The sequence below is a fragment of the Niabella agricola genome (genome assembly GCF_021538615.1).
GTDB lineage: Bacteria > Bacteroidota > Bacteroidia > Chitinophagales > Chitinophagaceae > Niabella > Niabella agricola.
Window position 1 is genome coordinate 1,035,374 of record NZ_JAJHIZ010000002.1, and the last position, 57,671, is coordinate 1,093,044.

The window sequence follows — 57,671 nt, forward strand, 5'->3', positions numbered from 1 at the left end:
CCCATTCGGGGTGGCCGTCCTTTCTGCCAGGTTGCATCCTGGCCGGCAGCGGCCTGGGAATAGTTAATACACCTGTAACGAATACCGCCACGGCCGCCATTCCGGTCAACCGCGCGGGCATGGCCTCGGGAATCGATGTGAGCAGCCGGCTCATCACACTGGCCATCAATATTGCCTTAATGGGCTTTCTGTTGCTGCAGGGTACGTTTTCCCATCTGAAAGAAACCTTCCCTGTTGCCCGTACCACCGAATTGTTTGAATTGTCGAAACAGCTGGTGGCTGCAAGCCTGACGGCAGAGCAAATCGCGCACCGGGAAACGGCCATGGGCCTGTTGCAACCCGGTGCATTCGGAAAGGCGCTGGAACAGGGTTTCAGCCGGATCTTTTTATATGGAGGAGTCGGTGTTTTGGTACTGGCGCTGATCAGTTTATTGATCTTTAAAAAAGCACGTGGCAAGTTGACCCATAGTGATCAGCTGCAGGAAGGCGTTCTATAAAAAACGCCTGCGAAAGGTTTGGCATAAGTTCCGGCTCCAGCAAGAGAATAAGACACTTCCGCCGTATGCCGCCGAAAATTAAGAAAGAAAAAACATGCCCCTAATTTTTTTGTATCGGAATTAACTTATATTCGTTTGTAATTAAATTTCTTCACTAAAACCCGAATCAAATGAAAAAAGTTCTGGCCATGATTGCCATTGCTGCGTTTGCTTTTGCGCTGCCATCCTGCAAGGGGAAAAGCGATGCAGACATCAAAACGGAAGTAGATGCGAAATTAGCAACCAACCCTGATTTTGCACAGCTCAGTTCCGATGTAAAAGATGGTGCTGTTACCATTTCCGGTACTGTAAAAGACGATGCCACCAAAACCGCTGTAGACCCAGCTGTTAAGGAAGTAAAAGGCGTAAAATCTGTTGTAAACAATGCCACCGTACCACCACCTCCTCCTCCGCCCACCATCAATCCGGATGACATGCTGAACACTGCCGTTGCGGATGCGATCAAAGATCACCCGGGTGTGAAAGCCGAAGTAAAAGACGGCGTGGTAACATTAACCGGTGAGATTAAAAAAGCGGATCTTGCTACTTTAATGCAGAAAGTAAACTCTATTCATCCTAGGAAAGTGGAGCAAAAATTAACCGTAAAATAAAAGGAGGACCCAACTATGGCACTGGAAGAAAAATACAAAGCGCTTATTGACGCCGCCAACACTGCGGGCGTAGCCAACCTTGCAGTAAGAGAACAGGACGGTGTTTTATATATTGATGGTGATGCACCCAGCGGAGCGGTTAAAGACCAGCTCTGGAGCATTTACGACCAGATCGACCCCAACTATACCAGCGGCGATCTGATCCTGAATGTGAACGCCAAGGCGGAAGCCGGTTCAAAAGTGCGCGTAGCCACACAGGAAACGGCACTTAATATCCGCAAAGGCCCAGGCACGGATCAGCCAATCGTTGGCAAGGCACAAAAAGATGAGATCATTACCCTGATCAGCCAGGCAAACGACCAGTGGTCATCCGTACGTACGGATGATGGTACCGAGGGTTATGCCTATTCCCAATACCTGGAGCCTGTAGCATAAGCAGGGCTTCCTGAATCTTTTTTAAACCGTTCCCTAACCGGAACGGTTTTTTATTTGAAAAAATATCTCCTGCAGATTTCACTGATACAAAATAGAAAAACCGGTGAAGACCCGCGGGAAAAATCTGCGTCAATCAGCGGGAAATACCCCCGCAGATCCACGCAGATGTAATACAAAAATCCAGGAAAGAAATCTCTGCCATCTGTGAGCAAAAAGAAAGCAGGTATTGAACACGACATAATTACATCCAACAACACATCGGCGAAGATCAGCGCAACCAATCCGCGTCAATCAGCGGGAGATATTCCTGCAGATCCACGCAGATATAATACAAAAATCCACGGAAAAACAAGCCCATAGATTATGAAAAATGTCCCCTGACCTCTCCCACCAAAAAAATACTACCACAAACAAGGACCAGATCGTCTGCATGCGCCTGTGCCTTAGCAGCATCCAGCGCTACATTCACATCGGGCCAAACGGCCCCCTTCAATTGGAATATGGCTGCTTTTTCCGCCAGTTCACCTGCCGGCAACGCCCTTGGCAGATGGGCCTGCGTAAAATAATACAGCGCAGTAGCCGGCAACAGCGACAATACCTTGTCTACATCTTTATCCTTTACAATGCCCAGCACCAGGTGCAGTTTACGATAGGGAGTAAGTTCCAGCTGGTTCAGTACCTGCCGCATGCCATCCTCGTTATGCGCCACATCCAAAATGATCCTCGGATGCTTCTGAATCGTTTCCCAACGACCGTGCAAACCACTTAATCTCTTCGTGTGTGCGATGCCTTTTACAATGGCCGCTTCATCCAGCGCAATATCCAGTTGCCGCAACTGCCGGCACGCCTCCAAAACCGTCAGCAGGTTCTTTACCTGGTAAGCGCCCGAAAGTTCCATCGAATACCGGAGATGATCCACCGTGTCCTGCTTTGAAACCTCCGCAACCAGTCTTTCCTCCTGGTAATACCAGTTTTCCGCATGATATACCTGGTCGGCAAAATGAATGGGCGCCTTTAGCTGCTTCGCTTTTTCGATGAATACCGGCGCTGTTTCCGGCTGTGTTTCCCCGATCACCACGGGTACGGCCTCCTTAATAATGCCCGCTTTTTCACCGGCAATCTTCGGCAATGTATCCCCCAGCAACTGTACATGATCCAGCCCGATATTGGTGATCACGGAAAGCAGGGGCCGGATGATATTGGTACTGTCCAGCCGCCCGCCCAGCCCGGTTTCGATCACCGCAAAATCCACCGCCTCCCTTGCAAAATGATCAAAGGCCATCGCTACAGTGATCTCAAAAAAACTGGGATTCAGCCGTTCAATTTCCGGTTGTATCCGTTCTATAAAATCTACCACCTCCTGTTCACGGATCATTTTCCCGTCGATTTTAACCCGCTCGCGGAAATCGGTCAGATGGGGGGATGTATACAACCCGGTTTTATAGCCCTGACTTTGTAAGATGGAAGCCAGCATATGGCTTACGGACCCCTTGCCGTTGGTACCGGCAACATGAATGCACCGTATTTTGGTTTGCGGCGCTCCTAAAAATGAACAGAGCGCGTTTATATTATCAAACCCGTTTTTAATCGCGGCAGCGCCCACGCGGCTGAACATGGGCAACTGGGCGTAAATATAGTCCAGCGTTTGCTGATATGTCATAATTAAAAACACAAAGATAAGCAGCACAATTACTTAAACCCTGCCGTTTACATTTTTAGATGCTTTAAAAAATACCCGTGGATATTTATCCAATAAATGAAGTCTTTTACCTATTTTCGCAATCCTTAAACGGCTAAGGCCAGTCATAAGAGAAGTTCTTTACGATAAAACAGGAATGCATTTTATATGTTTTCTTGCATTTTGCCCGGGTGGCGAAATTGGTAGACGCACCACCTTGAGGTGGTGGCGCTGGTAACTCGGCGTGCTGGTTCGAATCCAGTCTCGGGCACTATTAAGCTTTACAGTCAAAGACTTGTAAAGCTTTTTTCATTTTAGGCCGGTCAAGTTTTCTCATTCTTTACGCTTTCTACCGCATTTTCTAACAGAAAAATAACAGGACAGACTTTTTTCCCCTTACCAATGCATTGTCTTCATCACAGGTTTATTTACTGTTGCCTTCCATATAGTTTTGTAAAGAAACAGACAAATACACCCCGCAGTAGTACGGATTTATACCTTCGTAGTAACTATCAATTTTTTACAATCAAAGGCCTCCCCTTGCGCAGATGAGTCCGCCATATCTATGTCGACAACCGACTCTTAACGCATCAATGAGAATCGCGGTTAATTTTACTGCCCGACATCCCTCTTAAAAAGTCAAAATCAGCTCCTAAATGTGCCTGCTCCACGTGCTTCTGATACAAATGAACATATCCCCGTTCCTCAACCCGATTGGTCTGCTGTTTCGCCGCCAAACGCAATTCTATTTCCTGGCCAGGTATCTCTACATTTAGCGACCTGTTGGCTACATCAAGCGATATAATATCGCCGTCTTCTATGATACTAAGCACGCCGCCAACTGCTGCCTCCGGAGACACATGTAACACGACTGTTCCAAAACTGGTGCCGCTCATTCTTCCGTCAGAAATTCTTACCAAATCTGTCACGCCCTTTTCTAACAATTTTTTAGGTATAGCCATATTACCTACTTCAGGCATCCCAGGATACCCCTTGGGGCCAACATTTTTTAATACAAGTACACTTGTTTCATCCACATCAAGATCGGGATCGTCGATCCGGGCCTTATAATCCTCTATGTTTTCAAAAACAACCGCTTTACCGGTATGCTTCAGAAGCGCATTAGTAGCTGCCGAGGGCTTGATAACAGCCCCATCCTTACAGATATTGCCCTTTAATACAATAATCCCCGACACCGGATTAAACGGCCTTTCGACGCAAGTAATTACATCTCTATTATAACATTCTGCCTGTTTAATATTCTCCCCAACCGATTTTCCGCTAACCGTCATACAATCACGATGCAGCATGGACTTCAATTCTTTCATAACTGCAGGGATACCACCCGCATAATATAAATCCTCCATAAAATACCTTCCTGAGGGCTGAAGATTTGCGATCAACGGGATTTTTGAGCTAACGACTTCGAAGTCTTCCAAAGAAATCCCCACCTCTACTCTTCCTGCAATTGCCAGTAGATGAATAACAAAATTTGTAGACCCCCCAATAGCAGCATTCGTGATCATTGAATTCTCAAACGCTTCCCGCGTCAGGATATCAGAAAGTTTCAGATTTTCTCTAACCATTTCCACAATACGCATACCTGACAAATGAGCAAGCACTTTTCTTCTGGAATCTGCGGCCGGAATTGCCGCGTTGTCAGGCAAGGAAAGGCCTAAGGACTCAACCATGCTGGCCATTGTGGAAGCCGTTCCCATAACAGCACAATGCCCCCTGCTTCTACACATACAGGCTTCCGCTACTGAAAGTTCCTCCTGTGTCATTTTCCCGGCCCTGTGGGCTTCGCTGAATCTCCAAACATCAGAAGTGCCAATATCCGTTCCCTTATACTTCCCGGTTAACATAGCCCCCCCGGAAACAACGATAGTGGGTAAGTTTACACTGCAAGCCCCCATCACCAATGCCGGAGTGGTCTTATCACAGCCACATAACAACACCACACCATCAACCGGGTTAGCCCGTATCGATTCCTCTACGTCCATACTTACCAGATTACGATATAGCATGGCTGTAGGCTTCATCAACGTTTCCCCCAACGACATAACCGGAAACTCCACCGGAAAACCACCGGCCTCATATATACCGTGTTTCACTGATTCTGCCAATTCCCTGAAATGTGCGTTACAGGGAGTAAGCTCCGACCATGTATTACAAATACCAATTACCGGCTTCGCCTCAAATTCATGCGCGGGGATTCCTTGATTTTTCATCCACGCTCGGTAAATAAAGCCATCCTTACCTTTTCTTCCAAACCAATCTTCGCTTCTTAGTTTTAAATTTTTCATATTTATTTTTTTATTACCAGAATAAAACAAACAGCGCAGCTAGAAGACCGATCACCAATATAGAACCAATAGCAAACCCCTGGGTAACTCTAAACATTCCGATATTGAAACGCCATTCCCTCTCAACGTCCTCCTCTTCCCGGCCTCCCAGGCTTATAATAACCATACTAATAAGACAAATGACAAAAACAATAAACATACGATCCAAAAAAGGAATTTCGTAAATACCTTCAGTATTAGCTACTGACCATCCCCATTTGTGGAGAAAAAACAAATCCATCACCAATGGCAAAGCCTTTAGCAATATAGCAAGCATAAAACCACCTACGATGGCAAACATGGCAGCACCAGCTGTCGCGCGTTTCCAGAAAAAGCCCAAAACAAACGTGGCCAATATTCCGGGCGAGACAAAGCCTGTGTATTCCTGGATATATTGAAACCCTCCCTTTTTGTCGATGCCAAGATGAGGCGCTATAAATACAGCAATCAGCATTGCTGCCACCAGCGTTATTTTTCCGGTTAATACCAGCGTTTTATCATCGGCCTGCCTGTTAAAAACTTTATGATAGACATCCAGGGTGAAAATGGTAGCTATACTATTGACTTTACCGGCAAGAGAAGCCACGACCGCCGCTGTGAGCGCTGCAAATGAAAGCCCCTTAAGCCCTTGGGGCAATAGATTTAACAAAACGGGATATGCCTGATCAGGGTTCGCATCTCCCCCATTTATCATAGAGCTATGTAACAGGTTTTGTTTAAACAAAACAAAAGCCGCGATCCCGGGCAACACCACAATTAAAGGCATTAACAATTTTAAAAAAGAAGCAAATAAAATGCCATTACGGGCGGTTTTTAAATCGGCGCCAAGCGCCCGTTGGGTAATATACTGATTACATCCCCAATAATTCATATTTGCGATCCATAATCCCCCAATAAGCACCGAGAGTCCCGGCAAGTCCATGTAATTTGGATTTGTCTGGTCAAAAATCATATGAAAATGATCAGGGGCTTGCTGTTTGAGAATAGATAACCCATTCCATATTCCGGAGCTTCCGTTATGAGAAGCAACAAGATTCAGGGCGATACCTGTAGTTACGAGCCCTCCGAAAATCAGGAAAAATACCTGTATTACATCCGTATAGCCGATAACCTGCATGCCGCCGAGCGCAATACCAATGGCAAATATGGCCAGGCCCACCATGCATATATTTATGTTAATCCCTGAGATGCTGTTTATAGCCAGCGCTCCCAAATAAAGGATTGACGTTAGATTAACCACTACATACAACAATAACCAAAACACAGCCATAACCATTGCAACAGTATTATTATAGCGCCTGCTTAAAAACTGTGGCATTGTATAGATCTTATTTTTTAAATATACTGGTATAAAAAAAATAGCCACTACGATAAGTGTCAAAGCGGACATCCACTCGTAAGAAGCGATCGCAAGGCCCATCTTAAAACCTGCCCCGCTCATACCTATAAATTGCTCGGCTGAAATATTGGAAGCTATTAATGAGGCGCCGATGGCCCACCAGGTAAGAGACCCTTCCGCGAGAAAATAGTCCCGGACGCCATACCTTGTCATTTGTTTCTTACGGTAAACTCCAATACCATAAAGCGCTACAAGTAAAAAATATACTAAAAAAATAATATAATCTACAACAGATAGTACGCCCATAACCTATTAATTAATTAATTAAATCCATTGCCTTTTTATGTGTCTTCATAAACCTGTATCATCATTTTTTTTATACCATCCTTCCTTGATGGTCCAAACCCAGGAGCGCACCGCGTCAAATATTTGTTTCTCTCCATGCGGTGCATTTCATTTTTTACTATTTTAGTTCAATCGAAAACATTCACCATCAAGCCATGCTTTTTTTTTAATCATACAACCAACAGCTTTCAATTAATGAGACCGCAACTTCATAAATTACCCACAGACCCTGATTCCAGCTTTATCTTCAGAGAATTGAAGCTAAATCACTTCCCGCATCCATGGCATTTTCATAAGGAGTTTGAACTCGTACTAATCGATAAAAGCTCCGGTACCCGCTTTATTGGTGATAATGTTGGTCGTTTCAACGATGGAGACTTATGCCTGATCGGCCCTTACATACCCCATTTATACCGGAACGATGAAATTTTTTATCATTCCAAAAAGAAGTTAACAGCTCAATCCATTTTTATTCATTTTACGGAAGATTCCTTAAGCAAGGACTTCTTTGAATTGCCGGAAATGAAAGTGGTGCAAACACTGCTGGCCAAATCATCACAAGTTGTTGAAATTCATGGACAAACAAAAATCAAGGCAACCAAGCTCCTCTACGAAATGCGAAATGATCCTCCGGTTAAACGCCTGCTAAAATTTATCGAATTACTGATCACACTAGGTGAAAGCAATGAATCCACAACTTTGCTGACGTTTAATTTTTCAACTCTTCCCAAAAGCGGCAGCGAAAGGATCAACACCGCGCTTCAGTTTATTTTAAAGAATTTCAGGAGTGAAGTATCCATTGCCGGTATTGCAGGGCAGCTCAACATGAGCGTACCCGCCTTCTCCCGGTATTTCAAAAATCACACACGTAAAACCTTTACCGATTACGTTACAGAAGTACGAATCGGCTACGCTTGTAAACTGCTAATCGAAAACAGTCTAAGCATATCGGAAATTGGTTACAAAAGCGGCTTCGAAAATCTTTCAAATTTCTACCGGCACTTCAAAAAGGTGAAAAATATGGTCCCGAAAGACTATCGCAAACAGTTTTTGTCCAACTAGAAATCACTCCGTTCAAAATGTTATGGTCAACCCTCCGTCCACAGTAATGACTGATCCGGTTATATAAGTCGCATCAGGACCTGCTAAAAACCAGGCAACTCCCGATATTTCCTCGGGCTTACCCGCCCTCTAGAGAGGCAGATGACTATGTTTTATATAATTATCATAAAACCATTCTGAGTGCAATTCGTTTTTTCCATCCTCCTTAATAGACATAGCCGTATCGACAAAGCCCGGGGCAATCGCATTTACAAGAATGTTCCGATGCGCCAGCTCAACTGCAAGCGATCTCGTAAACTGGGTCAACGCCGCTTTAGCCATACCATATGCGGAACTACCTGCCGCAACCCTTTGCCAGTGAATGGAGGTAATATTGATAATTCTCCCACCGTTTTTAATAAGCGGAACCAACTTTCTAGTTGCCTTAACAACACCATACATCATCACTTGTAATGACCTGTCCCAGTCATCGAATACTTCATTGATTGCATCCACTTTTTTTGAAATGCCAACGGAATTAATAAATACATCTATTTCCCTAAATGCGCTCTTCGCTATATTTTCCAGATTAGTCAGGTCCTCATCACAAGTCACATCGACCTTCAAAGCAATATGCCCCTGCCCATGCAACTCCTGTGTAACTGTTTCTATTTTTTCCAAATCTGGAGAAGCAACCAACACACACCATCCTTCTTTTGAAAAACGGTCCGCAATAGCTCTTCCGATTCCGCTTGTTCCCCCAAGTATTACCGCTTTTTTCTTCATTTTGTTTCAATTATTAAAAAGTAGCCCTCCCGCCCGAAATATCAAAAATAAACCCTGTATTAAAACTCGACTCTTTTGATACAATCCAAGCGGAAATGGCGGCAACCTCTTCTACCGTTCCCAACCTTTTCATGGGAATTTTACTTGTCATATAGGACAATTGCTCTGGTGAAGTATGCTCATTCATCCCCGTTTTAATTACTGCAGGAGCCAGTCCATTCACAGTAATTCCTGTTGTAGCAAACTCTTTACCAACCCCTTTAACCAAGCCCATCACTGCCGATTTGGAAGAGGCATAACCGCACATTCCCGGATTACCTTCCTTACCGCCAATAGAGGAAAGCAATAGAATTCTACCATAATTATTTCGCTCCATCAACTTAATGGCATACTTCGTCAGTAAAAATGCCCCCCTCAAATTCACCCGACACACCTTATCAAAATCTTCTGTGCAATAGTCTGTCACGCTTGTGCTTGTTGGGCCTACAATTCCTGCGCAATTTATCATAATATCCAATTTTCCAAACTCTTTCCAAACTCCTTCCATTGCTTTCGCCACCGGCTCCTCCTCACCAACATCCACCACATAGCCTCTCACACAGACTCCCTGCCTTTGGAGTTCTTCAACGGTCCTGCACAATAATTGTTCATTAAGATCAAAGAGTATAACACGGCAACCTTCTTTTCCTAGTCTTAAGCCTATCGCTTTTCCGATACCCTCAGCACCGCCAGTTACTACAGCAACCTGGCTATCAAATCTGTTTTTCATTTCTTTAAATTTACGCTTTCTGACATACTTGTTTTTGCATACCCAAACCATCAATGGATAATTCCACAACATCGCCTGGTATTAAATATCGGGCAGGAGTCATTCCTAATCCAACACCGGGAGGCGTTCCGGTCAAAATGAGATCGCCCGCTTCCAGCGTCATAAACTGAGTAAGATAATGAATAATAAAGTTTACATTAAATATCATTTTACCAGTATTGCCCTTTTGTAATTCCTTTCCGTTTACCCGCAGGGACATTGATAAATCATCAAGATCACTGATTGCATCCCTGGTAAGTAAAAATGGCCCGGTCGGGCTGAAATTGTCACAGGATTTCCCTTTAGTCCATTGTCCGCCCCTTTCAAGCTGAAAAGCTCTTTCTGAAACATCATTTACGATACAGTAACCGGCAATGTGCGCCTCAACACTGCATATGTCATCCAAATACCGGGCATTTTTTCCGATTACAACACCGAGTTCAATTTCCCAATCGGTTTTCTCGCTATTTCTGGGAATAAGAATCGGATCATACGGCCCCACCACTGTATTAGCGGCCTTTTGAAACACTATAGGTTCCTGCGGAATTGACATGCCCGATTCCTCAGCATGATCAGAATAATTAAGACCAATACACAAAACCTTTCCCGGTCTTGCAATACAGGAAGCCCATCTCGCATTTTGGGGCACGACCGGAAATCGGGAATAATCCGCGACACCCAGAAGCGTTTCAAAACCTCCGTCTTGAAAAAATGAATAATTCCAATCTTTGTAAACAGAAGAGAGATCTCTTCTTACATTTTCTCCATCAAGTATTCCAGGCATCTCGCTGCCCGGTTCGCCAAATCTGATCAGCTTCATATTATAAATTTTATCTTTTAAACCGGTATCCATTTAGGCCCTTAGCTCCGCAATCCTGCACAACAAATAACGATCCTGCAAGAGGCTGCTTCTTTAGTTCTTCTTCGGTCAACCCCGCTTTGGCAGTTGTAATATATAAATCCGTAAGCGCAGCTCCTCCAAATGTGCAGGAGGTTACCCTGGCAACCGGAAGTGAGATAGAACAGACCATCTTGCCCGTACCAGGATCGTATCTTGCAACCTTCCACCCATCCCATAAGGCGATCCACAACATTCCCTCCGTATCAATGGCCATACCATCCGGGTAACCATCTGTTGGACAAATGCTAAATGCGATTCTTGGATCCGTTATTTGTCCGGAAACAATATCATAGTAATAGGACATGATATTTAATGTAGGCGTGTCAATAAAATAGAATCTATGTAACCTGATATCCCATGCCATTCCATTGGGGATCGTAAGTCCATGCATTATTTCCTTGAACACAAACCGATCGTTCATTGTATATAAACAACCCACACCAGGCTGTTCATCATCACTCATGCCACCTATCCAAAAATGTCCCAAAGGATCACATTTGCCGTCATTAAACCGAAACTTCAAAATCTCGTGTTCCGGCAGTTGTCCTTTTTGCGGTTTACCGGTAATTTCATTCAGCAAAACCACTCCGTCATCTTTTGCAACAAGTAACTGATCGTCTTCACACAGCGCAACGGCTCCCACCCGACCACCAAAATTAGTTGACTTAAACTGCGACATCCGGGCATTCCACTGATGAACCGCCCCATTCCTGATATCTACCCAATATAATATCTGTCGGCGCTCGTCCCATAGTGGCCCCTCCCCTAATACAGATTGATGTTTACAGACAACTTTGACCATCGATAAAAGCCTTTACGTTCCTGAATATATTATTAAAACCATTAGCCTGCTACGCCGACATTGCACGGGATCTGCATACTCTTTACATATCGGCGAAATAAATCCCCTTGCGGGCCCACCTTGTTTTGGCAATTTGTAATCTTTGCCGAAACCCCTCGTAGTTTTTTTGAGCAATCCTCGTCCAACCGACTTCCGCATAAGCTGCAATTCTGGGAAAAATCATATACTGCATTTGTCCAACAGCAGGAATCCATTCACCCCACATCTGGCATCCCAACCCCAATATTTTTTTTTCCAGCCGCTCATCAAAACCCTTTGGAACGGGATCAAATGCATATGCCCTTGACAAGGGAATTTGCTCATAGTCGTAATCCAGATAGGTATCATTGCTGTACGCATTCACAATATCATACCCTTTAGCAGCAGCATCTCTTAGCAAAGCTGTATCTCCTGTCCAAAAATGCACAATCGGATTACCGGAAAGCGACAATGTGGATTTCGCGTCTGAGGCCGCGACATAATCATGTACTCTATGCCCCAATAACTCATTCCAACCCATCGCCCGAACGCCTCTTTGCTTCAAATACACAATAATACGGTTCATAAAAAACATTTGCAGCTCGCCTGTTGTGTTTAGCTGGTTTTCCTGCATATAGGCACGCACAGCAGCAGATTCCTTCCAGAAATTTTGCAATGCCTCGTCTCCTCCGATATGAATAATTTTTGAAGGGAACAAGTTCGTCACTTCATCCAAAACATCCGTTAAGAATTCAAAAACGCGCGGATCGCTCACGTCATAAATGTCCATTTTTTGAAAAAAGGTTGTGGGCATTTCAAATTTCTTTTTTGTAGTGCCCAAAAAAGGATAAGAAACAATGGCTGCCGAGCCATGTCCAGGCATCTCGATTTCCGGAATAACGGTAATATGCCGCTCCTGGGCATATCGTATAATTTCGCGGATATCGTCCTGCGTATAAAACCCCTGATGGACTTCACCGGATTGAATCGGGCTTTTCCACTTTAACGGCCCGATCTGAGAGGATCTTCTTACGGCCCCCACCTGCGTCAACCGGGGGTACTTCTTAATTTCAATTCTCCACCCTTCGTCATTAACCAGATGCCAATGAAAGACGTTCATTTTCAGCAATGCCATTTCATCCAGCAGCACTTTCACCCGCTCCTTGCCTTTAAAATACCGGGCTTCATCCAGCATAAAGGCCCTCCAGCCAAACCGGGGTTTATCATTTATTTCAATACCCTGGACCCATACAGCAGCCCCTTGCCCGCCTATTGGTAACTGTTCAGGAAGTATTTGATATAAACTTTGCAGGCCGTAAAACCATCCGGCATCGCCAGACGCGACGATCCGAATGCCACTGGCATCGATTTTGAGCCGATACTGTTCCTTCAAAAAGTCCGGGTCCTGTTCAAACCAAATTGCTTTTCTTATACCTTTACTTCCAACAACCTTTTTAAGATCAATGCCGTATCGCTTCTTTATAAACGTTTTTAATCGCTCCACGGATGTATCGGACCGGCCACCGGCGCCCGCGATGACCGGCACATTTTTATCAATTAAAAAGCCCTCCGGGCTGCTGATACATTCATTGGGTAACGGAATAATGGTAATATCCCGGGCGCCGGTATTAAAAACAATAAAAAGTAAACTACATAAAATCACAATACCTTTTCTTATCAACATGGTTTCTTATTTTATACTTTCATTTTTCTCATAGGCCCCTAAAGCGATAGGTTTAAATGGAGCCTGCCCACACTGTTACCTGAAGCCGAGCCTATAACGTAAAAGTCATCCAGGTCAATGTTTTCATTATCATCTCCGGTCTTATTCATAAAAATAGGATACCGCAATTGCAGTGCGTCCCAACCACCGGCAACATCCTGGATCAACATTTTCTGGGTGCTCCAGTTTACCAGGTCTGTCGAAAGATACAATCCTACCCTGGCTGATGGACTTGTCGGATTTACACTATAATCCATGTATAATTTAGCACCTAAAAAATAGTTTGTGCCATTTATCTTAGCCACAGAAAAGCGAATAGGGTCCATCTGCCATTCATAGATCAGTGATTTTGATTCCGGCCCTTTGGTTTTTAAGTAGCTCAACATAGTTTCTTTCGTAAAACCAGCAGGAAGGGAGGGCACCCATCCGGAAACCGTATAAACGTACCATTTCGAAGGATCAATCGCATCGTTCAAATGAGCTTTAGCAACCTTAATGCCTCCGCCCGGAATACCTGCGGCAATCGTATCTATAGAGCTGTCAACGAAATAAACATAAATTGAATCTCCGGACACTACAGAGGACGGGTGCCTTAATCCATAGGAAGACTTTGTTCCGTCTGAACGATAATACCCGCCATAGGGCCAGACAAATGGTCCCTGATCATAGTAATAGTTATTGCCCCAGTTTGTGGCCGAGGTATTGGGCAACCATGCCAAATTCACGGTGGCGTGATAGGCCTGCCAACACTCAGCATATACACTACTTCCCGGCGCATATCCCGAATACGATGCCGGATTGGATAAAACTGGTGGATAAGTTGCATCAAAGGTATTGGCATACAATTGACCGGCACCATATTGATCTATCTGCCTTTCGTTTTTATTCTCACCATGGTTAAATGTTATATTAATGCTTCCTTGTGTCGGGTGTGTGTAATGATGTGCCGAGAAAATCCCGTTATACTGTCTGCGCCAGTCATAGCCGGATGGGACCGACGAAACAGGTATAAAATCATTCCACCAATCAAGTGCACATAACAAATTAAATGGCCCGTCTGCGTTTACGCCAAAATCGATATTTGAGGTTGGTTCAGCAAGAGAAACAGGCGAAGCCCACCCTTTCGTCCAGGCGGTAGTAAAAAAATACTGCTTCCAGCCTCCGCTAATTATCCATGGCGGGGTTTCGCAGTATGCTCCCTGAGTATTGCTGAAGGTGACGATGGCGAAAGTCGAGCTATTTAAAGAAAGACCTGGAAATCCATCTGAACTAATCGTCCTTTTCTGAGAAGAAAAAACCGGTACTGGAGCGTCGTCTTTAATATGCTTTTTACAGCTAATGCTGAACGTCGCCTCAAAAAGTATACACAATAGAAATATTTTTTTCATTGCTTATTGCTTTTAAATATTACTTTCGTTAAATCGCTGGCTGGATGCCTTATATCTATTCCAAAAGCTTTAAAATCACGCCGATTAAACGGCTATTTTACTACTACATCAGAAACAACTGTCCAATTATCAATTTTGCGTTCTTTATCAATTGCAAGCCGGATTCCCGGCTGATCGCCCGCTGAGACATCCACAACAGCCAGGGCCAGTCGATAGTTTCCGGCAGGGGCCGATATTTTGGCCTCCAGTATATATTTTCCGTCAGTGCCTCTAATCCAGGCGGATGGATCTGATTTCTGATCTTTTACAATTGCAACGACTTTATTGCTTTTATCAATCAGAGCGAACGCCACTTTATATTTATAATTCCACCGGCGGTTATTGTTAGGGCAAACACCTACTCCTGTGTTAACCCAATTATGTCCGATCTGAAAGGTCTCGCCGGAATGAATAACAGAAGGTATTGATAGTTGGGTCGGTGTAAACCGGTAACCTCCGAAACGCACAAAATTGCGCACCAGTTCCGGTGCAATCTTGGTCCAACCTTGAGTCTCCACCTCTTCTCTCAGGTCCAGCGTATTGGCATGAGATGAAATCGCATCGGTATAGACCTGAGTATACACATCTTTCCATCCCGTCCATTTCTTTCCATACACGGCATCTGCGGCCCAGGGACGGCAATCTTCTGCATGACAGCCCCAGTAACAGGATTCCGCGAAAAAGGGAATTTTCGGAAATTTGCTTTTTACATAGTCCCTTTCGGTTTGTGAGAACCAACTGCTGGCCAATCCATCCCTGCGGATAGCATACCCATTTGCATTAAGCGCCACTTTTTCTTCCAGTGGAATCCCAATCTCACTCCCAAATGTAATACTCAGTAAAACCCTTTTAAAGCTGCTGGCATATAGATTAATAATCCAGTCGAATACAGCTTCCTTATTTGCAGTATCCTTAAATACCAGGTGATGGCCTTCGCCCCACCATCCCAGATTATAGCCGTCTACGTAATCCACAACGGCAGGATCGTCAAATGCCTCCGAAAAGGCGCGCACAAAATTTCCAAACTTTTGCTGAAAAACAGGGTCATCCAGATAAGGGGTCCAGTTTTTTCCACCGCCCAGCTTGTCCACCAGGTATCCCTGCGCCCCCGCTTTCTTTACATAATCCGGTGTGCCAGGTTGAATATTGTCCTGGCCATCAATATAGATACTAAAGGCCAGCTTTAACCCCCGATCCCGCGCTCCCTTCACCAGGGCTTTGAAATTATCATCATACAACCACGCATATTTGCCTTCCTCCGGTTCCATGTTGCTCCATCTCCAACGTATATAAAAGATAGAGGCATATTTATTTGCAGCGTCATCTTGAGCGGCCCAATAAGTGGCCGCCTTTGCCACTGAATCATTGGCGTCATCATACAATGTCCAACCCATTGCCGGATTCCTAATTAGTGAAGTAGTGTCTACAGCAAAACGGATGGTTTGATTACCTTCAATGCTAAATACGTCGGCGGTGCTGTCACCGGGTGCATTCTGCTTGGTATTTTGAGCATTTCTGTTGCAACCGGCGGCGGCCAGAAAGCCTGTCGCCAGCATTAAAAAATACATCAGTCTTTTCATTTTCTAAGTGCATTTAATCGTTATTCAATTCTGTTTTGTAACCACTGCAATACCGCCCTCTGGCCCTATTTATTTCGTCATCCACGCAACCGAGTACTATTGGCGTTAAAACCTGTTTAACGGCGTCTATTCACGCTAATTTTGAACGCCGTAATTCTGTGTGTAGAAAGCGGCTTCAGGGCGCATAGCCTGAACTATGACGAGCAATAACCAGAAACGATAGACTCGCCGTGTTAGAGCAATTGCCCTTTCTATTTTAATAGCCGGCATTCTGTTTAAGGTTTGGATTCTCATTAATCGCCGATTGAGGAATCGGGTAGAGCGTATCCTTGTCTGTAGCAAAACGTTTGCCCCTGGCCAGTGCATCGCTGATTAATTTTCCATGTCTTATCAGATCCTGACGGCGCGAGCCCTCGGTACACAATTCCCATTGCCGTTCCTGCAAAATCCTGTCACGGAAGGAGCTTTGATTAAAATCTGATAAACGGATCGGATTTACTCCTGCACGACTTCGTAACAGGTTAACTAGATCAATTGCTTCCTGTGTGGGACCGCCACTGATTTCATTTAATGCTTCTGCTCTACATAGCAGCACGTCGGCATACCGGTAAATCACATATTCACTGGCGTCCCAGGTGCCATCCGTATTGGGGTTTTCCTGATACTTCATCGGCAATGCCCCCAATTTAAGGTGTGTATTTGCCGCTCTCCCGTCAATCATCTGCGCGCCATTCCAATACCAGCGCACCAGTCGCTCCCTTCTTTTATCATTTTGTTCAAACCGGTCCCAAACAGCCCATGGAACACGATATCCACTCCATCGGGTAAGAGGAACATTTGTATGAGATACATAATCCGGCGGCAGCGTTTCGGCCAGAAAATTATTTCCGTACCCACCCGTGGCCATACTCGGGATTGTAAAAATCAGTTCATTGTTATGCTGATTACTGTAACTCCAGATAGATGCATAATCGGCTTGCAACGCATAAAATTTCAGATCCATGATCTGCTGAGCAGTATGCGCAGCTTTGTCCCATTGCCGTTCGCGCATATACAGTTTAAGCAGTACCATCATGGCAGTACCCTTTGTCATTCGCCCATAATCCGCGCTGTTTTCATACGAAACCGGTAATACCCGCTGAACTTCGGAGAGCTCGGTTTCCAAAAAACCAACATACCACCCCTTTTCCGGTCGGCTGGGCTTATAGGACTGTGCCCGGGCCGGATTAAGGGCATACTCGGGATCCACAATAATAGGGAGCGGGCCGTATTGATCGTACAGGTCAAAAGCAATCAGGGCCCTGATCGTTCTCAATTCCGCTGTATATCTTTCCCTAAGCACCGGATCCACGGGAGCCGACTCCAGTTGTTTGATTAATCCGGTGGCCTTGGTTATAGCAGGCAACATCGCTGTATAAAATAGACTCAGAAAATTTGATTCAGGTCTCCAAAGGAATTCTGTCTGTTCATCTGTAGCCCAATTTGTAGTCCACTCATCGGTACACCCGATCCCCTGGGTAAGCCAGCCGCCCCAACTTGCGGTATACCGTTCCCAGCCTCCGCCTCTCAATTCGTAATAGATACCGGTAACAGCCGTTTTAACATCGCCCTCTGTTTTTAAAAAGTTTTCTGGGGAAATCGAGTTAAAAACCTCTGGTTCGAGGCCCTTCTCACACGCGCTAATCGTCAAAAATAGGATAAGCAAAAGGTATATATTGATCCGTTTCATATTGATTCCATTTTATGTTAAGTTTTTATTTGACCGAAAATCTGATACAGTTTCGGAATTAAAAGCTCAGGTCCAGGCCAAAAGAATAAGTACGTTGATTGGGGTAGCCTGCTTTCGAATCTGTTTCGGGATCCAAGCCTTTATAACGTGTAAAGACAAAAGGATTCCCAAGCTCTGCATAAATCCTGATCTTACTGAATACTTGTTTTGCAACGTTGCCCGGAAGCGTATAACCAAGCGTAATATTCTTACAGCGCAGAAAACCTCCATTCTGCCATAACCAAAACGCCGAAGTTGGATAAGCAGAAGGCATACCAGATGGCAAAACCGCATTCACATTATCATGAGCCCATCTGTCTTTTACAGATGTAAGTAGATTATATCCTGTAGGCAGGCGCATTGCATTAAACACCCCCCAACTATCTGCGTTCATATCATAACGCATATAGTTGAACATGCCATATAAAAAAACATTCAGGTCAATATTTTTGTAAACAAACGTATTACCAAATCCAATGGTAAACCCAGGATCAGAGGTTCCTTGCAACTGCATATCTTTCTGATCCAGTTTGCCATCATCATTCAAATCTTTGATTTTTTCCTGTCCAGGCAGGAGCGCTGGCATATAGGCAGGAGCCCGTTCTCCGGGCTGCAACAGCCCATCAGACACGTAGCGATAGATCGGGCGCAGGGGAGCATCCGTTTTTTCGTATACAGACAGTATTACATCCGGGTTTCTTTCTTTCCACCGATCAACATAACGGGCAAAAGTCAAATCTGTATTCCATGTGAACGAACCGTCCAAATTGAGGCTATGCAGCCCAATTTCCAGTCCCCGGCTCTGGGTTTTACCAATATTATCAGCAATTGCAGAAACCTGCATAAAAGAAGGTAATTTTCTAAAAGCAAGCAGGTCTTTAACAATCTTATGATAATAATCAATGCTTCCTGTAATCCGGTTGTTCAACAATCCAAAATCAAGCCCGATATTGGTACTGGTGGTGGTTTCCCATTTCAGATCTGGGTTGGCAATCTGTGATAAATAAGCACCCGTGCTCACCTGGTTATTTCCGAATACATACCCGTGCCAATCGGCCTGATAAAACGATAACGCATTTTGCCCGATATTCTGATTGCCGGTGCTTCCGTAACTCAACCGAAGCTTCATATCAGAAACGAACGTCAAAGATTTCATGAATGACTCGTCTACAATCCTCCATGAAAAAGCCGCAGAAGGGAAAAAAGCATATTTATTATTGACGCCAAACTTTGTTGATCCATCTACCCTACCTGTCAGGGTCAGGTAATATTTGCCTGCAAAATTGTAGTTCACCCTGCCGAAATAAGAAGCCAGCTTATTTTTATTCTTGTACGACCCAATTGTGCTGGGACCGGCCACTTCCCCGGCACCCAGAGAATTATACAAAAATGCATCGGTAAAAAAGCCGGAGCTACCCGCAGAAAATCCATCCTGCAAAAACTCCTGGTATTCATAACCCAGCAAGGCATCCAGGTTATGGTTATTCGCTATTGATTTTTTATAATTTAGGGTGGCATTGAATAACTTATCAAATTCATTATTTTCACTAATATTTGCCTGCCCGTTTACCTGTTGACCATATAAGGTGGTTTTAGGCAAATAAGTATTACGTTTGCCAGTCTGGTTATCAACGCCCACATTAATCCGCGCCTGCAGACCCTGTATAATATCAGCCGTGAGAAAAACGTTTCCCAGCACCCGTTTAGTAATCGTTTCATCATTGATGGTTAAAAGAGAAACAGGATTGGGCATACTTGCCAGGCCAGGGTTAATCGTGTAATTTCCATTACTATCCGTAACCGGTATCGCTGGATTATAGGAAATCGCAGTAGTCAGAATCCCGGCATTTTCCCAATCCTGGGTACCTAGAGGAACATTTTTATTATTGACCTGGTTCAACATTAAATTCAAGCCCATTGTAAATCGCTTGCTTAATTTTTGCTCCAGGTTGGTGCGTACAGCGTACCTTGCAAAATCCGAGTTTTTTACGACTCCGTCCTGACCGAAATAGTTCCCTGAAACCATGTATTTGGTTCCCTGCGTACCGCCGGAGACACTTAGATTATGCTGCCTGATATTTCCCTGACGGGTAACAAGTCCATACCAATCGGTGCCCGAACCCGCCGACGCAATTTGCGCATCGGTATACCATGGAGTATACGGAGGTGCAAGGGCCGCATCGCCTGTGCCATACGGAGCGATTTTATTATCGATCATCCATTTTTCATACACATAACGGTTGGTCTCGGTCATAAAATCACTTGCATTCAGCATGCTTAACCGTTTTGAAATCTGTTGAACCGCATAATTTCCGTTATAACTTACTACCGGACGCCCCGCTTTTCCCTTTTTAGTCGTAATAAGGATTACACCATTAGCTGCACGGGCTCCATAAATCGCCGTTGCAGACGCATCTTTAAGAATGTCGATAGAAGCAATGTCGTTGGGGTTAATAGAACTAAGCACATCACGACTACCATATTGATAGCGATTACCGCTGCCCGGCTCTACACCATCATTACTTAGCGGAAACCCGTCAAGTACCACCAATGGTTGATTACCGGCACCAGTAGAGGAGGCCCCTCTAATCAATAAAGTCACGCTACCGCCGGGTTGGGTACTGGTTTGAACGGCGGTAAGCCCGGCTGCGCGTCCAGCTAACATCTGGGAAATAGACGAGTTAGATGCTTTTGGCAGATTGTCTGTTTTAATCGTTGTTACCGAACCGGTAACATCTTTCCTTTTTTGAGTGCCATATCCAATAACAACTATTTCATCCTCGGTCGCCACCTGCTTCTCTAAAACGATCTCTAAATACCGTTTATTTGATATGTATTCTTCCCTAGTAGCGAACCCAACAGCTGAAAAAACGAGTATCGAACCTTTTCCTGCTACATTAATTTCAAATTCCCCATTCTGATTCGTCTGAGCTCCATTGTTTGTGCCCTTTTCAACGATACTTACGCCTCTAACAGCATTCCCTTCCGGATCAACCACTTTTCCGGATATGGACATAGTGGCTTTGGAAAAGGCCGCATCCAAAAGCTCATATTTTTTGTTAAATGAGGCAGCATCTGAATCATGGTAGAGGATCATCAACAGTATCCACCAAAACAAATAAATGCGCCGAACACCATGGTTGCAATCGTTTTTTTTCATGCGACGTGTTTAGTTATAGTAAAAAAAACTTTGGCGTTTTAAGCGCCAGCCATAAATCCCTTTAGCAATTTTAGGTAATGTAGCCTTTACGAAAACAGTGAATTATGACACTTCAAATATAGAAAGGACCAGAAGAGCTAAAGTATACTGGTTGATTAATTTTGTGTACTCTATTAACAAAATTTGACTAAAAAGCGCGTATACCATGTATATTGGTCCAAAAAATCAATACATAATATCTCCGACAGATAGCCCACTTTGGTAAATCCTCATTGAATGAGGACAGGAGTATGGAGAAAGTCCTCCCAGAGGATCGAAAAATTCTGTATATGACAGGTTTAAAAGACGACACTTTTTACTTATAGCGGTCTCGACACAAAAAGAGGCTGTCTTCTATGTTGAAAACCAAGTCTCGAGTGTTAAAATTTCAATACTGCATCAGCTTTTAGCTGGTGCAGTTCTTTTTCAGGCCCTATAAAAACAATCTTCTCTTAGCAGACATTAGGTAACCAGGCTCTGTCAAGTCACCCAAGAAGTCTATATTTTGAAATTTTTGTCACAAATCGATAGACAAGGATACGCAAATTTAGTCATCTCACTTTCCGGTAACACGTTAAAAAACTTGTGAACAAATTTGATAGAAATATCAAAGTTGTTGCACAAAAAACTTACATTTGTATTGACAGGAAACAACTGTAAAAAGTGATAAAAATCGGCTAAAATGCAGTCCTGACACATATTTGACACATCGCACTTATAACAAATTTATAGCCATGGGATTGAGAATCCAGTCTCGGGCACATTTGAAGGTTGCAAGTATATACTTGCAGCCTTTTTTATTATTACATATGCCCCGAAAAGTGCCGCTTGCTGCCCCCATTTACGACACATGAATGATACACAGAATTTTCTGGATTCTAACCAGCACAAAGGGCACAAATACAGCCTCTATTACCGCTTTTTTAATGTTCTTTTTGATCAGTTGACACATGGTTTGACACACGCTCCTGACAAACCGGCAAGTTGTTGCACGCAAAAAAAAGGAATTTGTCGCTTCGATTAAAACTACAGAGAACCTCGCCAAACGGTTTAGAAGATTTTTATTAAATCATTTCACCGGCGATACGCCAATGAATTATTTTGCCCGTTTTAAATGTGGGTAGTTAATGCAGCTACCAAAGACGGCTATTTCCGAGAAGCGCCTACCGAAAAAATAGCAGCACGTGCTAACCCAAGCAAACATCTAAAAGAGCTATAAGAAATAGAGGAATACTTCGCTTTACTGAAGATCCCATGTTTTAACCAACAGGTACAATTTGGCTTCCTGGTCACCTGCTATACCGGTCTTAGACGGTGCAATGTTGAAGATCTGCGCTGGCGTCAATTAATTGGAAAAAAGCGTATAGCACGCATCATACAACACAAAACAGGATTGCCGGTAGTATTATATCTACATCCGGTAGTAATAGCAATATTAAATATACTAAGGCCAACAGGTTACGCACTGGTCTACTTAACTGTTTTAGATTACCTAAAAAAGAAAAAAATCAACGAATTTGTACTCCTTACAAGGGATAGCGACTATTTGGATCCATTGAATAAACAGAAATTCAATGTGCTTGAAGATTTGAGTTATGAGGTCAAAGAACTTCCATTACAAATGAACACGGTCAGTATGGCGTTCCCCCTCGCTTTGAAAGCTTCCTGAATCATTTACTTTTCATGCAATTTTATCGATGAAAAATTTTGTTGTCCTTTTATTTGGATAAACAAACTCATTTATGCAACTTTGTTGCGATTTTGAAAAATGCAGATTTATATCCCATAGCGCTCTACAGAAAGTTATCGGCACTACTTTTTGTACTGATAATGCTTTGCTCATTGTCTGTACAGGCTGTGCACCATCACCACGCTGACATTAAAGATAATACCGCTGCCATTCAAAAAGGTTCACTCGTAAAAGTGGTTGCAGAACATTGCAAGGTCTGCGACCAGATCCGGCACAGTTCCTCTCCTGATCTATCCACTCCTGATACCGAACTAGCTTCCCCCATGCCGGTTACTCCCGTTCACGGAGGACGTTATTATATTGGCTTCTTTAAATTCACCCTGCAGGGCTTTACCAATAAAGGCCCGCCCACCGCTACTGTAACCGTTTAACACCTGTTGCTTGACAGGAAGTTGACTTTTTTCCGGTTTTTAATAATATATAAATACAGGTACCTGTTTCGCTGATGGCATCCGTGCCAATAAAGCTTGTATACTATTCCGAAGTGGTACGCTGTTGTACGATCCTATCCCTGTGTCATAAACGGGCTATACTCAACCTGGTTCGGGTTATAATCGCTTCCCGAAAGCCATTTTATGTTGATGACAAAGATTCCTTTCCATCTCTCAAACAATATAAAAATCCATGAAAAAATTATTCATATTCATTATTTCCGCAGCCATCATTGCCATCAGCGGCTGCAAAAAAAATGATATAACTCCGCAACCGGATAAACCATTTGTAATCACCGATCACTTTGTAGCGGGAACAAACACACAGAAAACCGGAAGCAGATACACCAGCGTGTATTTTATCCAGTTCTTAGAAAATAACAAGGCATTGTTTATTGCATCTTCGGCAAGCAACCTGGAAGGTACTTATACGCTAACAGACTCCACCCTTCTTTTTGAAGTTACCGGCGGCAATGCCCGTACTGCAAAATTCACGCTTGATAAACATAAGAAAATCACTTCCGCTTATTACACCGGCAACGGGCCTGTGGAATATGAAGCAACAGCCGAGTTACTCCCCATCACCGCAACCAATGAACTGGCAGGCAAAACCTTTAAGGGAGAAGAATTTAAAATGGGAGAAGTGAGCAACCGGCAAGGGTTGATCTATAATTTTAACAGGGCCGGAACCACCACCTATGGATCCGGAACCGATGCGGCAGCGATGGATAACACTGCTACCAATTATACGCTTATTGGAGGAAGTGGTTTTAAATCTGTAAACGGCAGTACAACCGAGTTAGGCTTTATCTCCAATAAAAAACTTACCGTTTTCCGGCTCAGCGGACTGTACTACTATGGGAAATATGATCAGCAATAATAAAAAGCGTTACTTTTTTTTACAACATGAGCATGATTATAGTGAATAAAAAGCAACTCGTTCTCCTGCTGTTCCTTTTTACCGGCACAAGCTGCATTGCCCAGCACCTTATTACCGGGAAAGTATTTACAGACAAAGGCCAACAGCTTCCCTTGCCTGGGGTACAGATTATTGCCGGGCACCTAGGTACTGTTACTGATAGTACAGGTATGTTTTCCATTTCTGTACAGCAGTTACCGGCTACGCTCCGGGTTTCACATCCCGGGTGCCTTCAAAAAAGTGTGGTTATACAAAACGAACAGGATTGGTCTGCCCTCACCATCGTGTTGGAGGAAAACTATACGTTGCTCAACCAGGTAGTAGTTACAGCTAACCGCTTCGGACAGCGCCTGCGGGATGTAGCGCAAAAAATGGAGCTCATTTCTGAAAAAGACATTGCAGCAACAGCTTCGACAGATATGACAGACCTGATAAAACGGAACACAACCGTTAATGTAATCCAATACCCCGGCCTCTTATCCGGCATTGGCATCCGGGGTTTCCGGCCACAGTTTTCCGGTTTAAACCAGCGGACATTATTATTAGTCAATGGCCGGCCCGCGGGCGTTACCAATATGGGTTTCCTGGACCTGAACAATGTAGCACGTATTGAAATACTCAAAGGGCCGGCGTCTGCACTCTATGGATCACAGGCCATGGGAGGTGTGGTCAACATTATCACTCCGCAGTCATCGGGGCCAGTACACGGTATTGTTAATGCATCTTATGGCAGTTTTAACACCTATATATTTAATGGACGTGCAGGAGGCGGTCTCAGTAAAAAACTGGACTTTGATGCCGCTGCTGGTTTTTTTAAACGGGCATCCGATATCCGCCTGGGCAATGGCAACCTGTTTCGTAACCTGCTGCAATCCGATACTGCCCGACAGATTTACAGCGTTCGCAGGAATGGCTCCCTGGCTGATTCTGCCGGTTATGCGCGGGACACTACAGGCGATGGTAGAAAGCGGGCTTATACCCGTTATGGGTATTACACCGGGTCGTTCCGTTTAGGTTACCGTATTAGTGGTCATTGGCGTGCAGACCTTAGTGGCAGCACGTTCATTGCAAAGAATGTAGAATCGCCGGGAGAGATCTTTAAGGAAGACCGAGATGCCGGATTAAAGGATGTGTATCGCTACAGCGGTGATCTGGCTGTTTCGGGCTCCGTCAAAAAACATTCCTTGTTATTCAGGGGCTACTGGTCGTCTGAACGCTCAGATGCCTTTGCTGTGCGCACTTCCAAAGGCGCCGTTATTGACACGCCCTATATTGCCCGCCGGTCCGGATATAAATGGTATGGCTTCCAGGCCAGGGACGCTTTACAACTGAAGCGGCAACAAATTATTTTCGGTTACGATTATAATTATGCTTACGGCAAACTGATCATTTTTCCCGCCCCGGCGGATAAGCAGCGGAATGAATATACCACAGCTCCTAATTCATCACTGGTTACGCATGCCTTATATGCCCAGGGACAATTGGTATTTTTTGACGATAAACTGCACGTCAATCCCGGTCTCCGCCTGGATCATACCACCTTTAACATCCTGGAAACACCCGGCTTTACCAATACCCTGCAAACCGGCAGTCAGCGCAATAATTTCCTGAGTCCAAGCCTCAGTGCTCAATACAATATCAGCAATGCCGTATCTGTGCATGGTAGTACCGGCAAGGCTTTTGTAACACCGGATGCCAGCAATATTGCCGGTACCACCATCCTGGGCAAAGGCACCGGTAAGATCACCATGACCCAGGGCAATCCTGGTTTGAAGAATGAGAGCAGCTGGTCGCAGGATATGGGTATGCGTTACGCCCGCAATGGCTGGTTTGCAGATCTGTCTTATTTTACAACCCGTGTACAGGATCGCATTACTTCCAAAGCTGCGCCACCGGCAACGCCCACGATCATTGAGGGGGATACTGTTACCGCCATTACTAATTATTACAATTCAGATAAAAGCTATATCAAAGGGCTTGAGCTGCTGCTCGCCTACGACTTTGGTGCGCCTGCCGGTTACCACTACAGCCTGCGCCCCTTCCTGAACAGCACGCACTATTTTCAATATGAAGACACAAAAAAAAATGACAAAGGCAATGTACAAATAACGCGTATGAACAGTATTGCCAAAAATAACCATGTATTCGGGATCGATTTCAGTTATAATAAATTCAACACGCGCCTCAGCGGGCGCTATACGGGTCCAAGGTGGGATGTGAATTATAATGATGCGCTGCGGCCTTTAATTGAATTTCCTCCTTTTCTAACTATGGACTTTTATACGGCTTACCGGATCACTCCTATGCACCAGGTGGCTTTCAATATAGAAAATATTACGGATGAAAATTATTATGAAAAAAGAGGCTACAACATGCCCGGCAGAAATTTCCGTTTAAAATATACACTGAATCTATAAAATAATCCTCATGCAGACCATCGACCGTTTCCTGTATTTACTGTCTACTTTTTTTTACATACCAGTAGTGGTGGGGCTGATATTCTTGCTGCTGTTCATCCTGTTCCAGTTTGGTCAATTCCTGGCCGTTGCTTATAAAAGGCTGCGGGATAAACATAGTACAACCACCGCCTACATTGCACGCATGCAGCAGGGTTCCGCTCCTGATCCTGCGAAAACAGAGATCGCATTAAGGGTCCTGATACATCAGCAACAGCACCGCAACGCTCGTAAAATACAGGCCGCCCGTTACTGTGTAAAGATCGGCCCAACGGCCGGGCTCATTGGCACCCTAACCCCCATGGCAAAAGCATTGGCCGGCCTCTCCCAGGGAGACCTGACCAGTCTGGCCGGGCAAATGATCACCGCTTTTTCCACCACGGTGTTGGGACTTATTATTGGCGGCATCGGCTATTCTATTGCTCATGTACGCATTAAATGGCAACAGGCAGACCGCTACAGGCTGGAACTGGAAGCCGAACATATTTATCAAAATCATTCTTTAAAACAAAATGAAGTTTCTTAATTCCCGCTCCCCCGCTGAAGATGATCTTCACGAAGAAGATCCTATGAATGGCGTAGCACAGTTGTTTGATGTGAGCATCGCGTTTATTGTAGCCGTGATCGCTGCACTGTTTACGCTTTTATCTTCAAAGGATCTTTTAAAGGCCGACAGCAGTTGGGAACTTGTGCAAAAATCCGCAGCCGGCGAAGCGCAAATTCATAATAAAGACAAGGCCGCTAACCCAGTCAGCCGTAAGGCCACTAATAAGCAACAAACCGGTAATGGCAAACGCCTGGGCACCGCGTATGAGCTGGACAATGGCGAAGTAATTTATGTGCCGGATAAATAAAAAAACAAATGAAGTATTTGAAAGTACTGCTACCGGTTCTTATCCTGTTAGGCTTTGGATGCCGGCAACACATGCACCAGCCAACGCTGGTATTGATCTCCACACACGCTCTCCTCGCCGGTTCCGGTATGGATGCGGCTATTGAAAAATACCGGGAGTGGTTCATTGTTAAAATTTACGACCCCGCCGGTTTCAATGCTGCGGAGGTTTCCGGGGCAGACCTGGTGCTTTGCGAAAGCCTGGGGGCACGTATCAGCCTGCTGCAGCCGCAACTGGACAGCATCAGGGCACGCACAAAGATCCTGTATATTGATACCCCCGGCGCACAGGGCAACGTGGATACCGTCCACAGCAAAGCACTGAAAAAATACTGGGATAATGCCAACACAGAAAACTTTGAAGGCCTGTTCAGTTATATCGGCAGCCGCATCTTTGGTCTTCCTGTTCCGTTAAAACAATGTATCGAATACCCCCCCTATGGTTTTTACCATACCGGCCAGGATAGCTTATTCAGGGATCTTTCTGCTTACCTGGACTGGTACGCCCACAATGCGGGGCACCGCTATAACCCTGATTCCATCACCATTGGGCTCGTATATTATCAAAGCGCTTTTGTAAAGAAAGACCTGAAAGTAATCGATGCACTGATCCGCAATATTGAAAGCAAGGGGCATAATGTGCTGCCACTCCTGGCCAAAGGTCAATTTAAGATCGATAGCTTTTTCATGCAGCACAATCATCCGGTAGCAGATGCATTGATCTATGGCGGAATGTTTCTTGATTTTGCCCATCCGGAACAGGGACGGCTCAGTGCGCAACAACTGGATCTGCCGTTGCTGGTAGGCGCGGTAAGCAGCACTGAAACAATACAGGACTGGGAGCATGGCCAGGGTGGGTTTTTGCCCCGCATGACCGACCGGCTTTTCTTTACAGAACGCGATGGCGCCTTTGAGCCCCTGCTGATTGGCGCACAGGCAAAAGATCCGAAAGGCAATACCTGGACCGCGCCCATCCCTTACCAGGTAGACTGGCGGGTAGATCGTGCGCTGAGCTGGGCACGGCTGCGCCGTAAAGCAAATCATGATAAAAAAATTGTTATCACGTATTACAGCGAAGGCGGCGGCAAGGCCAATGTAGGCGGTGATATTGATGCCTACCTTAACGTGCCTGCCAGCATTGTGAACCTGCTGAAAGCGCTCCGGGCAAAAGGCTACAGCACAGGAACAGCGCCCGTTCCATCAACTGCTGAACTATCAAAGCAAATGGCCTTGCATGCCTCCAATGTGGGCAGCTGGGCCGGAGAAGAGCTAATTCAGCGAAGCAGTAACGTACATCAAACCACGATCCGGATACCGGTAAGCCGCTACCTGCAATGGTTCCGCCAGTATCCTAAAAAGTTGCAGGACGCCGTAACGGATACCTGGGGACCGCCACCCGGTAATATAATGACCATAACAGCCGCCGGCGGTGAAAAGGAGTTTGTTATACCCGTGCTTCAATATGGTAACATCCTCCTGGCGCCGCATCCCAACTGGGGCCTGCAGGAAAATCAAAAAGTGATCTATGGCAGTTCAGCCATTCCGCCGCATCATTCCTATATTGCTTTTTATGAATGGATGAAACAGCAATACCGTGCAGATGCCCTGTTGACCCTGTTTACCCAGCTTTCGCTGATGCCCGGTAAGCAGGAAGGGCCGGCAGCAGATGATTTTACAGGACGTCTTATTGGTAACCTGCCGCATATTACTACAGTGCCACTGATGGCCGGCAGCGGTGTAAAAAACAAACGCCGGGCCAGCGCTTTAACCATCGGGTATTTTAATGAGCTGACCGATGCGGTGCTAAGCGATAGCCTGCAACAGCTAAAAAGAATGATTGATGATCGTAAAACGGCTACAAACCCGGTGATCAGGGAGCGGCAGACGCAAAAGATCATTGCCATGGCCCGGCAACAGCTGCCGGGTAAAAAAAGGGAGGCTAACGATCCGGAAGCCTACGTCAGCGCTATTGAGCATTATATACGGGGTATAATTGCCACAAAGATCCCCGATGGCAGTCATACTTTAGGTGAAGTGCCCCGTGGGGCAAAGTTACAGCGGCTGCTTAATGCGTTAACGGGCGCCGCTCCCCGCAATCAAAAGGATTCCGCCTACCGGAAATTCCTTCAAACAAAAAACGAATACCTCCGTCAGCTGGGCCGCGCCGGCGACGAGGTTAGCAATATCTTACATGCACTAAACGGTGGCTATGTGCCGCCCGGTCCTTCTGACGATATTTTACGCAACCCGGAATCGTTGCCTTCCGGCAGAAATCCTTACGGTGTTAATGATAAAGCGATCCCTTCCAAAGAAGCATGGGAAACCGGCAAACGCATGGCAGATCAGCTGCTGATCGATTTTGAGCAAAAACACGGCAAAGGACAATACCCCAAAAAAGTCGCGTTTGTATTATGGTCTACAGAAATTACCAACTCTCAGGGCGTGCAGGAAGCAGAGCTGTTGTACCTGATGGGAGTACAGCCGGTGTGGAACAGCAAAGGCCAGGTAATGGGTGCTGCGTTGATCCCCGCTGCGGATCTGCGGCGTCCCCGTATTGATGTACTTATTACCACTTCCGGTACTTACCGGGATCATTTTGCTGATAAGATCGCATTGCTTGACACCGCCGTTCGTATAGCCGCTGCTGCTCCGGATAGTAACAATTGGATTCGCATTCATTCGCAAACTTATCAACACACGTTGAAGCTTAAAACGCCCGGAACCGCGCGCATTTTTTCTACGGCACTGGGCGCTTACTCCACCAACCTGGAGTTTGCCGTGGAGAAGGCGGATAGCTGGAATAACGACACGACACTTTCTGATCTGTACTTAAAGCGGATGGGCAACAGCTATGGGAACAGCGATACGGCACAACAGTCAGCCTTATTTACGCTCAATATAAAAGATGTGGATGCCGCAGCTTTCAGCCGCAGCTCCCATGTACTGGGGATCATGGACCACCCGATGGTAGCGGCGTACTATGGGGCCATCAGCTTGGCCGTGCAAAATACCACCGGGCGGATTCCCGATCTGTACATCAACGATCTTGCTAACAAAAACGAAGCACAGCTACAATCCTTGCAGGATGCCTATCATAAGGAAATGGACACCCGCTACCTAAACCCGGCCTGGATCAAAAGTATGCAGGCACAGGGATATGATGGCGCGCGGTACATGGAGGCTTTTACAGAGAACCTGGAACTATGGAATATCACCAAAAAAGACATGGTTACCGATGCAGACTGGAACCAGGTATATGCCACCTACGTGGATGACCGCCTGCATCTTCAGTTGGATGTTTTTTTTGAGCAACATAATCCCTATGCAAAACAGGGGTTGCTCTCCCACTTGCTGGAAGCGGCAGAAAAAGGCTACTGGCATGCATCCGAACAACAGTTACAAATACTGGCCACCCGCCTTGCCACAACAGTAGCCCGGCATGGGGCGGCTTGTAACACCACGGTTTGCAATACCACGCAAACCCAAAACCAGGTGAAACGGGTACTCGAGAAAGTGCCCGGCGGTATGGTACTGGCAAAAAAATATACAACCGCTATTAACCGGTTAAACCTGGGTGCAACAAATGGCAAAGACATTTCAACCCCGGTAACGGGCTACCAGATCATGCAATCTAATAAAAAACAGCAGGCTGCAAAAGATTCCATAATCTATTGGCTAATTGCAGGACTACTGATGTTAATAATAGTGGGGTTTATGGCTGAAATCAAAAAACAGAACGGTTGATCTGGCAAACTGTATTGCTTAATAAGAGCAGTAACAGAAGATCAGGAGCGATTATAAAATAAATTAAACGACAATGACCAGGAAGCTAATTAAGATCATTCTTATTGCTTATTGCAGCACTATAAGCAGCTGCGGTTGTCATCATAAAGGCAATGGCACCTGTACCGCGCATCAAAGCATTGCACAAAAATCAAAAACAGTAATTAAACGGATCATACAAAATGATAAACAATATGGAAAGTAAAAACCACCGACTCCCCGTAACAGTATTGAGCGGTTTCCTGGGCGCAGGCAAAACTACCCTCCTCAATCATGTCCTGCACAATAAACAGGGTTTAAAAGTGGCCGTCATTGTCAACGACATGAGCGAAGTGAGTATTGATGCCCGGCTGGTAGAAGATACCGGCGCCCTGTCCCGGACCGAAGAAAAGTTAGTGGAAATGAGCAATGGCTGTATTTGTTGCTCGCTGCGGGAAGATTTAATGAAGGAGGTGGAAAAACTGGCTAAGGAAAAACGTTTTGATTACCTGCTTATCGAAAGCACCGGCATCAGCGAGCCCATACCCGTGGCGCAAACCTTTTCATACACCGACGAAGAAAATGGTGTGGACCTCTCCCGGTTCAGCTATATCGATACAATGGTTACGGTAGTGGATTGCTTTAATTTTTTTAAAGATTTCGGCACCGATGAGTTACTGAAAGACCGGGAGCTGACCGATATGGAAGGCGATCAGCGTACCATTGTAAACCTGCTGACCGACCAGATCGAATTTGCCAATGTGATCATCCTGAACAAAACCGACCTGGTAGAAGAGCACACGGCTGGCCTGCTGCAGGCGGCTATTCACAAGCTAAACCCGGGTGCAAAGATCCTGCGCTCCAGTTTCGGCAAAGTGCCCCCCGCGGAAATACTGAATACGGGTTTGTTTGATTTTGACGAGGCACAAACCTCTGCCGGCTGGCAAAAAGAGCTGGAGGCCGGAAATCATACACCCGAAACGGAAGAATTCGGGATCAGTTCTTTCGTGTTCCGGAACCCGCTCCCCTTTCATCCGGAGCGGCTCTGGAACTATTTAAACACACAATACCCCCAGGGCGTTATCCGCGCCAAGGGGCTGTTCTGGCTGGCCTCCCGCCCCAATGATGCCTTAAATTTTTCACAGGCCGGTGGCTCCTCCCGTATAGAAAAAGCCGGTAAATGGTGGTGCAGTATGCCCTATAATGAGCGCATGCGCTATCCTTCTTATGCATATAACAGGGACGCCATAGAAGGCCGTTGGAGCAAAAAATGGGGTGACCGTCTGAACGAGCTCGTGTTCATTGGCCAGGACATGGATCGGGCACTGCTGGTAAAAGAGCTGGAACAATGTTTATTGCAGGAGGCAGAACAGTATTTGTTTGACACAAAATCGGGATTTAAGGATCCGTTCCCAAAAGAAATTTGACGGCGGCTTGTTGAATAGATTGTGAATAAAGATCAGTTGCACTCCAACTCGAAAGGCTTTACCACTCTGCCATCCACAATGATCAAGAAATGTTTTTGACTCATCCTCCGGTACCGTAAAATCGGCAATGAGCAAGGGAAAATCTGCCAGGTTAGCCGGCTCGATTTCCTTTTTTTTGGTACTCAAACCAGGCAGCGTTTAGTGTTTATAATTTAAGCACTTTCCCCCCGGCTCAGGCGATTATGGCATAAGCTTTTGATGCTGTATAGGCCTTCATCTTATTCGTCCAGTCTGTTTTTATTTCCGCTTGCATGTTATTCCAGTTCGTTACATCATACATAATATAGAACTTTACACTATGTTTTTCTGCCGCCACTCTTACCTTTCCGGCCATTGCATCCCGCACCGGCCCCTCACCTCCTACCGGGTTAAACCGTTGCAGTGCTGCCATGTCAATCCCCTACTGCTGCATCCACGGTTTGATCGTCATACGACGAGAATAAGGTTGCCGGTTGCCCATTGCCCAGGTTCGCATAACTGGTAGCATACTTCTTTGTGTAGTCCTTCATATCCGGCCAGGAAACAATAGCGGTATTATCTTTGAAAGGTGCCCGGGACCAGTCATCTGCCCAGTGCCACCAACCGTTGATGGGAGCTCCATCACCGATACAGGCAAACCATCCCTGATAACCCACGGTCACTTTGCCCACTACATCACCCGGCGGAGAGGGCCAGTTTCTGCAATCTGACCGGTACTATCAGCGAAGCTGCCGTAAATCCCATTAACTACAGGGCCTTGATCCTGCAAAAAAATACCGGGTCAAAAAACTCAATCTCTATGACAATCAAAAAGCCCGCATCGACGAAAGCAACTGACCATAAACGCATTAAAAACCAACCTGCAATCCAACATTGATTACCCGCTGATTCATATAGGCATCTCCTGCAGTATTACTGGTTACCTCCGGGTCCTGCTGGTACAAACTGTAGTTGGTAAAGGTAAGCAGGTTATAAGCACTCAGGTAAACCCTGGCATTATTGATCTTAAAGGGCAGCCATCTGGAAGGAAGCTGATATCCCAGGTCTACGGTCTTTAACCGGATATAATTTGCATCGATCAGCCAAAAGCTGGACGGATATGCAGCCGGACTGTTTACAGACCCTGAGTTGGTGGTCAGCCTCGGGAACTTTGCCGCATCTGGATTATCTGGCGTCCATCTTAACTCGTGTATGGGCTGGAACTGGCTCTGGAAGGGCTCTATACCGGTGCCGGTAACATAAAAGCTATAGTTAAACGAGCCCTGGAATAAGATATTCAGGCTAAAACCCTTGTAGCTGCCGCCCAATGTTAACCCCGCCGTTGTATTGGGTAAATTGGGCTTTCCAATGGGGCCCATATCGTTTTCATCGATTACGTTATCACCATTAAGATCCTTATACTTCAGATCACCCGGCTGAACCGGGATAAGCGGCCTGGCGCTGTTATCAATATCTGCCTGATCCTTATAAAATCCCAGGAAACTGTACCCGAAAGTTTGCCCAATCGGGTGACCGGTTTTCAGCAGCCAGGGAAACGCGGGTGAGGCTTCGTCCTGAAAGCGGATCGTATTTTTTGCGTATGAGAACACGCCCGTTACATTGTATTGAAAATCCCCGATGTGGTTACGATAGGTCAGTTGTCCGTCGAAGCCCGTATTCTTCACTTTACCCATATTGAACCGCGCGGTTCCCACACCCAGTATCTGGGATATAGACCCGCGTGAGATTAGCTGATCATACCGGATATCGCGGAACCAATCGACCGTCAGTGAAATCCTGTCATCAAACATATTCAGATCTACCCCAAAATCCAGTTTCCGGGCTTTTTCCCAGGTAACGTTGTTATTACCCAGGTCGCCTTCAAAAACAGAAGGATATCCCACAGCGCTGCTTTCTCCAAAAGGATAACCACCTCCTTTCTCGTACTTCTGCACATACAGGTACCGGTTCCCGAAAACAAAGTCGGAGCCTACCACCCCGTAAGAACCCCGGATCTTTAACAAGTTGATCTGATCAATATTAAAGAAGCGCTCCTTATTAATGTTCCAGCCTAAACCGATCGCGGGAAAAAATCCATATCTTTTATCCGATTTGAACCGGTCTGAGCCATTGTATCCCAAATTGAAATCCATCAGGTACTTTTGTTTGTAATCATAGCCGATCTTAAAGCTATAACCCTGGAATTTATTGGGAACAGCTGCACTTTTCTGATCGGTGGCACTTTGCCGGTTAAAAAGCAGCAGGGATGTGAAGTGATGGTCATTGATAATACGATCATAGTTTAAGAAGGCCTGCAGATTGAGGTTCTTGTTATAGTCGTTGGTTGTTCCCAAAAGGGTATAACCAGATAGCTGGTATTGCCCCCTGGGATCGAGGGTATAGCTGCCATCTTCCGGATTATAATAGTACGATGGCGGAGAGTACCCTTCTGAAAGCCCTCCCCTGAACAGATGCCGGGAAGCCGATTCCGTACTGGCGTATGCTACCCGACCCGTAAAAGATAATCCCCTGGTTATCATATCCAGTTTTTCGACCAGGCCGAAAAGGATGTTGAGATCTGTTCTTTTATCTCTTGTATAACCGCTGTTGGCCAGACGTGCATTGAGCGTGGAAAGATTGCCCGGATTATACCGGTCGTAGGAATAACTGCCATTCGGATTCAGGAACGGTGCCGAATAGGGCCTGATCTTTTTAAAGTTATAGATCTCCCCCACGATATTCTGGGCATGGGGCTGGTTAAGGTCGCCAAAGCGGGTGGTTACGTCCAGGCGCACCGATAAACTTTTTGAAGCTTTAATATCCAGGTTGCTTCTGAAATTATACCTGCGGAAATAATAGTTATTGTTTAATTCATTACGCGGATCCGAAAAATCCCTGAGGGCTCCATTCTGAACAAAGGCGCCCCCCGATACAAAATATTTCACAATGTCATTTCCCCCGGAGGCATCCACATTGGCATTCGTTTGCAGTGAATAGGGTTTAAAAATAGCCTTGTACCAGTTCACATCGGGATGGCCATAGGGGTCATCGCCCGTTCTGAAATGCTCCAGGTCTGCTGCGGAGAACGGAGGGTTGAGCCCATCATTGGTATAGGCCTCGTTTTCGAGCAATACGCTGTGATAGGCATCCAGAAATTTCAGTTTTGTTACCGGGCTCTGCATACCGCCTTCGACCCGTGCATTTATTTTAGGTCTTCCCATAACACCCCTGCGCGTTGTTACGATCAGTACACCATTGGCGCCTTTGATACCATATATAGCGGTAGTGGACGCATCCTTTAAAATGGAGATATTCTCTATTTCGTTTACATTGATCTGTGCCAGCTGCTCATAGGTGTATTCGATATCATCTACAATAATGAGCGGTTTGTTGCCGTCCGGGTTTAATGAGCTTACTCCTCTTATGAAAAAATCAGAGGCATCTTTACCCGGCTGCCCCGAACGCTGCTGGGAAAAAAAACCGGGCAGTTTACCGGTAAGCGCATTCTGAACATTGGCCGTGGGAACAGTCCTTATATCATCAGCAGATATCGCACTCGCTGCCCCGGTATTGGTTACCCGCTTCTTGGTACCATATCCTACTACCACTACCTCATCCATCCCCTGGGATTTGGCCTGCATGGTAATTTCAAGATCCTTTTCTCCATCCGGTTCCATTTCGAGCGTCAAATAGCCCACCAGACTGAAAACCAGAGTATGCCCGCTATTTATATTGATCGTAAATTTTCCGTCCTCATCGGTTGTTGTACCGCCCGGCGCATCTTTTATGCTTACAGTAACGCCACGCAATGCTCCCATATTGTCCCGCACTACCCCTGATATTTTTCTTTCCTGGCCCCATAAAGCGGAACCCAAAAACAAGCAGAAAATTAATATGTATATACGCTGCATAAAAAAAGCTATTAACCAGTTTGTTCAATTTATTTTTACGAATATGTAACCGGTTTACCATCCCGGGTTCTGACGCATATTTGCGTTTTTTACTACCTCATCATAGGGGATCGGGTACAGATATTGCCGGGTTTTAAATACCGGTGTTGACACCTCAGCGGTTGAATAAGTCAGCCTTCCTGAAGAACCTTTTATGATCGACATACCATGTAACGGTGTGTTTGCAATGGTTTCGGCGATCTTCCATCGTCTTATATCCCAGTACCGGTGTTCCTCAAAGGCAAGCTCGATCCTGCGTTCGTCCCGGATCGCCTTCCGCATTTCTTCCCTGGTCATACCCGCTTTCAGGCCGTACATATTTTCAGCTCCTGCATCGATGCCTGCGCGTGCCCTCAAACCGGTTAACACATTGTAAACGTCGGCATCCGGACCGGAAAACTCGTTCCGGGCTTCCGCAAAATTCAGCAGCACTTCTGCATAACGAAAAAGGATAAAATCATGATAAACATCTGAAAAGTTATTGGTGGCCTCAAAAGCGCCCATAAATTTGCGCATATAATAACCGGTTCTCGTTTCAAGGTTCAGCGTACCCGGATGGCTTCTTCCGCCCTCAAACGTTTCGAGAATGGTATTGAGCCATTGATGGCCATTATAAAATATACTCATTCCTAGCCTTGGGTCCCGGCTGGCGTAAGGGTCGCTTATATTGTAGCCCGATCCCGCCGCATAAATATCCATTCCGTTTTTCATAGGAAACGCGTCTACAAGCTCCTGGGTTGGGCTGGTGCGCCCGTTAGCCGTACCGGGTGAATATCCAACGGGAGCATTGCTCACTTCGATCCCCGTGCTCTTGCTTTCCTCCCTTACGAAGATCACTTCCTTATTCGTTTTTCCTTCGGCACCATCCACCGTAATAAAAATATCTGAGAACAGCCCGGGCAGCAATGCATACTCTCCCCGGTCGATCAGTTCCTTTGCTGCATCCGCTGCCCGTTTCCAGCGGTTGGCGTCAAAACCGGTATACCCGGTCTTATCGTTCCCGGGTTCTATATTTCCCCCGTTGAACAGCGGACTTGCAGCATATAGCAGCACCCGGGTTTTTAATGCCAGGCAGGCACCACGGGTAACAGAATGATATTCGCCGGTGGCCTTGGTTTGCGCTATCGTACGTAAACTGTCTTTTATCTGATCGCATTCATTTACAATATAGCTCACACATGCTTCAAATGAATTCCGGGGCAGCTCCACGTCATCGCCCAGCGCGCCCACTTTATTACCCATCAGCGGCACACCACCGTACCGTTTTATCAGTTCAAAATACAGCAACGCTCTCACAAAACGAGCCTCAGCTTTATAAGCCCTTTTTTTGGGAAAGCCCGGAGCTACCATCTTGTTAAGCGGTACAATATCGATATTATTGATAAAAATATTGGCTTTCCGGATCCCCGCGTAACAGGTTGCCCAAACATTTTCACTGGATGGAAAAGAAGAAGACGTGTAGCCCCCTGTGGCCAGCTTATACACATCGCTGCTGCCGGTTTCTGATGAAATGGCATCATCGCTTGCCGCATCCAGCAGATCGGAACTAACCCGGTTAAAGCCCTTGGGCAGCGAACCATAGATACCGCTTAAATATTTTTCTGCATTTACCCCCAGCGAGTCGTCCTTATCGAAGATATACTCAATGGTATTTAACTCCAGCGGTACCTTTTCTATATTCTTGGCACATGAGCACAGTACCAGGATGCAACCGGTCAATATTTTAGAGGAAATACTCCTTATCATACAAATCAATTTTAAAAGTGCCCTGAGCTAAAATTTTACATTAACCCCCATGTTATACACCCGTTGTATCGGATATGCCGCGGTTCCAACTTCGGGATCTACCCGGTCATAAGCCGACCAGGTAAACAGATTCTGCGCATTTACAAAAGCGGTAATGCCTGCTACTTTGAACTTTGAAGTCCATTGGAACGGAAATGTATATTGGAGGTTCACATTCCGGATACGCCAGTAATCACCGGAATGCATCCAGAAGCTGCTGCTGCTTAATGTATACGCGTCGCCAAAGGATCCATTCGCCTTCAGCCTTGGATAAGTGGCTGTGGTCGCCGTTTCGGGGGTCCACCGGTTCAGCAGTTGCTCATATATCTGCCCGTATACCTGGCCATTAGCTCTTAAGATCTCCGTGTCCCAGCTATCAATGTACAGGTTCCTGTTCCTGACACCCTGGAACAGGATGCTAAAACCAAACCCCTTGTAACTGAACCCGGTGGTAAGCCCGTAATACAAAAGCGGGCTGGTAGTTCCTATTGCCGTTTCATCAAACTGATCGATCAAACCATCACCATTCAGATCCCTGAATTTTATATCGCCGGGGTGCACCTCATAACCCGCGATCACGGCACCGGAAGCTATTTCAGCTTCGGTCTGAAACAGTCCGTCGGCAATATAACCGAATCGCTGCCCTACCGGCATTCCGGTTCTTGTATTCCAGGGATAATCCCGCCGCTGTTCATCTGAAAACAGCACTTTTGTTTTTTCCAGGGAGCCGTTGGCGGTTACGAAATAATTGAAGGCCCCAATATTATTTTGATAGGAAATGGCCAGCTCTCCGCCGGTATAAAGATTTCTCCCGATATTCTCACTGGGATAGCCGGTACCCAGCAGGGCGATACTCTTTCCCCTTGTCTGAAGCAGGTCGAAATAAACATCCCTGTAATAATCAGCAGTAACAGAAAGACGGTTTTTAAATAACGCAATATCCAACCCCGCATTGAGCTTATTACCCTGCTCCCAGCTGATATTGGTATTTGCCAGCCCGTTTTCGGCAAGCGCCTGCTGCGCCCGTATATGATCAATCCCCCCAATACCGGTTTGCCCTTCGTTTGCCGCATAGGTTTGTCGCCAGATAAAATAGCCTGAATTGTCGATACCATTTCCGGTGTGGGCAAACGTAGCTCTTAGCTTCAACAGATTGATCCAGGCCGCATGATCTTTTATCAGGGCCTCTTTGGCAATATTCCATCCGGCGCCTGCTGCATAAAAGAGACCGTACTGGTGACCGGGCGGGTACCAGTCGTAGCCACTATAATTAACAGCCGCTTCGAGTATATACTTTTGCTGGTAATCATACCGGGCCTTTGCCATATAATTATTTGCGGTACCGGGCATATCAAAATTGAGCGTGGTGCGCCGTGTATCGGCCATTAGTGATCCCGTGAATGAATGCCCGGACGGCATTGCTTTTGAATATCCAAGCTCCCCCTGTGCATACCAATAACGGGCGTTTGAGATGGTATAAAAATCGTTCCGCTGCGCATTTACATCACCATAACGGGCGTAGGTGGTATCTGCATTATCACTTACCTGCATCAAAAACACAGGCACCCGCATTCCCCGGTCTGTTAATGTGGCCGATTGTACAGCAATATTACCCTTCACTTTTGCCCACAGGCCTTTTACCCATGCATCAAAATTGTACTTCATGTCTACATTAGCCATGATATCCCGGTCGTTGTTCATTATGTAACCGGATTCGTCCAGCATGGATTTCAGGTTTGTCTGAAAGGAATTATTCCCTCCATAAGAGCCATTGGGGTTATAAACGGGGTACGCATTGCCGGGCGTTCGCAGTAAATTATCCAGGATAGCACCGGTTGTGGCGCCGGGTTGATTCCCATCCTGTATACGTCCAAACAATTGTACACCGATGTTAAAGTACCGGGTTACATCAATGTCCACTTTAGAGTTAATAAGATAGCGCTGAAGCTGCATTTTGGCATCCGGATTTTTTGTATTCAGCAGTCCTTCCTGGTTTGCATAATTTAAGGAGACCATATACCTTGCTACGCCACCGCCTCCGCCAACATTTAAATTATACCGGTACAGGGGTGCGCTCTTTTTCAATACCAGGTCATACCAGTTTACATCGGGATACTGATAGGGATTATCGCCCTTTTTAAATCGTTCCAGGTCGGTGACTGTATACAGGGTCTTTCTGCCTTCATTTGACAGGGCCTCGTTTACCAGATAGGCATAATCAAATGCGCTTACCGGTTTTGGAAGTTTCAAGGGTTCCTGTGTGCCCATTTCTGCCGTAAAAGAAAGCTGTGGTGGTCCGGGTTTGGGCTTTTTCGTCGTAACCAGCAGCACACCGTTGGAGCTCCGCTGCCCCAGTGCTATCGCAGACAGGCCGTCCTTTAAAACAGAGATGCTTTCAATGCTTTCGGGGTCCAGTGAAAAAATATTCCGCTGGATGCCATCCACCACTACCACCGGATTCTGCCCTCTTAGCTTCATAGAGATCTCGTTGTTGTCGCTAAAAGGCGCCAGACCTGTTCTCGCCAGGGTTCCGGCCAGGTCTTTTGTAGAATTGGCATCCGCTGTTCCAGAAAAGGACCGGAAGCCCCTCAGTTGCTCTGTATACAGCCCCTGCAGCCTGCCGGTAAGTGCATAAGGATACAATGTAGCAGGCGTGGTGGCGATCTGCGGTGTATAAACGGTAGCAACGGAAGCAAGGGACAGATCTGCTTTTTTGCTTTCATACAACACGTCGATACTATCGGAAGGGGTTAAATAACTTTTCCTGATCTGCACAACAATATCACGTTCGCCAGGCTTTGGTTTATAATAAATAACATCTGCACCCGTCCCGGAAAACACCAGTGAGGACCGCATTGCCGTTTTTATTTCGAAAAATCCTTCCCCATTGCTCCATACAAAATGGCCGGTTCCTTTTTCGAGAACCTTAACATTCGGAACAGGATGCCCATATTCATCTACCACTTTGCCTTTAAGTACGTGACCAGTTTGAGCAAAACCTATACAGCTTGTAAGAAAGGCTATAAAAACAACAATAATTTTCTTTATATAAGCATTAAACCGCCGCATAAATTTTTTCAGTTTTTAGTGAGCATGTAAGACCAATTGAGACCAGCTACTACTGGCATTTGAAGGTGTAGACGAACGGGTCTGAAGGCAGTGTGCTTCCACCATATCCCACTTTCTTTGTTCCTGTTGCATCCGTTAAAAAATACTCCATCCGTTCCAGCGTTTGGTTTTCATTTAATCCAAAGAACGACCGGGGCCAGAAATCGAACCGGAACCGGTTCATTCCGGGAGCCGTCTTAAAAGCAGTTTTATCACTGATCCCGCACTGCTCTATTACCTGGCCGTCATTGGTATATCCCTTAGCACAGATGTAGATTCTGGATTCGGTACTTAAGGGAGTAGCGATCAGATCCCCGTCATAGGAGATGGTTTGTATATCGTTGTCCGTGGCTTTGGCCAGCTCCATCATGGCCAGCTGCGGATTTACAAAATCCACCAGGTCCCCGGTACCCTTAACCGTAAGGCGGGCATACCGGCCATCGTGATATTTATCGCTACCCGGCGGTTCCAGTCCATTGGTCGTATTTCCAATAAAGTAGCCCAGGTTCACCAGCATGTTCTGCTCGCCGGCCTTGGTAATAAATTTCACCGAGTAGTCGATGCTGTTATTTACATCGTATGTTTTTGTGGAGCGGAAAACGATCCACTCCATATCGTTTACAAGGTTGCCCATCAGGGCATATCGTTTATCCTGCATCAACGCCTCGGCCCAGGGCAATTGTGTTTTAGGCTCTTTTTCTGAAGCCGGCATCAGGCTCATTTTTTCATTATTGGCGCTCATGGCCGTGCAGGTATAAAATGCAGATGTATTCCTGGATGCATTCCAGGACTTGGGAACCAGCATCCCAACCACAAGCGTTTTTCCCAAATTGGTTCCGGCCACATCCAGGTGTACGTTGACCACCGCAGTGAGGTTGTCGCCCCCGTTCACCGTTTCCGGCTGTTCCACACTGGTAATGTCTGCACTGCAGGCAAATATTAAAGCCAGCAACACCAACACCGTCAGCAGTTTCCAGAAATTTCCTTTTCTTAAAAATTTAGTTCTCATATACCCGGTTTGAAAAAATTAGTTGTTTATTGAACGGCTTCCAATGCATACTGATAGGTGTTTGTTACACACCCCGGCGAGCCTCTTAAAATGATCCGCCGCACGCCGTTCACCACCGGGTAATCAAATTCATTGGTAAAACTTTCTGATGAGCCGTTTTGAACAAAAGAAATATGCAGGGGGTGAGCCGCATCGTCCAGCGACCAGGTGCCATCCTTCAATACCACAAAGGGAACCTGGTGCTCCATGGAATAGGTGCCATTTTCATTGAAGCGGATCGAAAACGATGTAAAATCAAAATGTGCAGTTATATCCACGCCATTCCTGACAACGCCGGCAATTTTCCAGGTGCCGACAATATTTTTGATGGCTTCCGCATTAACGCCTGTTTGTTCTTTTTTGCAGGAGTTTATTAAAACGGCCACTGAGATCAGGCTCATTAGAAAAAAGGATTTAGCAAATCTCATAGTAGTGTAATCGTTATTTACAAGTGAATAAACTTTTTCCGGTACCCGGACCTGGTTACTGCCCGGTGGTACTCCAGTACGGATTTTGTAATAATTGGGTTGATTTTGCCACTTCTGTCTGTGGAATTGGGAAAAGGTACATGGCGTTCCTGAAATTCCGTTTGCGCACATCGAATGTTTCAAAAACCGGGGGAACGTTATTGCGCCGGGTCACTTTCATTCCATGCATCTGTGCATTTTCGGTATCCCCTGCGATCAGCCATCTGCGCACATCCCAAAACCAATGCTCTTCAAATGCCAGTTCTATCCTCCGTTCATTACGGATCACCGCCCTCATTTCATCTTTGCTCATGCCTGCAGCCAGTCCGTACATATTGTCGTCTCCGGCATCGATACCGGCTCTTTTCCGCAGCTCGGTAACGGCGGTATACACATCCTGGGTTGGGCCGGAAAATTCATTTTCGGCTTCGGCAAAATTCAAAAGCATTTCTGCAAACCGGATCAGCGGCCAGCAGCGTTCGGTTCCGTGGATACAGTTGCCTGCAATGTCCGGCTTCAGCATTTTGTTGACGTAATATCCTGTAGTGGTCCGTTTAAACACGGCATCGGCTCCGGCATCCACATACAGCTTCAGTGCCTGCCCCATAATGGGCTGGATAAAATCGGTATATAAAACGATGAGGGATGAATCATGCATGATCGTACTCTCCAGCCGGGGGTCCCGGTTATCATAAGGCCGGCCGGGGTTGTACCCCGATTCCGGGCTGCTGATCATTTTTCCATTCTTCATCAGGAAGGCATCCACCAGTTCCTGGTAGGGAAACGCTCCCTTGCCATCGCCCCCCCTGGTAGGAGGCATCCAGCAGGTTTCAAAATCCCGGGTACCACTTTGCATTCTTGCAAAAATGTATTCGTTATTTACCCTCAGGTTAAATACCGCACGGAACGGTGGTACCGTTAAACCGGATACGGAAGTGGTTGTGCTATGTAATTGATAAGTTCCCAGCGATAATACGGTCTTTGCGGCATCGGCAGCCAGCTTCCACCTGTTTGCGTCGGCAGCCGGATACCCAACCACGGTCCGCAACGGACCAGCCAGGGAAGTATTAAATGTATTTTCACCATTAAACAAAGGGCTGGCTGCATAAAGCAACACGCGCGATTTCAATGCCAGGCAGGCTCCTGCTCCTGCCCTGCCATAGTCAATGCCCTGCTGCCGTACCGGCAATGCAGCAGCAGCAGCATCGCATTCTGCCACAATATAATTTACGCATTCCTCAAAGCTACTCCTGCTGGCGGTTATATGATCCTGATCGGTATAAATAGTATCGCCCACCAATGGCACGCCGCCATAATGTTTTAAAAGAATAAAATAGTACCAGGCCCTCAGAAAACGGGCTTCTGCAGCGGTCCTTTTTTGCAGGTACGCATCAAAAGGCAATGTTGTTGCGTGTTTCAGATACTGGTTAGCGGCCCTTATCTGCTTATAGCAGGTTTTCCAGGCATCATCCGTAATGGTAGCCGGTGTTACCGATCCTGTGGCAAAACCTGCTGAAGTGGCGGCAACACCCACCCGTGGAACGTCTGCTTCGGATGAGGCCGCATCCAACCCTCCGTTTTCAGAAAACCGGGTAGGACTGAAGCTAAACCCTACATCTGAATAAATATTGTTCAGGAAACTCATGGCGTAGGTACTATCACTAAAAACAGTTTGCTCGCTCAGGTTGGTTGTATTCGTCCCCTCCAGGAACCGGCTTTTTGAACAACTTGCAACAAGCAATAACGCGATAGCCGCAAGGCACAGTTTCGTTGACGGTTTTGCGTGATCATTCCTTTCCATATAAAAGAATCGTTTATCGTTTCTTAATGAAGCTGTTTAAACTTTTCGAAAAAAGGTGGCTGCTTAAATTCTCCGCTGGTTTTAGACAGATTCAATATATCGCAGATCCCCGCAGATTGATTTTCTGAGAAAATCAGTGTAAAAAATTTGCGTACATCCGCGAAAAATATCATCGCATCCAGAAGTTTAAACAACTTCAATAATATAGTAACTCAAAAATATTTCCACCCCCACCCCTGTTCTGTAATAATTTCACTTTTTTTTAAATATCAGGTGGGGTACTCCCAAAGCAGCGTGACTACTAAAGGACCGCAACAATCAACGGTACTTTGCACTTTTGGGTTCGTGGCAGGTTGATACCCCCTGCGGTTCCGCTCCCCCCAAACGCTGCCGGGTTCCATTTAAAAGTTCCGGCAAATAAATTCTATATTCACAACTTCATCTCATTTTCAAAACCGTGTACCCCGATCTGTATTACCTGCTGCGCGATCTGACCGGCCTGGAGCTGCATTTTCTGCATCAGATCACTGTATTCGGGTTTTCCATGGCGCTTTCATTCCTGGCAGGTTCGCTGTTCCTGAGAAGAATTTTCAGGGAAAAGGAAGCGCGGGGAACGTACAACCGTCCGGAAGTCCGGGTTCAGGCACATATTCCGGTTAGCATCCGCCCCAGTAACAGCATCGGCAGCATTGCACTGTTGGCCGCGATACTGGGACTTATTTTTGGGAAACTGCTTTATCTCCTCGAAAACTATGGCACACAAAACATTCGCTTTGTTCTTTTTTCTTTTTCCGGGATCAATTTTTATGGTGCGCTGGCAGGTTGCGCCGTCGCTGTCTGGATCTATTACCGCGGGAAGAACATCCGCCCCCTGTATGTTATTGATGCTATGGCTCCCGGATTCATGATCGCATATACCATCGGGCGGTTGGGCTGCCATGTTTCAGGAGACGGCGACTGGGGTCTGGTAAACACCGAGCCCAAGCCTTTTACCTGGGTTCCGGACTGGCTGTGGACCTGTTATTACCCGCACAACCTGCTCCGGGAAGGGATCATTATGACCCGCTGCGACTGGGGCAATTATTGTTACCAGTTGCCCAGTCCTGTTTATCCAACTCCGCTTTATGAAGCCCTTGTTTGTTCCCTTTTGTTTTTACTGCTCTGGATGCTGAGGAACAGGATGGCGGCACCGGGTATGCTGATGGGGCTGTACCTGTTGCTGGCCGGCACCGAGCGTTTCCTGATCGAAAAGATACGCATCAACCCCGTTATACCAGGGCTGAATATGACCCAGGCCCAGCTCGTAAGTATACTACTGGTGCTCCTGGGCACAACCCTCCTGATACGTCCCTTTTTTCAAAAAGGAAATTTGCCCGCTTATTGATTATTACCACTAGCAACAGACCTTCTACAAAACCGCGCCAAGGATCAACGCATCTTCCCCCAGCGTTGCCATATGCACGGGTATATCAATATCCCTGTTTTTAAGGTCTGCAAGAACCCCCGGCATAAAATACCTGCCGGCCCGGGCAATGTTCCCTCCCAGTATAATAACCTCCGGGTTATCCGCTGTTACAAAGCCGTATAGAAAAGAAGCCAGATGCGCAGCAAACTCCTCAAAAACGAGCCCTACCTCGGCATTTGAATCATAGAGCGTGGCCAGCTCCTCCACATTGGCTACGGTTTGCCCGGTGCGCTCCCGGAACCGCTTTAAGAACCACCGGGTAGAAATATAATCTTCTGCAATGCCATTCATGAACGGCATCTGCCAAAGATCCGCATCCGTAGCCTCGCCGTTTTTATAACGTGAAGTTCCCAGTCCGGTTCCCAATGTAATACCAACCGCACGCTTGCAGTGCTTCATGGCACCTGCAAGCACTTCACCTTTGAGGAAGCAACCTGCATCATTTGAAATATGAATGTGCAGAACCGGAATCCCTGTTGCATCAGCCAGCAATTCCTTTATATTCAGGCCATATAACGATTCGTATTTATCATTCCCGTTCATGAGGCTGATCCCCGCCGTATAATCGAACGGGCCGGGCATTGCGATACCCAGGGATTCTACCGGCAAGACTGCCTGCGCCATTGCTTTTTTAAGCGCACCTGCCCAGGAACCAATGATCACGCCAGCCGGTGCTTTTGAATCTACCTTTGCCCTTATGCAGGAACCCGCTAAAATACGCTCAGTTTTTACATCTACCAATGCCGCGGTGATGTGAGAGCCCCCGATATCTGCGCCCAACCTAATACGTTCGTTCTTCATTATTGAAAAGTTCTGAATAAATAGATCTCATTTATAAGATAGTTGCTGCGGTTTGCTGCCCATTACCAGCTCCAGCCGCCCGCCTTTTATAATATCCCGGTAATCGATATAGCATTTGTTATATGGTTTACCATTGAGCAATACCTTTTGTATATAGATATTGAATGGCGTATTGTTCTTTGCAATAATTGAAAATATCTTATTGCCCGGCAGCTGAATAACAGATTGTCCAAACTGGGGACTGGTTATTTCAAACCTCGTGCTGCCGGGGGCCACCGGGTGCATACCCACAGATGCCAGGACATACCAGGCACTCATCTGTCCCACATCTTCGTTACCAACCAGCCCTTCCACCGCGTTATGATAAGCACTGTCGCAAATGATACGTGTCCATTTTTGTGTGAGCCAGGGTACCCCTAAACGGTTAAACAGGAACGGCACATGATGCACGGGTTCATTTGCATGATTGTAATAGCTGTTCCACATAAAACGCTTTGGCGTTTTATAAAAAAATTGTTCAAGATCGGCGATCACTTTTTCCCGCCCGCCCATTAGTTCCACCATACCATCCACATCATGCGGAACAAACCAGCCCTGCTGGTAGGGGTTGGTCTCAAACGTGCCATACCAGTCAGTAAGACGGCCTTCTTTCGGCCAAGGCTGCCAGCTTCCGTCCGCATTGCGCGGACGAAACCAGTGATGTGCTGTGTCCCATATATTTTTATAGTTACGCGATCGCAGATCATATTTTTGAGCGTCCTCCGCTTTACCCAAACCGCTGGCCATCTGCAACAGGCACCAGTCTGCAAAAGCATACTCCAGCGTTTTGGCAATGCTGCCCGGATCATAGCCCAGCCGGCCATTGCCAAATTTTTCGTTCGTATTTACGGCATAGCTATAGGCCTTTTGCAGATCATAGTTACGAATCCCTTTTACATACGCATCCGCCAGCACCACCACGGCCGGGTTCCCCAGCATGCATCCGCTATAGGCGTTCAGCAGCTCCCAACGTTCCAGGTAACTGCTGTCCGATTCATCAGCAAGTGTTACCAATGAGTTAATCATATCATTCACCAGGCCGGGATTGATGATCGTTTGCAACGGAAACTGGCTGCGGAACACATCCCAGCCGCTGAAAATACTGCGTTTTCTAAAACCGGCAGCCCGGTGCACTTTGCCATCCCCGCCGGTGTAGTTTCCATCTACATCGGTTACAATCCGGGGGTCGATCATGGTATGATATAATGCCGTATAAAAAACATGTTTTTGCGCTTCTGTAGCACCGCTGATCGAGACAACGCGCAACGCATCATTCCAGCGCTGCACCGCATCCTGATGCAGTTGATCAAAACTCCAGCCGCTGATCTCTGCTTCCAGATTTCTCTTTGCCCCTTCCATACTCACAAAGGAGATACCGGCTTTCATAAGCACCTGCTCCCCTGCGGTTGTTTCAAATTCAGTATAAAACCCCAGGTGCTTTCCCCTGGCTTCCTCCCCTCGTGTACGCGCAGTTATCGTTGCATGCGCCACCCGTTGCTGATACGAATCGCTTTCCACCGACTCCCGTCTGCGATCCGCAGTATCCGGTATATTGACGTTCCATACACCAGCGTGCTTTAGCGGTTTACTGAACTGCGCATAAAAATAAACGGTATAATTTGCCTTACCCTCGCCATTGCCCCATCCCCCACCGGAGGGTGTGCACTGCATCCAGCCGGCAATAGTATGCTCATCTACCACCTTTACATACTGAAAGGTGGAGGTGCCGCCTACCCTTCTGGCCAGATCTATTTGTATCCGCGACCGTTTATGGACAGGGAACGTGAACCGCAGCATACCGCTATGCGGCGCTGCCGTCATTTCGGCCCTAACAGCAGCATCGGTCAGCCGAACGGCATAATAGCCGGCAGATGCCTGCTCGCTTGCCTTATCATAACGGGACCGATAGCCGGTTCCGGGAGGATCGTTTAACCGCCCGGCTGCTGTTTTTAACGGGCCGGTTGCCGGCATCACCAGAAAATTTCCCAGGTCGCCAAACCAGCCAATGCCGCTCATTTGTGTAAACGCAAAGCCCTCAATACTTTCGTGCTCATAACTATAACCGGAACCATTGTCTCCTCCCGTTATCGTATTCGGACTTACCTGCACCATACCATACGGAGTGGTAGCACCGGGGAACGTTTTTCCTAACCCGTGATAGATACCCGCTTTGCCGGCGCTGGTACTTGCCCCGATGAACGGGTTAACATACTGCGCCGGAACTCTTGTCTGTGCCCCGGAAACAGTTGCCAGCAAAACGGTTAAAAACAAAGAATAGATTTTCATTTACAGTTCGCGTATAAAGAAGGTATGACGTTTGGGCTGATTGATGCGGTAGATCTCATCAACCAGCAGATCCATCTGTTTTTGCCAGCCGTCCCGTACTTCCGGATACCGGGCCTTTAAATAATTATCAAGATTACCCCGCACAAAGCCTTCATTGATATGTGCATAAATGGTATCGAGGGTAGCCAGGTCATCTTTCATTAACAGCCCCTTATCCATCAGGAAATCATATTCCATCCATGCATAGTCCCTGAACCGCCGTTCGATCTGCCATCGCTCTTCGTTTAATTTCTTAATGGCCATCGCCTGCTCATATTGTGGTGTTCTGCTCAGTTCTGCAAGGTTAATACCTGCTTTTAGTGCTGCCCGGCTCCACTCGCCTATTTTGCGGCCATCAATCTCCACTGCATACCTGCCACCGGCCAAGCCATTTACACGCAGCATTTCCTGGTTAAGATCCTGAATGAAGGGCACCAATTTTAAAGCATCCGTTTCCCTACGCTGCATAGCCCCCCACTCACCGGTGGCCATCGTATCTACCGGGTAAGGCAGGGCATTAGCCAGATAATCGAACTTTAATGTTCCCTGTTTCGATTGTATATTGGTGATCTGGCAATTGGTCAGGCGCTCTGCCCTTAGTGTAGCCGCATTTACGGTAAAATCGGCTACCTTTTTGCCGGCAAGCCCCTGTGCCTTTAAAAACAGGTATGCCATCACCAGGTGCCCGTCTGCACCCGGATGGATCCTGTCGTTACCGATAAGGGTATATGTTGAATCTTTTGCCTGTTCGCGCAGATTGATCGCCGTCATTGGCCGGGTAAGATCCAAAAATCCCCAACCACTTTTTTTTGCCACCGACTCCTGAAACGCTGCAATTCTGAGCATGGCATTGCTCTTACCTGGAAAAAGATTATTTTTTCCGAATTTGCTCGTTTCATCATAAGGCGACCCCGCGATAAGGATCTTTTTAATACCGGGATGCATTTTGAAAGAGGTATCCATCTGCAACAGCGCTCTGTAAGACCGGTCTAATTTTTCTTTCGTTTTTTTGGTGCTGTCCGATTGTAAAAACTCAAAATACCCGGTATCATTCATGCCAAATGTAAGCGCAATAACCGTGGGCCTTTTTGTATAAACATCGGTTTCAAGACGCTTGTTCATCTGTTCTGCAATTTCACCGCCGATCCCCGCATTCAGGATCGTCAGGGGCATATCCGGGAAACGCGTCATATAATACAACCAGATGTACTGGTGATAACGCCCGCCATGCGTAATACTGTTGCCTACAAATGCCACCCGGTCTCCTTTTTTAAAAGGCGGAATGCTCTGGGCACCAGCAAAAAAACAATTGCCGGCAAAAAATGAAAGCCATAAGTAATTTAAGAACTTCATTAATCTTTATTTTTAAATGTATAATTATTTCTGCTGAGCGCGCCTTACAAGATACATTATCATTTTAATGCTGCCGAAGTAAACGATGACGCCGGCAATCCGTACCCATTAAACAAAGTACCCGCAGAGGCCGCATAAAACGCATAGCGTACCCCAACGGGGTTTGAGATAGTATTGCTGCGCACCATTACCTTGTTGCCTTCAATCACCGCTGTTGCCGGTTTCCATGAGCCATCAGTGTTTTGCAGTTCAAATCCTTCTAAAGCTCCGTTACGCGATTTAAGCCCTCCATCCGTATGCGTAAACGACACCACGACTCTACCCGCTTTTACTTCAAAACCCTTATAGAGCGGCCCGGAATAAATAGCCTTCTTTTTGTAGGATTCACTTAATGCCCAAAGCGCCAGGCGTTTTCCTACCTCCGGTTTATCGGCCGGGTGAATATTATCCGTATTACCAATATCCAGCGTAACGGCCATACCCGTATTGGGAGACAGGGACAGCGTTCTTCGCTGCGCATCCCGCAATTCAGCAGCCTGCGTGGTTTCGCCCCAATACTTAAAGGGAGCAATCTGCACGAAATAAAATGGAAAGGCTCCCTGATGCCATTTGAGCCGCCAATCGCTGATCATCAGGGGAAATAACGTGGTATATTGTCTGGCCCTGCCTACGTTGGATTCTCCCTGGTACCAGATCGCGCCTTTTATGGCAAAAGGTACCAGCGGGGCAATCATTGCGTTATATAATACCGACGGTTGATTGGGCCAGGTATTCAAAACAGGCTTCGGTTTAACAGCAACCAGTTTATACTGCCACTCTCCGTTTAATTTTATGCCGGAGGCCGCAGTCCCTGTTTCCGGATACAAGACCATTTGTTCTGCTTTTCCGTACATACCACCGCGGCCCCCGTCATCGATAATTTTAATGGAGAGCACGTTATCTCCCGCCTTCACCAGCTTTCCGGGTATGGTATAATGCCTTTCTGCGGCCCAGGTAAAACCTTGCATGGTACTGTCTACCGCTACACCATTAACATACAATACGTCCCGGTCGTCGATGGGCCCCAGGTCCATCTTCAATTCTTTTCCGGCCCACGTTCCGGGTATACTTACCACACGTTTAAACCATACAACACCGTCTATATCCGGCAACCCCGCATCTTCCCAAAAGCCGGGGACCTTTATGCTCTTCCAGGTGGCGTTGTCTGCGCCACCGGTATATGCAGCGCTATAGTCATGCTGTGCCTGTTGCCATTTCTGATCATTTATATGATCGTGCTCAACAATAGCAGCCATATTCCGGTGAACGGAGTCGATGGTGTTCAGTTCTTTATCAAAATCACCCATTAAACGTAACCCGCTTTCGCTGGTCCATGCCTCGGCTACCGTTCCCCCCCAGCTGGTATGGATAAGACCGACCGGCACCTGCAGCTTATTGTATAATTCTTTTCCAAAAAAAAAGGCGGTAGCACTGAAGCTGCGCACAGTTGCCGGAGTACAGGCCAGCCAGTTGCCTTTGACATCCTCACGCGGTGTGTAAGCAATACTTTTTTCAACAGTGAACAGCCGGATGTTGGGATAATGAGCGCCCGCTATTTCCCCCGCCGAGTTTTTGACAGGATCGGTAGCCCATCCCTCTACCGGCATTTCCATATTCGACTGACCGGAGCAGATCCATACTTCCCCGATCAGCACGCCCCGCAGGATCCTGGTTTCTCCGGCCCTGATGCGCAGTTCATAAGGACCTCCGGCGCCGGGAGTTGAAAGCCGCAGCATCCATTTTCCATTCTTACCGGCGAATGTATGTACTGCTTTGCCGGACCAGCTTCCGCTCACTTCCACTTTCTGTCCCGGAGAGGCCCAGCCCCAAACAGGCGCATTGGTATGCTGCTGCAGAACCATACTGTCTGCAAATAACGCCGGCAATTTTAATTGAGCCGGCACCCCCAAAACCAGTAAAAAAAAGCAGAGTAAGCATCCGCTCTTTATTAAAAAAATTTTAACCATCCAAACTAGCTTTCCATAAAGACACTTTACTTACCGGTTACCCCTATTATAAATTCCAGATTTCGATAGAGGTACTCCCCATCTGAACGTACTTATTACCAGGTTGAATGTCATTTTTTCCTGCGCTGCTCCTTCCGCCCGGCGGATACAGAACAGGGCATTGATACCTGCACCGGTTTCCGGCGGCGGCCGATGTACAAAAAATGTGATCCATCCTCATATTCTTTAGCAATGCTTATTTAATAAAACCCGGATGAAACCAGTAGTTAAACCCGTACTTACAACATTATTCCTCATCGTTGCGAAACTGGTCCTGGCCGATGTAAAATTACCGGTCCTTTATCAAAGCAATATGGTATTGCAAAGGGACAAACCCTGCACCATACGTGGAATAGCAGATAACGGTGAAACCGTTTCCCTGGTATTCAACCATACAACCTACCGCACCAAAGCAAGGAACCTGAGCTGGGAAATAACCCTGCCCCCTCAACCGGCCGGTGGCCCATACGATATCCTCATTGAGGGTAAAAACCGGCTCCAATTATCGGATGTTCTGTTTGGCGACGTCTGGATCTGCAGCGGACAAAGCAATATGCAGTTCAGCGTAAAAGATGCCCGTCCCCAGCCCGATACCGCTACCTACAACAATGATAATATACGGCTTTTTACCGTTGGCATTGGTGCCGACTTTGTACCGCAGGATACCGTGAAGGGTGGTTCCTGGAAGATTGCCCGTGTAAAGGAGGTCAATGGCTTCAGCGCTGCAGGTTTCTTCTTTGGAAGTTACCTGCAACATCAGCTGAACATTCCCGTGGGTCTTATCAGCGTGAACCTGGGGGCAACAGCCATTGAAGAATGGATGAGCAACGAAGCGCTGCGTCCGTTCCCTCAATTTGCAGATTTCTACAATACCTATCTTGCCCCGGGCAAAAGTATGAAGGCGATAAACGACGACTTTGAAAAAATAAAATCCTCCTGGGAGCAAACCGGCTATCTGAAAGATGATCCCGGCCTGGCGCACCAATGGTATCTGCCGGATACCGATATCAGCGACTGGAAAACGATGAACCAGCCGTCTCACTGGGAAGACAATGAATTAAAAGATTACGATGGATCCGTATGGTTCAGAAAGAGCTACGATTCCCTTCCGAAGGATTTTTGGGGCAATACCAACATCAGCCTGGGGCAGGTAGACGACTACAATATCTGCTGGGTGAACGGCGTAAAAATCGGCGAAGGCTATGGCAATATGAACATGTATACCTATAAGGTTCCGGACAGCCTGCTGAAGCCCAAAAACAATGTAGTGGTGGTACGGGTTTTTGATGCCGGGGGTAAAGGTGGCATGTATAATATGTTCTGGAACCCGTTCCTGGCGGGCTCCTGGAACTATAAAAAGGGGGTACAGATCGATCCTGCAACATTTAAAAAACCGTTGGTAGCCAATTACTACATTTTTGGTACACCATCCATCCTCTACAATGCAAATATTGCACCGCTTACACAACTGAGCATTAAAGGATTTATATGGTACCAGGGCGAAGCCAATACCGGAAGAGCAACGGAATACAGCCAGTTACTGCCCGCAATGATCACCGACTGGCGCAAAAAATTCGGCCAGGGGCCCCTTCCCTTTTTAATAGTGCAACTACCCGATTTAGGCAAAGAACCAGAGTTACCGGAAGACAACGAATGGGCCGAACTGCGCGGGGCACAATCATCGGCACTCTCCCTGCCCAATACCGGCATGGCAGTAACCATCGACATCGGCGAGGCCGGCAACCTGCATCCGCATAATAAACTGGATGTAGGACGGCGGCTTGGAATGGCGGCACTGAGCGGCGTCTATGGTGCAGACAGTATTGCAGCCAGCCCCCGTTATAAGCACATGGAAATAGCCGGCGACAGCATCGTGATCACTTTTGACAACCACATAATTTGCAAAAACAAATACGGCTATATCCGCGGTTTTGCCATTGCCGGTGCAGACCATATTTTTCACTGGGCAAGAGCTTATCAAAAAAACAGCTATTCCATTGTGGTTTATAACCCGGGCATAAAGCCCCCCCTGCAGGTTCGGTATTTGTGGAGCGGTGAACCAGGCGCCATTGACCTGTACAATAAAAACGGGTTACCAGCAGCACCTTTCAGAACCGATCAGTTTAAACTGACTACAGAGGGGAAAATGTACCGTTTTGAACCATAAAGAGGCCTCACAGGAAGAAGGACAATCTAATTACTGTCTATCGGCACAGCATAAGAACGTCATGAACCAGAGGCCACCATATTATCCTCCTGGAGGAGTGGCACCTTCGGCAATAAGACTATCTCAAACCGGAGCGGGCCTTCACCTCCACCAATAGGGTAAACCGCCGATTCGTACTCCCTCTCCCGAGGGGAATTAGGAAATCTCCCTCTATCTGAACAGCATGGGAACACTACGAACTAAAAGTAACAGCACTATCCCCCGCTGGCGGGGCGGAACTGTCGATAAGAACAATACCACAAACAGGGTGGATGTCCCCTCCCCCGATCAAAAAAGCATTTAGTCTGCACCTATAAATACCGGATCCGGAAAAAACCGAAAACGGCGGGATCCGCACCCAGCTGCAACAGCCCGGGCCTCGAACTTCTGTCCCAGGGTGGTAAAAATTGTGAAATAGCGGCGTCTTCAACGCGCAACTCATTCCAGCTACGCTGATCGTTGCTCCAGTAGAAGCGGGTCCTTCGCCCGTCCGTAACGGTCATTTTAAAATAACAGACAAGCGCCCCGTTTATTTTAACACCGCCCAGGACTTTGCGGATATTCTCCTTTACACACCAGATCTCGATACTGTCATTTTTTATACCGATACCAAAGGCCTGGTCTGCATCGGCATAAACCGTTAATCCTTTGAGGGCACTATTCCGATTGAGAACAGCCGTAGTCATCTCATAGTTTGCAGAATAAGGTCTGATGGTCAATGCCGTGCCCGACCTGTTTTCCGCGCCGGGCGTTCCCGATAAATATAACCGTCCTTTTCCGGTCCTGATCACCGGTTGTGTATGCCTGAAGTCCCATTGCCATGCGGTATTCAGAGAAATGCCGGAAAAATCGTCTGAAAAATTCCTGACAGGATTGCCCGTTACAGGATGAAAAGAAGGCCAACCGGTCTGAGCGTCCCAATTTACGCGGGCCAGCATTCCCTGCCTGCCTGTATGCACATCTGTTGTTTTGTTGTACGCGTGAAAAAGATAATAATCCGCACCTTTTCTATCCGTTACGATCGTACCATGCCCGGTACATTTCCAGCCGTCAAAAGCATCCATTACAGGATTTTCCTCAAACCGGGTATAGGGGCCCTTTAACGTCCTGGATCTTGCTACGTTTACATGATAGCTGCATTGTAGTCCGCAACAGCCTCCTGCAGAATAAAACAGGTAGTAATAATTGTTCCGCCGGACAATGCATTGACCTTCCATACCTTTTTTTTCATCATCGCGCATGAGCATAAAGGGCTTGCCAACGGTCTTCAATCCATCATCCGACAGTTGATACCCCAATAGTTCTATTGGCCGGTCATCCAGTCCATAGGCTTTAAACGTAATATACCATACTCCGTTTTCCTCCACCATAAAAGCATCGATGGCTTCTTTGCCAAACTCCACTACTATACCTCTATCCGTGAAGCCTTTTTCCGGATCCTCAGCTGTAGCTACTCCGATACAGGATATGCCATCCGATTTTTTCCGTGCCGTATAATACACATAATAGATACCCTTTCTATACAATAACTCGGGGGCCCAAAAAGACGATGAAATCCAGTCCGGAGTTTTATTGAAAATATAGCCGGTCTGTTTCCAGTGGACAAGATCTCCGGATTTGAAAAGCGGGTAATGTGGGGCCCATTCCGACGAAGTGCCGGTGGCGTAATAGCTATTACCTACCCGGATCACCGAGGGATCGGCAAGATCTCCATGAATAACGGGATCAATGGTGTCCTTTGCTGCCGGTAACCGGCGATCGGGCAGCTGCGCAGGACGGGCAGCCGCGCAGGCGGCAGCAAAAAAAATGACGAACAGAAAACAGGTCACACGCATAGCATAAAATTTAGAAGCCAGGGCAGAAAGCAATACCTTATAAAAACAACATTCATCCGCGCCTCCTGAGCTCCGCAAATTTAATGGATCCAAACTGTAATCTTAAGCCGATATGCCTTTAAAGCAGCACTTTCCCCGCAGCAGCTTCTGCCCTTCCCGGGTCCATAAGCGCCCAACCTTATTATTAAGGCTGTCCTTCATTTGATTAAAACGCACATCATCTTCAAAAAAAAAACGGGCCGCGCACGTGCACCATAAATGTGATAAACAAGTTCAAACCGAGTAGGGCATTTACACAGGGTATAAAAAGGCAAAACCGGCAGAACCGATTCCCGTATACGCTTTATCGGGCACTGTGGGTATACAACTAATCCGGAAAGGATACGGAGTAAGGCCGGTCTGCTTCTGACACTCCCCGTTCTTTATTAGGCGTTGCGCTCATCTCC

39 protein-coding genes, 1 tRNA gene and 1 pseudogene (2 of these 41 running past the window's edge) are annotated in these 57,671 nt (G+C 46.5%); 15 read left to right on the forward strand and 26 right to left on the reverse strand.

The features are described from left to right. The 3 genes from LL912_RS04730 to LL912_RS04740 form a co-directional block, all read left to right on the forward strand. Positions 1-497, forward strand: the final stretch of a protein-coding gene (locus LL912_RS04730; protein WP_235552403.1) for an MFS transporter. It extends 1,063 nt beyond the left edge of the window; 497 of the gene's 1,560 nt are visible here — the last part of the coding sequence; the start codon falls outside the window, past its left edge; its stop codon occupies positions 495-497. Positions 498-667: 170 nt separating this feature from the next. Next, positions 668-1,147: a BON domain-containing protein gene (locus LL912_RS04735; protein WP_235552404.1), complete on the forward strand. Its 480-nt coding sequence runs from the start codon at positions 668-670 to the stop codon at positions 1,145-1,147. A gap of 15 nt (positions 1,148-1,162) precedes the next feature. Then, positions 1,163-1,582 (forward strand): SH3 domain-containing protein, encoded by a 420-nt coding sequence (locus tag LL912_RS04740; protein ID WP_231002707.1) that lies wholly within the window; start codon positions 1,163-1,165, stop codon positions 1,580-1,582. Between the two features lie 361 nt (positions 1,583-1,943). On the opposite strand, the gene LL912_RS04745 is transcribed toward LL912_RS04740, so the two are convergent. Continuing rightward, positions 1,944-3,242, reverse strand: a complete 1,299-nt coding sequence (locus tag LL912_RS04745; RefSeq protein ID WP_235552405.1) for a bifunctional folylpolyglutamate synthase/dihydrofolate synthase — start codon at positions 3,240-3,242, stop codon at positions 1,944-1,946. A gap of 203 nt (positions 3,243-3,445) precedes the next feature. Here LL912_RS04745 and LL912_RS04750 point away from each other — a divergent pair. Further along, positions 3,446-3,531: transfer RNA gene (locus tag LL912_RS04750), tRNA-Leu, on the forward strand. 319 nt (positions 3,532-3,850) lie between these two features. Here LL912_RS04750 and LL912_RS04755 read toward each other — a convergent pair. Continuing rightward, positions 3,851-5,566, reverse strand: coding sequence for an IlvD/Edd family dehydratase (locus LL912_RS04755; protein ID WP_235552406.1), 1,716 nt, complete (start codon positions 5,564-5,566; stop codon positions 3,851-3,853). Between the two features lie 13 nt (positions 5,567-5,579). Further along, entirely contained in the window at positions 5,580-7,250 is a 1,671-nt protein-coding gene (locus LL912_RS04760; RefSeq protein WP_235552407.1) for a sodium:solute symporter family transporter, read from the reverse strand. A gap of 234 nt (positions 7,251-7,484) precedes the next feature. Between LL912_RS04760 and LL912_RS04765 the strand changes: the two genes are divergently transcribed. Continuing rightward, entirely contained in the window at positions 7,485-8,351 is an 867-nt protein-coding gene (locus tag LL912_RS04765; protein ID WP_235552408.1) for an AraC family transcriptional regulator, read from the forward strand. 12 nt (positions 8,352-8,363) lie between these two features. Here LL912_RS04765 and LL912_RS04770 read toward each other — a convergent pair. The 9 genes and pseudogenes from LL912_RS04770 to LL912_RS04810 all read right to left on the reverse strand — a co-directional run bounded on the left by LL912_RS04770 (position 8,364) and on the right by LL912_RS04810 (position 21,303). After that, a pseudogene (locus LL912_RS04770) lies at positions 8,364-9,116 on the reverse strand (SDR family NAD(P)-dependent oxidoreductase). Positions 9,117-9,129: 13 nt separating this feature from the next. Beyond that, complete coding sequence (locus tag LL912_RS04775; protein ID WP_235552409.1) at positions 9,130-9,885, reverse strand: SDR family NAD(P)-dependent oxidoreductase; 756 nt, start codon at positions 9,883-9,885, stop codon at positions 9,130-9,132. A 10-nt stretch (positions 9,886-9,895) separates the two neighbouring features. Continuing rightward, positions 9,896-10,744, reverse strand: a complete 849-nt coding sequence (locus tag LL912_RS04780; protein WP_235552410.1) for a fumarylacetoacetate hydrolase family protein — start codon at positions 10,742-10,744, stop codon at positions 9,896-9,898. Positions 10,745-10,754: 10 nt separating this feature from the next. Then, the gene (locus tag LL912_RS04785; RefSeq protein WP_235552411.1) at positions 10,755-11,627 is read right to left on the reverse strand and encodes an SMP-30/gluconolactonase/LRE family protein; all 873 of its coding nucleotides are present in this window, start codon (positions 11,625-11,627) and stop codon (positions 10,755-10,757) included. 82 nt (positions 11,628-11,709) lie between these two features. Further along, entirely contained in the window at positions 11,710-13,329 is a 1,620-nt protein-coding gene (locus LL912_RS04790) for a beta-N-acetylhexosaminidase (RefSeq protein ID WP_235552412.1), read from the reverse strand. Between the two features lie 38 nt (positions 13,330-13,367). Further along, positions 13,368-14,756 carry a hypothetical protein gene (locus tag LL912_RS04795; protein WP_235552413.1) on the reverse strand — a complete coding sequence of 463 codons (1,389 nt, stop codon included), beginning with the start codon at positions 14,754-14,756 and terminating at the stop codon, positions 13,368-13,370. A gap of 92 nt (positions 14,757-14,848) precedes the next feature. Beyond that, a complete protein-coding gene (locus LL912_RS04800; protein ID WP_235552414.1) occupies positions 14,849-16,375 on the reverse strand; it encodes a DUF4832 domain-containing protein in 1,527 nt (508 codons plus the stop codon). A 256-nt stretch (positions 16,376-16,631) separates the two neighbouring features. Next, complete coding sequence (locus LL912_RS04805) at positions 16,632-18,104, reverse strand: RagB/SusD family nutrient uptake outer membrane protein (protein ID WP_235552415.1); 1,473 nt, start codon at positions 18,102-18,104, stop codon at positions 16,632-16,634. A 58-nt stretch (positions 18,105-18,162) separates the two neighbouring features. Further along, positions 18,163-21,303 (reverse strand): SusC/RagA family TonB-linked outer membrane protein, encoded by a 3,141-nt coding sequence (locus tag LL912_RS04810; protein WP_235552416.1) that lies wholly within the window; start codon positions 21,301-21,303, stop codon positions 18,163-18,165. A 1,881-nt stretch (positions 21,304-23,184) separates the two neighbouring features. Here LL912_RS04810 and LL912_RS04815 point away from each other — a divergent pair. From LL912_RS04815 to LL912_RS04850, 8 genes are all read left to right on the forward strand, one after another. Further along, positions 23,185-23,463, forward strand: a complete 279-nt coding sequence (locus LL912_RS04815; RefSeq protein WP_235552418.1) for a hypothetical protein — start codon at positions 23,185-23,187, stop codon at positions 23,461-23,463. Between the two features lie 253 nt (positions 23,464-23,716). Beyond that, entirely contained in the window at positions 23,717-24,403 is a 687-nt protein-coding gene (locus tag LL912_RS04820) for a hypothetical protein (protein ID WP_235552419.1), read from the forward strand. A gap of 26 nt (positions 24,404-24,429) precedes the next feature. After that, positions 24,430-26,859: a TonB-dependent receptor gene (locus LL912_RS04825; protein WP_235552420.1), complete on the forward strand. Its 2,430-nt coding sequence runs from the start codon at positions 24,430-24,432 to the stop codon at positions 26,857-26,859. Positions 26,860-26,869: 10 nt separating this feature from the next. Beyond that, positions 26,870-27,424: a MotA/TolQ/ExbB proton channel family protein gene (locus tag LL912_RS04830; RefSeq protein WP_235552422.1), complete on the forward strand. Its 555-nt coding sequence runs from the start codon at positions 26,870-26,872 to the stop codon at positions 27,422-27,424. Then, a complete protein-coding gene (locus LL912_RS04835; protein WP_235552423.1) occupies positions 27,411-27,752 on the forward strand; it encodes a DUF2149 domain-containing protein in 342 nt (113 codons plus the stop codon). The genes LL912_RS04830 and LL912_RS04835 overlap by 14 nt, the downstream gene beginning before the upstream one ends. Before the next feature lie 8 nt (positions 27,753-27,760). Then, positions 27,761-31,534 (forward strand): cobaltochelatase subunit CobN, encoded by a 3,774-nt coding sequence (locus LL912_RS04840; RefSeq protein ID WP_235552424.1) that lies wholly within the window; start codon positions 27,761-27,763, stop codon positions 31,532-31,534. A gap of 73 nt (positions 31,535-31,607) precedes the next feature. Beyond that, positions 31,608-31,778 (forward strand): hypothetical protein, encoded by a 171-nt coding sequence (locus tag LL912_RS04845; protein WP_235552425.1) that lies wholly within the window; start codon positions 31,608-31,610, stop codon positions 31,776-31,778. After that, a complete protein-coding gene (locus LL912_RS04850) occupies positions 31,768-32,979 on the forward strand; it encodes a GTP-binding protein (RefSeq protein WP_235552426.1) in 1,212 nt (403 codons plus the stop codon). Before LL912_RS04845 ends, LL912_RS04850 begins: the two co-directional genes overlap by 11 nt. Before the next feature lie 232 nt (positions 32,980-33,211). Here the strand turns inward: LL912_RS04850 and LL912_RS04855 are convergent, their stop codons facing one another. The 8 genes from LL912_RS04855 to LL912_RS04890 form a co-directional block, all read right to left on the reverse strand. After that, positions 33,212-33,430: a hypothetical protein gene (locus LL912_RS04855; protein WP_235552427.1), complete on the reverse strand. Its 219-nt coding sequence runs from the start codon at positions 33,428-33,430 to the stop codon at positions 33,212-33,214. 1 nt (position 33,431) lies between these two features. Further along, a complete protein-coding gene (locus tag LL912_RS04860; protein WP_235552428.1) occupies positions 33,432-33,680 on the reverse strand; it encodes a hypothetical protein in 249 nt (82 codons plus the stop codon). Between the two features lie 186 nt (positions 33,681-33,866). Then, complete coding sequence (locus LL912_RS04865) at positions 33,867-36,908, reverse strand: SusC/RagA family TonB-linked outer membrane protein (protein WP_255785561.1); 3,042 nt, start codon at positions 36,906-36,908, stop codon at positions 33,867-33,869. Positions 36,909-36,962: 54 nt separating this feature from the next. Next, on the reverse strand, positions 36,963-38,693 hold the full coding sequence (locus LL912_RS04870) for a RagB/SusD family nutrient uptake outer membrane protein (RefSeq protein WP_235552430.1): 1,731 nt from the start codon (positions 38,691-38,693) through the stop codon (positions 36,963-36,965). A gap of 27 nt (positions 38,694-38,720) precedes the next feature. Further along, positions 38,721-41,801, reverse strand: a complete 3,081-nt coding sequence (locus LL912_RS04875; RefSeq protein WP_235552431.1) for a SusC/RagA family TonB-linked outer membrane protein — start codon at positions 41,799-41,801, stop codon at positions 38,721-38,723. 49 nt (positions 41,802-41,850) lie between these two features. Then, complete coding sequence (locus LL912_RS04880) at positions 41,851-42,849, reverse strand: DUF4961 domain-containing protein (protein WP_235552432.1); 999 nt, start codon at positions 42,847-42,849, stop codon at positions 41,851-41,853. 26 nt (positions 42,850-42,875) lie between these two features. Next, positions 42,876-43,289, reverse strand: coding sequence for a DUF5004 domain-containing protein (locus tag LL912_RS04885; RefSeq protein ID WP_235552433.1), 414 nt, complete (start codon positions 43,287-43,289; stop codon positions 42,876-42,878). Positions 43,290-43,371: 82 nt separating this feature from the next. Continuing rightward, positions 43,372-45,156: a RagB/SusD family nutrient uptake outer membrane protein gene (locus LL912_RS04890; RefSeq protein WP_235552435.1), complete on the reverse strand. Its 1,785-nt coding sequence runs from the start codon at positions 45,154-45,156 to the stop codon at positions 43,372-43,374. 457 nt (positions 45,157-45,613) lie between these two features. On the opposite strand from LL912_RS04890, the gene LL912_RS04895 reads away from it, so the two are divergent. Continuing rightward, positions 45,614-46,540 carry a prolipoprotein diacylglyceryl transferase family protein gene (locus tag LL912_RS04895; RefSeq protein ID WP_235552437.1) on the forward strand — a complete coding sequence of 309 codons (927 nt, stop codon included), beginning with the start codon at positions 45,614-45,616 and terminating at the stop codon, positions 46,538-46,540. Positions 46,541-46,564: 24 nt separating this feature from the next. On the opposite strand, the gene LL912_RS04900 is transcribed toward LL912_RS04895, so the two are convergent. From LL912_RS04900 to LL912_RS04915, 4 genes are read right to left on the reverse strand one after another with little or no spacing between them, the layout of a single operon-like run. Then, positions 46,565-47,422: an ROK family protein gene (locus LL912_RS04900; RefSeq protein WP_235552438.1), complete on the reverse strand. Its 858-nt coding sequence runs from the start codon at positions 47,420-47,422 to the stop codon at positions 46,565-46,567. 27 nt (positions 47,423-47,449) lie between these two features. Next, positions 47,450-49,747 (reverse strand): GH92 family glycosyl hydrolase, encoded by a 2,298-nt coding sequence (locus LL912_RS04905; protein WP_235552439.1) that lies wholly within the window; start codon positions 49,745-49,747, stop codon positions 47,450-47,452. Beyond that, positions 49,748-51,139, reverse strand: a complete 1,392-nt coding sequence (locus LL912_RS04910) for an SGNH/GDSL hydrolase family protein (protein WP_235552440.1) — start codon at positions 51,137-51,139, stop codon at positions 49,748-49,750. Positions 51,140-51,198: 59 nt separating this feature from the next. Further along, positions 51,199-53,064: a sialate O-acetylesterase gene (locus LL912_RS04915; protein WP_235552441.1), complete on the reverse strand. Its 1,866-nt coding sequence runs from the start codon at positions 53,062-53,064 to the stop codon at positions 51,199-51,201. A gap of 334 nt (positions 53,065-53,398) precedes the next feature. On the opposite strand from LL912_RS04915, the gene LL912_RS04920 reads away from it, so the two are divergent. Then, positions 53,399-55,351 carry a sialate O-acetylesterase gene (locus LL912_RS04920; protein WP_235552442.1) on the forward strand — a complete coding sequence of 651 codons (1,953 nt, stop codon included), beginning with the start codon at positions 53,399-53,401 and terminating at the stop codon, positions 55,349-55,351. 350 nt (positions 55,352-55,701) lie between these two features. Here the strand turns inward: LL912_RS04920 and LL912_RS04925 are convergent, their stop codons facing one another. After that, complete coding sequence (locus LL912_RS04925; RefSeq protein ID WP_235552443.1) at positions 55,702-57,225, reverse strand: glycoside hydrolase family 43 protein; 1,524 nt, start codon at positions 57,223-57,225, stop codon at positions 55,702-55,704. A 367-nt stretch (positions 57,226-57,592) separates the two neighbouring features. After that, positions 57,593-57,671: the end of a GH92 family glycosyl hydrolase gene (locus LL912_RS04930; RefSeq protein ID WP_235552444.1), read on the reverse strand. Its footprint extends 2,201 nt past the window's final position; 79 of the gene's 2,280 nt are visible here — the last part of the coding sequence; its start codon lies off the right edge, out of view; it ends in the stop codon at positions 57,593-57,595.

What these genes read in the sequence shown, in the direction of transcription:
- LL912_RS04735 (WP_235552404.1), top strand. Translation starts at nt 668, where the DNA reads ATGAAAAAAGTTCTGGCCATGATTGCCATTGCTGCGTTTGCTTTTGCG.
- LL912_RS04740 (WP_231002707.1), top strand. Translation starts at nt 1,163, where the DNA reads ATGGCACTGGAAGAAAAATACAAAGCGCTTATTGACGCCGCCAACACT.
- LL912_RS04745 (WP_235552405.1), bottom strand. Translation starts at nt 3,242, where the DNA reads ATGACATATCAGCAAACGCTGGACTATATTTACGCCCAGTTGCCCATG.
- LL912_RS04755 (WP_235552406.1), bottom strand. Translation starts at nt 5,566, where the DNA reads ATGAAAAATTTAAAACTAAGAAGCGAAGATTGGTTTGGAAGAAAAGGT.
- LL912_RS04760 (WP_235552407.1), bottom strand. Translation starts at nt 7,250, where the DNA reads ATGGGCGTACTATCTGTTGTAGATTATATTATTTTTTTAGTATATTTT.
- LL912_RS04765 (WP_235552408.1), top strand. Translation starts at nt 7,485, where the DNA reads ATGAGACCGCAACTTCATAAATTACCCACAGACCCTGATTCCAGCTTT.
- LL912_RS04775 (WP_235552409.1), bottom strand. Translation starts at nt 9,885, where the DNA reads ATGAAAAACAGATTTGATAGCCAGGTTGCTGTAGTAACTGGCGGTGCT.
- LL912_RS04780 (WP_235552410.1), bottom strand. Translation starts at nt 10,744, where the DNA reads ATGAAGCTGATCAGATTTGGCGAACCGGGCAGCGAGATGCCTGGAATA.
- LL912_RS04785 (WP_235552411.1), bottom strand. Translation starts at nt 11,627, where the DNA reads ATGGTCAAAGTTGTCTGTAAACATCAATCTGTATTAGGGGAGGGGCCA.
- LL912_RS04790 (WP_235552412.1), bottom strand. Translation starts at nt 13,329, where the DNA reads ATGTTGATAAGAAAAGGTATTGTGATTTTATGTAGTTTACTTTTTATT.
- LL912_RS04795 (WP_235552413.1), bottom strand. Translation starts at nt 14,756, where the DNA reads ATGAAAAAAATATTTCTATTGTGTATACTTTTTGAGGCGACGTTCAGC.
- LL912_RS04800 (WP_235552414.1), bottom strand. Translation starts at nt 16,375, where the DNA reads ATGAAAAGACTGATGTATTTTTTAATGCTGGCGACAGGCTTTCTGGCC.
- LL912_RS04805 (WP_235552415.1), bottom strand. Translation starts at nt 18,104, where the DNA reads ATGAAACGGATCAATATATACCTTTTGCTTATCCTATTTTTGACGATT.
- LL912_RS04810 (WP_235552416.1), bottom strand. Translation starts at nt 21,303, where the DNA reads ATGAAAAAAAACGATTGCAACCATGGTGTTCGGCGCATTTATTTGTTT.
- LL912_RS04820 (WP_235552419.1), top strand. Translation starts at nt 23,717, where the DNA reads ATGAAAAAATTATTCATATTCATTATTTCCGCAGCCATCATTGCCATC.
- LL912_RS04825 (WP_235552420.1), top strand. Translation starts at nt 24,430, where the DNA reads ATGAGCATGATTATAGTGAATAAAAAGCAACTCGTTCTCCTGCTGTTC.
- LL912_RS04830 (WP_235552422.1), top strand. Translation starts at nt 26,870, where the DNA reads ATGCAGACCATCGACCGTTTCCTGTATTTACTGTCTACTTTTTTTTAC.
- LL912_RS04835 (WP_235552423.1), top strand. Translation starts at nt 27,411, where the DNA reads ATGAAGTTTCTTAATTCCCGCTCCCCCGCTGAAGATGATCTTCACGAA.
- LL912_RS04840 (WP_235552424.1), top strand. Translation starts at nt 27,761, where the DNA reads ATGAAGTATTTGAAAGTACTGCTACCGGTTCTTATCCTGTTAGGCTTT.
- LL912_RS04845 (WP_235552425.1), top strand. Translation starts at nt 31,608, where the DNA reads ATGACCAGGAAGCTAATTAAGATCATTCTTATTGCTTATTGCAGCACT.
- LL912_RS04850 (WP_235552426.1), top strand. Translation starts at nt 31,768, where the DNA reads ATGGAAAGTAAAAACCACCGACTCCCCGTAACAGTATTGAGCGGTTTC.
- LL912_RS04855 (WP_235552427.1), bottom strand. Translation starts at nt 33,430, where the DNA reads ATGGCAGCACTGCAACGGTTTAACCCGGTAGGAGGTGAGGGGCCGGTG.
- LL912_RS04865 (WP_255785561.1), bottom strand. Translation starts at nt 36,908, where the DNA reads ATGCAGCGTATATACATATTAATTTTCTGCTTGTTTTTGGGTTCCGCT.
- LL912_RS04870 (WP_235552430.1), bottom strand. Translation starts at nt 38,693, where the DNA reads ATGATAAGGAGTATTTCCTCTAAAATATTGACCGGTTGCATCCTGGTA.
- LL912_RS04875 (WP_235552431.1), bottom strand. Translation starts at nt 41,801, where the DNA reads ATGCGGCGGTTTAATGCTTATATAAAGAAAATTATTGTTGTTTTTATA.
- LL912_RS04880 (WP_235552432.1), bottom strand. Translation starts at nt 42,849, where the DNA reads ATGAGAACTAAATTTTTAAGAAAAGGAAATTTCTGGAAACTGCTGACG.
- LL912_RS04885 (WP_235552433.1), bottom strand. Translation starts at nt 43,289, where the DNA reads ATGAGCCTGATCTCAGTGGCCGTTTTAATAAACTCCTGCAAAAAAGAA.
- LL912_RS04890 (WP_235552435.1), bottom strand. Translation starts at nt 45,156, where the DNA reads ATGGAAAGGAATGATCACGCAAAACCGTCAACGAAACTGTGCCTTGCG.
- LL912_RS04900 (WP_235552438.1), bottom strand. Translation starts at nt 47,422, where the DNA reads ATGAAGAACGAACGTATTAGGTTGGGCGCAGATATCGGGGGCTCTCAC.
- LL912_RS04905 (WP_235552439.1), bottom strand. Translation starts at nt 49,747, where the DNA reads ATGAAAATCTATTCTTTGTTTTTAACCGTTTTGCTGGCAACTGTTTCC.
- LL912_RS04910 (WP_235552440.1), bottom strand. Translation starts at nt 51,139, where the DNA reads ATGAAGTTCTTAAATTACTTATGGCTTTCATTTTTTGCCGGCAATTGT.
- LL912_RS04920 (WP_235552442.1), top strand. Translation starts at nt 53,399, where the DNA reads ATGAAACCAGTAGTTAAACCCGTACTTACAACATTATTCCTCATCGTT.
- LL912_RS04925 (WP_235552443.1), bottom strand. Translation starts at nt 57,225, where the DNA reads ATGCGTGTGACCTGTTTTCTGTTCGTCATTTTTTTTGCTGCCGCCTGC.